The sequence below is a fragment of the Undibacterium sp. FW305-107 genome (assembly GCF_058788535.1).
Map to the genome: position 1 here is coordinate 286,845 of NZ_JBYTAV010000010.1, position 57,671 is coordinate 344,515.

The 57,671-nt window shown below is 50.9% G+C and carries 44 protein-coding genes (2 of these 44 cut by a window edge); 21 read left to right on the top strand and 23 right to left on the bottom strand.

Translation table 11 applies throughout. The features are described from left to right. From AC3WQT_RS22490 to AC3WQT_RS22510, 5 genes are all read right to left on the bottom strand, one after another. A protein-coding gene (locus AC3WQT_RS22490) for an ATPase (RefSeq protein ID WP_492707265.1) crosses the window boundary here: on the bottom strand, positions 1-339 show its 5' portion. It extends 237 nt beyond the left edge of the window; the window shows 339 of its 576 coding nt (coding positions 1-339); it begins with the start codon at positions 337-339; its stop codon lies beyond the left edge, outside the window. A 32-nt stretch (positions 340-371) separates the two neighbouring features. Next, complete coding sequence (locus AC3WQT_RS22495; protein WP_492707267.1) at positions 372-2,120, bottom strand: glutamine--tRNA ligase/YqeY domain fusion protein; 1,749 nt, start codon at positions 2,118-2,120, stop codon at positions 372-374. 178 nt (positions 2,121-2,298) lie between these two features. Beyond that, positions 2,299-3,627 (bottom strand): GGDEF domain-containing protein, encoded by a 1,329-nt coding sequence (locus tag AC3WQT_RS22500; protein ID WP_492707269.1) that lies wholly within the window; start codon positions 3,625-3,627, stop codon positions 2,299-2,301. Further along, entirely contained in the window at positions 3,624-4,613 is a 990-nt protein-coding gene (locus AC3WQT_RS22505) for an ABC transporter substrate-binding protein (RefSeq protein WP_492707271.1), read from the bottom strand. Before AC3WQT_RS22505 ends, AC3WQT_RS22500 begins: the two co-directional genes overlap by 4 nt. A 2-nt stretch (positions 4,614-4,615) precedes the next feature. Further along, entirely contained in the window at positions 4,616-6,667 is a 2,052-nt protein-coding gene (locus AC3WQT_RS22510; protein ID WP_492707273.1) for a TonB-dependent receptor plug domain-containing protein, read from the bottom strand. Positions 6,668-6,987: 320 nt separating this feature from the next. Between AC3WQT_RS22510 and dnaE the strand changes: the two genes are divergently transcribed. The 5 genes from dnaE (at position 6,988) to waaF (ending at position 15,309) form a co-directional block, all read left to right on the top strand. Next, a complete protein-coding gene (gene dnaE / locus AC3WQT_RS22515) occupies positions 6,988-10,506 on the top strand; it encodes a DNA polymerase III subunit alpha (protein ID WP_492707275.1) in 3,519 nt (1,172 codons plus the stop codon). After that, positions 10,493-11,827, top strand: a complete 1,335-nt coding sequence (locus AC3WQT_RS22520; RefSeq protein ID WP_492707277.1) for an O-antigen ligase family protein — start codon at positions 10,493-10,495, stop codon at positions 11,825-11,827. The genes dnaE and AC3WQT_RS22520 overlap by 14 nt, the downstream gene beginning before the upstream one ends. A 75-nt stretch (positions 11,828-11,902) precedes the next feature. Then, positions 11,903-13,648: a lipid A export permease/ATP-binding protein MsbA gene (gene msbA, locus AC3WQT_RS22525; protein WP_492707279.1), complete on the top strand. Its 1,746-nt coding sequence runs from the start codon at positions 11,903-11,905 to the stop codon at positions 13,646-13,648. A 36-nt stretch (positions 13,649-13,684) separates the two neighbouring features. Beyond that, on the top strand, positions 13,685-14,263 hold the full coding sequence (locus tag AC3WQT_RS22530; protein ID WP_492707281.1) for a peroxidase-related enzyme: 579 nt from the start codon (positions 13,685-13,687) through the stop codon (positions 14,261-14,263). Further along, complete coding sequence (waaF, locus tag AC3WQT_RS22535; protein WP_492707283.1) at positions 14,260-15,309, top strand: lipopolysaccharide heptosyltransferase II; 1,050 nt, start codon at positions 14,260-14,262, stop codon at positions 15,307-15,309. The genes AC3WQT_RS22530 and waaF overlap by 4 nt, the downstream gene beginning before the upstream one ends. 1 nt (position 15,310) lies before the next feature. Here waaF and AC3WQT_RS22540 read toward each other — a convergent pair whose 3' ends face one another. Both AC3WQT_RS22540 and AC3WQT_RS22545 read right to left on the bottom strand, forming a co-directional pair. Continuing rightward, complete coding sequence (locus AC3WQT_RS22540) at positions 15,311-16,003, bottom strand: substrate-binding periplasmic protein (protein ID WP_492707285.1); 693 nt, start codon at positions 16,001-16,003, stop codon at positions 15,311-15,313. A gap of 212 nt (positions 16,004-16,215) precedes the next feature. Next, entirely contained in the window at positions 16,216-18,063 is a 1,848-nt protein-coding gene (locus AC3WQT_RS22545) for a PHA/PHB synthase family protein (protein ID WP_492707287.1), read from the bottom strand. Between the two features lie 334 nt (positions 18,064-18,397). Between AC3WQT_RS22545 and fabI the strand changes: the two genes are divergently transcribed. From fabI to AC3WQT_RS22560, 3 genes are read left to right on the top strand one after another with little or no spacing between them, the layout of a single operon-like run. Continuing rightward, positions 18,398-19,177, top strand: coding sequence for an enoyl-ACP reductase FabI (gene fabI / locus AC3WQT_RS22550; RefSeq protein WP_492707288.1), 780 nt, complete (start codon positions 18,398-18,400; stop codon positions 19,175-19,177). 17 nt (positions 19,178-19,194) lie between these two features. Further along, entirely contained in the window at positions 19,195-20,616 is a 1,422-nt protein-coding gene (locus tag AC3WQT_RS22555) for a bifunctional enoyl-CoA hydratase/phosphate acetyltransferase (protein ID WP_492707290.1), read from the top strand. Then, positions 20,613-21,839 carry an acetate/propionate family kinase gene (locus AC3WQT_RS22560; protein ID WP_492707292.1) on the top strand — a complete coding sequence of 409 codons (1,227 nt, stop codon included), beginning with the start codon at positions 20,613-20,615 and terminating at the stop codon, positions 21,837-21,839. Before AC3WQT_RS22555 ends, AC3WQT_RS22560 begins: the two co-directional genes overlap by 4 nt. An 84-nt stretch (positions 21,840-21,923) precedes the next feature. On the opposite strand, the gene AC3WQT_RS22565 is transcribed toward AC3WQT_RS22560, so the two are convergent. Then, positions 21,924-22,247, bottom strand: coding sequence for a hypothetical protein (locus tag AC3WQT_RS22565; RefSeq protein ID WP_492707294.1), 324 nt, complete (start codon positions 22,245-22,247; stop codon positions 21,924-21,926). Between the two features lie 427 nt (positions 22,248-22,674). Between AC3WQT_RS22565 and AC3WQT_RS22570 the strand changes: the two genes are divergently transcribed. After that, positions 22,675-23,220, top strand: coding sequence for an alpha/beta hydrolase (locus AC3WQT_RS22570; RefSeq protein WP_492707295.1), 546 nt, complete (start codon positions 22,675-22,677; stop codon positions 23,218-23,220). A 229-nt stretch (positions 23,221-23,449) separates the two neighbouring features. Here AC3WQT_RS22570 and AC3WQT_RS22575 read toward each other — a convergent pair whose 3' ends face one another. The 10 genes from AC3WQT_RS22575 to AC3WQT_RS22620 all read right to left on the bottom strand — a co-directional run bounded on the left by AC3WQT_RS22575 (position 23,450) and on the right by AC3WQT_RS22620 (position 32,482). Beyond that, complete coding sequence (locus AC3WQT_RS22575) at positions 23,450-23,755, bottom strand: hypothetical protein (protein WP_492707297.1); 306 nt, start codon at positions 23,753-23,755, stop codon at positions 23,450-23,452. A 62-nt stretch (positions 23,756-23,817) separates the two neighbouring features. Further along, positions 23,818-24,564, bottom strand: a complete 747-nt coding sequence (locus tag AC3WQT_RS22580; protein WP_492707299.1) for a TylF/MycF/NovP-related O-methyltransferase — start codon at positions 24,562-24,564, stop codon at positions 23,818-23,820. A gap of 596 nt (positions 24,565-25,160) precedes the next feature. Continuing rightward, positions 25,161-26,633, bottom strand: coding sequence for a ribonuclease G (gene rng / locus AC3WQT_RS22585; RefSeq protein WP_492707300.1), 1,473 nt, complete (start codon positions 26,631-26,633; stop codon positions 25,161-25,163). 21 nt (positions 26,634-26,654) lie between these two features. Beyond that, positions 26,655-27,272, bottom strand: coding sequence for a Maf family protein (locus AC3WQT_RS22590; protein WP_492707302.1), 618 nt, complete (start codon positions 27,270-27,272; stop codon positions 26,655-26,657). 20 nt (positions 27,273-27,292) lie between these two features. Beyond that, positions 27,293-27,763 carry a 23S rRNA (pseudouridine(1915)-N(3))-methyltransferase RlmH gene (gene rlmH / locus AC3WQT_RS22595; RefSeq protein WP_492707304.1) on the bottom strand — a complete coding sequence of 157 codons (471 nt, stop codon included), beginning with the start codon at positions 27,761-27,763 and terminating at the stop codon, positions 27,293-27,295. A gap of 296 nt (positions 27,764-28,059) precedes the next feature. Then, positions 28,060-28,803, bottom strand: coding sequence for a ribosome silencing factor (rsfS, locus tag AC3WQT_RS22600; RefSeq protein ID WP_492707306.1), 744 nt, complete (start codon positions 28,801-28,803; stop codon positions 28,060-28,062). 4 nt (positions 28,804-28,807) lie between these two features. Then, on the bottom strand, positions 28,808-29,482 hold the full coding sequence (gene nadD / locus AC3WQT_RS22605) for a nicotinate (nicotinamide) nucleotide adenylyltransferase (protein WP_492707308.1): 675 nt from the start codon (positions 29,480-29,482) through the stop codon (positions 28,808-28,810). Next, positions 29,473-30,372, bottom strand: coding sequence for an oxygen-dependent coproporphyrinogen oxidase (gene hemF, locus AC3WQT_RS22610; RefSeq protein WP_492707309.1), 900 nt, complete (start codon positions 30,370-30,372; stop codon positions 29,473-29,475). The genes nadD and hemF overlap by 10 nt, the downstream gene beginning before the upstream one ends. A 108-nt stretch (positions 30,373-30,480) precedes the next feature. Further along, entirely contained in the window at positions 30,481-31,755 is a 1,275-nt protein-coding gene (gene purD / locus AC3WQT_RS22615) for a phosphoribosylamine--glycine ligase (protein ID WP_492707311.1), read from the bottom strand. 1 nt (position 31,756) lies between these two features. Further along, positions 31,757-32,482: a YebC/PmpR family DNA-binding transcriptional regulator gene (locus AC3WQT_RS22620; protein ID WP_492707312.1), complete on the bottom strand. Its 726-nt coding sequence runs from the start codon at positions 32,480-32,482 to the stop codon at positions 31,757-31,759. A 130-nt stretch (positions 32,483-32,612) separates the two neighbouring features. Between AC3WQT_RS22620 and AC3WQT_RS22625 the strand changes: the two genes are divergently transcribed. From AC3WQT_RS22625 to AC3WQT_RS22640, 4 genes are all read left to right on the top strand, one after another. Further along, complete coding sequence (locus AC3WQT_RS22625; RefSeq protein ID WP_492707314.1) at positions 32,613-34,253, top strand: helicase HerA-like C-terminal domain-containing protein; 1,641 nt, start codon at positions 32,613-32,615, stop codon at positions 34,251-34,253. Between the two features lie 475 nt (positions 34,254-34,728). Then, positions 34,729-35,640 carry a DMT family transporter gene (locus AC3WQT_RS22630; RefSeq protein ID WP_492707315.1) on the top strand — a complete coding sequence of 304 codons (912 nt, stop codon included), beginning with the start codon at positions 34,729-34,731 and terminating at the stop codon, positions 35,638-35,640. 28 nt (positions 35,641-35,668) lie between these two features. After that, entirely contained in the window at positions 35,669-36,643 is a 975-nt protein-coding gene (locus AC3WQT_RS22635) for a quinone oxidoreductase family protein (protein ID WP_492707317.1), read from the top strand. A 342-nt stretch (positions 36,644-36,985) separates the two neighbouring features. Next, entirely contained in the window at positions 36,986-39,238 is a 2,253-nt protein-coding gene (locus tag AC3WQT_RS22640) for a DUF1631 family protein (protein WP_492707319.1), read from the top strand. 286 nt (positions 39,239-39,524) lie between these two features. On the opposite strand, the gene AC3WQT_RS22645 is transcribed toward AC3WQT_RS22640, so the two are convergent. Then, a complete protein-coding gene (locus AC3WQT_RS22645) occupies positions 39,525-40,160 on the bottom strand; it encodes a DUF4136 domain-containing protein (protein WP_492707321.1) in 636 nt (211 codons plus the stop codon). A 544-nt stretch (positions 40,161-40,704) separates the two neighbouring features. On the opposite strand from AC3WQT_RS22645, the gene pepN reads away from it, so the two are divergent. From pepN to ribA, 4 genes are all read left to right on the top strand, one after another. Next, positions 40,705-43,383, top strand: a complete 2,679-nt coding sequence (pepN, locus tag AC3WQT_RS22650) for an aminopeptidase N (RefSeq protein WP_492707323.1) — start codon at positions 40,705-40,707, stop codon at positions 43,381-43,383. Between the two features lie 43 nt (positions 43,384-43,426). Next, positions 43,427-44,428, top strand: a complete 1,002-nt coding sequence (locus tag AC3WQT_RS22655) for a class 1 fructose-bisphosphatase (RefSeq protein WP_492707325.1) — start codon at positions 43,427-43,429, stop codon at positions 44,426-44,428. Positions 44,429-44,735: 307 nt separating this feature from the next. Then, positions 44,736-46,613 carry a dihydroxy-acid dehydratase gene (gene ilvD / locus AC3WQT_RS22660; protein ID WP_492707327.1) on the top strand — a complete coding sequence of 626 codons (1,878 nt, stop codon included), beginning with the start codon at positions 44,736-44,738 and terminating at the stop codon, positions 46,611-46,613. Between the two features lie 300 nt (positions 46,614-46,913). Next, positions 46,914-47,546 (top strand): GTP cyclohydrolase II, encoded by a 633-nt coding sequence (gene ribA, locus AC3WQT_RS22665; protein ID WP_110257148.1) that lies wholly within the window; start codon positions 46,914-46,916, stop codon positions 47,544-47,546. A gap of 36 nt (positions 47,547-47,582) precedes the next feature. Here ribA and AC3WQT_RS22670 read toward each other — a convergent pair whose 3' ends face one another. Further along, complete coding sequence (locus tag AC3WQT_RS22670) at positions 47,583-48,425, bottom strand: HDOD domain-containing protein (RefSeq protein ID WP_492707328.1); 843 nt, start codon at positions 48,423-48,425, stop codon at positions 47,583-47,585. Positions 48,426-48,601: 176 nt separating this feature from the next. On the opposite strand from AC3WQT_RS22670, the gene AC3WQT_RS22675 reads away from it, so the two are divergent. The 3 genes from AC3WQT_RS22675 (at position 48,602) to AC3WQT_RS22685 (ending at position 53,153) form a co-directional block, all read left to right on the top strand. After that, positions 48,602-49,483 (top strand): hypothetical protein, encoded by an 882-nt coding sequence (locus AC3WQT_RS22675; protein WP_492707329.1) that lies wholly within the window; start codon positions 48,602-48,604, stop codon positions 49,481-49,483. Positions 49,484-49,841: 358 nt separating this feature from the next. Continuing rightward, a complete protein-coding gene (locus tag AC3WQT_RS22680; protein WP_492707331.1) occupies positions 49,842-51,926 on the top strand; it encodes a TonB-dependent siderophore receptor in 2,085 nt (694 codons plus the stop codon). Between the two features lie 21 nt (positions 51,927-51,947). After that, positions 51,948-53,153, top strand: coding sequence for a PepSY-associated TM helix domain-containing protein (locus tag AC3WQT_RS22685; protein WP_492707358.1), 1,206 nt, complete (start codon positions 51,948-51,950; stop codon positions 53,151-53,153). A gap of 22 nt (positions 53,154-53,175) precedes the next feature. Here AC3WQT_RS22685 and AC3WQT_RS22690 read toward each other — a convergent pair whose 3' ends face one another. The 3 genes from AC3WQT_RS22690 to zwf are packed head-to-tail and all read right to left on the bottom strand — an operon-like array spanning position 53,176 to position 56,227. After that, positions 53,176-54,093 carry an SIS domain-containing protein gene (locus AC3WQT_RS22690; RefSeq protein WP_492707333.1) on the bottom strand — a complete coding sequence of 306 codons (918 nt, stop codon included), beginning with the start codon at positions 54,091-54,093 and terminating at the stop codon, positions 53,176-53,178. Beyond that, positions 54,084-54,752 (bottom strand): 6-phosphogluconolactonase, encoded by a 669-nt coding sequence (gene pgl / locus AC3WQT_RS22695; protein WP_492707335.1) that lies wholly within the window; start codon positions 54,750-54,752, stop codon positions 54,084-54,086. The genes AC3WQT_RS22690 and pgl overlap by 10 nt, the downstream gene beginning before the upstream one ends. A gap of 14 nt (positions 54,753-54,766) precedes the next feature. Beyond that, entirely contained in the window at positions 54,767-56,227 is a 1,461-nt protein-coding gene (gene zwf, locus AC3WQT_RS22700) for a glucose-6-phosphate dehydrogenase (protein WP_492707337.1), read from the bottom strand. Between the two features lie 360 nt (positions 56,228-56,587). Between zwf and edd the strand changes: the two genes are divergently transcribed. Then, positions 56,588-57,671 carry the 5' portion of a phosphogluconate dehydratase gene (edd, locus tag AC3WQT_RS22705; protein WP_492707339.1) on the top strand. The gene runs 758 nt beyond the window's last position, so 1,084 of the gene's 1,842 nt are visible here — the first part of the coding sequence; its start codon is at positions 56,588-56,590; its stop codon lies off the right edge, out of view.

Sequence of the window (57,671 nt, forward strand, 5' to 3'; positions counted from 1 at the left end):
TTGCGCTAGTGCTGCGCTGTCAAGCCAGACGTAGCAAAGATCGATACGGTACCCTTGTGCTTTCAGCTTGGCTAGAAAAACAGAAAAAGTACGACTTGATAAGGTTGATTCAAATGCGAAATTTTTCCCGGATGTCGCTAATTCATCCAGTCGGCGCAACATGATACGACCAGCCTCAAAGGCTGCGCCGTCAGGATTAAATGCCGACAAGCCCGCTGCAATCTGGTCTGCATTGACAAAGTCGGGTATCGCCAGATAGTCGCGCAAGATCAAAGGTGCAATGGTAGATTTACCTGCACCGTTTGGACCTCCGATAACAATGACGTGGGCTTGTGACATGCGTTAATAGTTGATTTGTAGGTCGGATTAACTTACTTCCCCCACGAATCCTTCAAAGTCGTCACCCGATTAAACACCGGTTTCCCAACAACTGAATCCAGACGGTCAGCCACAAAATAACCATGGCGTTCAAATTGCAAACGCGTATCCGGCGTAATCGTTACCAGACCAGGTTCTACGTAGGCGCGTACTACTTCCAGCGCATTCGGGTTCAGCAAGGCCATGAAGTCTTTGCCACCGGCATCGGGATTTGCATCCGTGAATAAACGGTCGTACAGGCGGACTTCGGCTTCCAGTGCATCGGCGGCGTTGACCCAGTGCAGATTGCCTTTGACTTTGTAGTTGGCGCTGCCTTCTGTACCGGATTTGCTGTCGGCAAAGTAGTTGCAATGGACGGCGATGACATTGCCGTTTTCGTCCTTGTCGCAGCCTGTGCATTCGACCACATAGCCATAACGCAGACGTACCTTGTTGCCTGGGAAGAGGCGGAAGTAGCCTTTGACGGGTTCTTCCATGAAGTCTTCCTGTTCTATCCACAGTTCTTTGCCTATGGTGAATTCGCGGTTACCCAGTTCTGGGTGATGCGGATGAATAGGTGCGGTGCAGGCGATGTTTTCGCCTTCCGGGAAGTTGTCGATGATGAGTTTCAGCGGGCGCAGTACGGCGGTGGCGCGTGGTGCTTTGGGGTCAAGGTCTTCGCGCAGGCAGCCTTCCAATGTGCTGTAATCGATCCAGCCGTCAGAACGGGTCACGCCTATGCGTTCGCAGAACAGTTGCAGAGATTCTGGCGTGTAGCCACGGCGGCGGATGCCGACGATGGTAGGCATGCGCGGGTCGTCCCAGCCGTTGACGATATTTTGTTCTACCAGTTGGCGCAGTTTGCGTTTGCTGGTGACGACATAGGTCAGGTTCAGGCGGGCAAATTCATATTGTTGCGGTACTGGCTTTTTGAAGAAACCACCTTCGGCGGCGCGTTCTATGATCCAGTCATAGAAAGGGCGGTGGTCCTGGAATTCCAGCGTGCAAATCGAATGGGTGATGTTTTCTATCGCATCTGACAGTGGATGCGTGTAGTCATACATAGGGTAGATGCACCAGTTGTCACCCGTGCGGTGATGGTGGGCATGGCGTATGCGGTAGATGGCAGGATCGCGCAAATTCATGTTCGGTGAAGCCATGTCTATTTTTGCGCGCAGGATGTGTTCACCATCCTTGAATTCGCCCGCCTTCATGCGGCGTAGCAAGTCCAGCGACTCGGCTGGTGCGCGGTCACGGAAAGGAGAATTCACGCCCGGTTTGGAAAAATCTCCACGGTTGGCAGCCATGTCGGCAGCGCTTTGGCTATCGACATAGGCATGGCCTGCGCCGATCAGGTATTCAGCGATTTCATACAGACGGTCAAAATAATCACTGGCGTAGTGCAGGTGTTCTTCGCCATTATTGTTCCAGTCAAAGCCCAGCCATTTGACGCTGTCCATGATGGTATCGACATATTCCTGGTCTTCTTTCTCAGGATTGGTGTCATCAAAGCGCAGGTGGCAACGGCCAGCGTAATCGCGTGCCAGACCAAAGTTCAGGCAAATGGATTTGGCATGACCAATATGCAAATAGCCATTCGGTTCGGGCGGGAAGCGGGTGATAACCGTGGGCAAGCCGTCACGGGTGTATTTGCCAGCAGCCTGGTCATTATCGATGATGGCGCGCAGGAAGTTGGAAATTGGCGCAGGTGTTGCTGGCGTTGCAGATGCTGCATTGCTGTTATTTTTAATATCTTTGCTCATAGCGAATAACTTTGTGGGCCTTGTAAGGCACTCTAAATAGGGAGATGACAAGCATTTTACCGTAGCGCAGCATAGATGGCGCGACTGTTTGGCAAGACTAGCTTCTGGAATGCTAGTTCAGAAGAGAGTACCAGAGTGAGACTACTCTGGGAAGTGGCAAATACGACAATGTCAAAGCTTACATTTCACTGGATTCTACGCGGTTCCGCCCACATTTCTTGGCATGATACAAGGCATTGTCAGCCCTTTTCATCATGTCATTGATATTGTCGGGATGGTAATAGCTGGTGACGCCAAAGCTGGCAGTTTTTTTGCCTGCGACTTCAAATTCATGGTTGGCAATCGCGCAACGCAGCTTTTCTGCTGTGGCGATCGCTGCGTGAATAGTGGTCTCGCGGAAGATGACCAGGAATTCTTCGCCACCCCAGCGGCCGACGGCATCCATGCTGCGTACATGGTCCTGCAGGATGCGCGCAATATTGATGAGGACCTGATCGCCAGTTTGATGCCCATGCGTGTCATTGACTTGCTTGAACAAATCAATATCGACAATGGCGAGGGAAAAGCTGGTGCCATAGCGCTGGCTGCGTTGATGCTCTTCATCCAGTATCTGTTCCAGCTTCAGGCGGTTATACAGACCAGTGAGCCTGTCTGTGCTGGATAATAATTCCAGGTCATGGTTACGCAATTCCAGTTCGCGGGTGCGGGCGATGACCAGGTTTTCCAGGTTGGCATTGACTTCCATCATGGATTTATGGCTGCCCTCTAGCTTTTCAGCCATCTGGTTGAAACCAGCTTCCAGCTCTTGCAATTCACCGCCAGAATTTGCCGTGATGCGGGTATCGAGCGCGCCTTTTTCCATGCGGTGTACGCCATCCAGCAAGCGCGACAGCGGGCGGGTAAGATCGCGGCTCATGCGCAGCGCCAGTATCGATGCGCAGACCGTACCCACCAGACCTATCAGTATGCTGAGGGCGACGAAGACATTCTTGGACTGGTGGCTGGCATGGGTGCTCAGCTCCAGGTAGACGCGGCCCAGCAGCTTTTGTTTGCCAGTCTTGTCGCTGGGGACGCGGTCAAACAGGTCGAATGCATCTGCTTCAGATTTGCCCTGATAAATGGGGGCAGCAAAGATCAGGGACTCATGATCACCGCGCAATATCTTGCCGTTGTCGGCAGCACGTGCATGCTCGGGCCCCAGTTTGCTGGGTTTGCCACTGACTGCCAGTACTTTGTTGTCTGCATCGGTGATGACTACGGCTTTGGCGTCGTCTTCTTTCATGACTGATTGTGTCAAAGCCTGCAAGACTTCGCGGTTGCCAGAAAATGCACCATATTCACTGGCTGGTGCCAATTGACGGGTGATGACAGTACCGCGCGCTTTGATGGCGCCGTCAATTTCAGTAATGCCGACAATGACGACCAACAATACCAGCAGGGCAGAAATAATCCAGACTGGTGCCAGTGCCAGGAATAATATGCGATGGGCGAGTGGCCAGTTCTTCATTGGGCACGCTCCGGCAATGATTTTAATTTACGCGTCAGGCTTACTTCATCATCGATTTCCATACTCAGTGAACGGCTGACCTGGGTATTTACATTGACACTGAAGTAGCGCGGATATTGAGGCTGGGGCAGGTATGCACTATTGGGCTGCGTCTGTATGATCTCTGCCACTTGCTGGGCGATCTGGGCGGCGGAACTATACACGCCAGCCAAAGCACCTGCCTTGACATAGGCGGCAGAAAAACCGAACAAAGGCACTTTCTGCCGGTAACTGGTCAGCAAGATACTGGGGATATTATTGCGGTTATAAATGGCGGCATCAGGCAAGGCCAGCAGACTGTCACTATTACTCAGCAAGCGGCGCAGGGCAGGCAATAATTCAGAATCATCATTGACGGTTTCGACATTGATTTGCATGTCCATTTCTTTGGCGGCGGCAGGCAAGCCCACCAGCATGTCGTTTGAGTCTTTGCTGAGCAATAATCCTATGCGATTCCGCCCTGACATGCTGATGCGTATCAGCCCTAAGTGCCTGTGCCAGGGCTGGTCAAAATAAATTGCCGAGAAATGATGTGGGTCTTGATGACGGCCATATTGCTTTGCTATTTTTTGAAAAGTATTGCGTGGGACCAGTACATTCAAGACAGCCATGGCGGGCGGTTTTTGTGCCATGGCCGTCATGGCGGGTGTGCCAACGGCAATCAGTAACTGATTGTTGGCACTGCGCGACAAATCTTCACTTTTGTAGTTGTTGAGACTCAAGACCTTGATGGTATTTTTTGCCGTGCTGCCTTGTGTTGGCTGGCTACTGAGCAGGGTGTTTAACTGGTTGGAGAACTCAGTATAGGCAGAGCCTTCTTCACTAAGCAAGATGGTAATATTGTCTACTGCCAGAACAGTTTGTGCGTACAGCAAACTCAGGATCAAACCTATGCAATTCGCTATATATTTCAGATGCCGCAGATGCCTGGTTGACTGCCAATACATGTTTAAAGGTCCAGTCTGAAATTCAGCCTCAGCGCGCGTCCTGGCAATTCATTATCGTGCCGGTATTCAAAATATCGTGCATCAGCAATGTTTTGGGCAATCAGAGAACACTCCGCTGATTTACCACCGACTTTAAACTGGTAATTGAGCCTGCCATCAAAACGCCGGTTACCATCTATGAAGTAGCCACGGTTTTCGCGCGGATTAAAATCGGTGGAATTAAACTTGGTTTTTGCGACTTGATAGGCGGCCAGGCTGGCGCTCCATTGCTCATTGATTTTATGGCTGAGCAGCAGGTTGTGGTTGTATTTGGGGAGAGAGTCGCTATACACGACGCCATTCACATTATCACTTTTCACGCCACCACCAGACAGGCCATAGATAAGCCTGGTCTTGTCCGTCAGTTGCGCCTTCAATTGCAATTCATAACCACGCATGATGGCGGTGCCTGCATTCAGGTTGCCGCCAGCAGGCGAGCGCTTGTTCCTGACATCGATCAGCTGGCTGTAGTCATCAAAGAACAGGCGAAAATCCACATCAAGGTTGCCGTATTTGCCTATGTAGCCTATCTCTGTCGATTTCACTCTCTCGGTTTGCATCTCTGGCAAGCCAGGGTAAAACTCTGCACTGCGCCAATAGCTGTCATAGGTTTTTTCGTAGACAGAAGGCGAACGTGTGGCACGTGAATGACTCAGGCGCAGGGTATGGCCGGGTTGCATATGCCAGTTGACAGCAGCCCTGGGCGTGGTGTCAGTGCCGGTATAGGTATTGTTTTCTATCATGCCGCCGACATTGAAGACCAGGTCAGGGCGGGCGCGCCATTCAAGGTTGCCAAAAAAACGGCGCAGGTGATAAGGGAAATCACCATACAGATACTGGTTGTCGCCTACGCCCAGATAATAAGGGGCATAAGTCTGGTCGTAGCGTATGCTGCCACCCCAGACCAGGCGGGCATTCTTGAATGGTGAAAAAGTATGCTGCACTTCCAGATCATAGCGCCGCAAGATGGCATCGCCATCACTGACACCATCTGAATCTTTCAGGCGGGCATACACTCTTTCCACGGTATGAAATGCTTGGACGGATAATTCGCCACCACCTTCAAGCGCGCGGCGCCAGTGCAGCATTTCAAAATGATTTTCTGCCCGCCTGGTGATGGCTGAGACATTATTGTATTCACCCACTTCACGCGGCCCGCCGTTATAGCCGAACTGGAATTCCAGCGTGTCGGCAGAATTGACCTGGTAATCGGCGCGCAGATTCAGATTGTGGATAGTCTTGTTGTCGAACTTGTTCAGGTTCCAGAAAGTGAAAACAGATGTTGGCTTTTTGATGCGGTCATCCTCACCCTGATCTTCCCTGATACTGGCTGTCAGGCGATAGCTCAGAGCGCCATTCTTGCCGCCATAACGGAAGATGCCTTCCTTGCGGCCATTGCCAAATGCCATGGAAACGGTCTTGCCCTGCGTCTCAGCCGGGTGGCGGGTAATGATATTGATGACGCCAGAATAAGAGTTGGCACCATAGCTGGCAGAATCCGGGCCACGTATGACTTCTATGCGCTCTATGTCATCGAGGACGATGGGCAGGTCGCTCCAGTTCACGCCGCCAAACAGGCTGGCATAGACAGACCTGCCATCTATCAGGACCTGCATGCGGTCTGACGTGGTGGTGGTGACCATGCCATGATAGGCCACCGTGCTGTCTGCTGAATAATAGGGGTCGGCATGGTAAGCCACATACATGCCAGGCACCAGGCGGAAAATCTCGGACAGGTCCCAGGCACCAGAATCCTTGATCATTTGCCTGTCTATGATGGTGACGGCAACAGGGGCTTCATTAATGGGTTGTGAAAGACGAGATGCAGACAGGACGACCGGCATGTCATCCAGGAATATCGATTCTTCACCGCCACCCGCCATAGCTGCTTGATGCAGCAGGGAAAACAGCAGGGCAGCACAAGCTGCGCGCCTGGACCTCAGCATGGGTAAGCGCTTGCGATGGCGTATGCCGGGCAAGTTAATGCGGGTAGTGCGGTTTTTTTCTGCTATCAAGATATGCCCCAGAGCCAGAAAATGCATTGATTTAGAGTAACACAGCACAGGAGGGCGAATGTAGCCTAAATGCAAAGACTGTAGCCAGAACTATCCTTTGTATCTCTTGAATTGTTGTTTTTATGGCGCAGGTTTGAGAGCATGATGCTTTATTTGAAATTTGTACAATAGACAAATTAAAACGCAAATTATTGACGGCATGATGAATTAACCGGCACTGGCCGTTAGAAAATTAAAGTTAAATTAATATAAATTGCATATTTGAAAACTTCAGTAAGGCAAAGCTTCTGAACAGCTTGGGCAACGGGTAGAATAGCGGTATGACTACAGAATTAATTACCTCCCCTGAAACGACCAATGAAGTTGTCGTGAGCAAGCCCTACGAGCCTGCCTTTGTCCACCTGCGCATCCACTCTGAATATTCGATTGTCGATGGCTTGGTGCGTATTGATGATGTCATTAAGGCAGCAGTAAAAGACAAACAGCCAGCAATGGCCATTACTGACCTGGCGAATTTGTTCGCCATGGTGAAATTTTATAAAGCCGCACGTGGCAAGGGTATGAAGCCTATTGCCGGCTGCGATGTCTGGATCAGCAATGATGCAGATCGCGACAAGCCATCCAGATTGCTCCTGCTGGTCAAGAACAAGCTTGGCTATTTGCAGTTATGCGAATTGCTGGCGCAAGCCTGGCTGACTAACCAGCATAAAGGCCGTGCCGAAATCCGTTATGAATGGTTGCAGAATATTTTTGAAGAAGGCAAGGGCGGTGGACTCATCGCTATTTCTGGCGCACATTTTGGTGATGTCGGTGTCGCTATTGATAATGGCAATCTTGAATTGGCAGAACAAAACGCCAGACGCTGGTCCAGCATTTTCCCCGACCATTTTTATATAGAAATACAAAGGGCAGGCCAGGCGAATATGGATAACCATGTGCGCGCTGCCGTGGCCCTGGCTGGCAGGCTCAAATTGCCGGTGGTGGCAACCCACCCTGTGCAATTCATCAGCAAGGATGACTACACTGCCCACGAAGCGCGGGTCTGTATTGCCGAAGGCGATATGCTGGCCAATGGCCGTCGTGTGCGCAGGTTCAATGAGCAACAATGCTTCAAGACCCAGGCCGAGATGGCAGAACTGTTTGCCGACCTGCCAGCAGCCTTGCGTAATTCAGTCGAAATAGCCAAGCGCTGTAACCTGATGCTGGAGCTGGGCAAGCCCAAGCTGCCTGATTTCCCTACGCCTGAAGGCATGACCATCAATGACTTTTTGGAGCATGAATCCCGGCGTGGTCTTGAGTTCCGCCTTAATCATCTATTCCCAAATGAAGAAAAGCGCGAGAAAGAACGCGCCCGTTATGAGGCCCGCCTGAAGTTTGAAACCGACACCATTATCAAGATGGGTTTCCCGGGTTACTTTCTTATCGTTGCTGACTTTATCCAGTGGGCAAAAAATAATGGTGTGCCGGTAGGACCTGGCCGTGGTTCTGGTGCAGGTTCTCTGGTCGCATATTCACTGCTGATTACTGATCTTGATCCTTTGCAGTACAACCTACTGTTTGAGCGCTTCCTCAATCCTGAGCGGGTATCCATGCCCGACTTTGATATTGATTTTTGCCAGGAAGGTCGTGACAAGGTTATTCAGTACGTGAAAGACCGTTACGGTAAAGAAGCGGTGTCACAGATTGCTACCTTCGGTACCATGGCTGCCAAGGGCGCAATACGCGACGTGGGTCGCGTGCTGGACTTTGGCTATATGTTCTGCGATGGTGTCTCCAAACTGATCCCATTCAAGCCGGGCAAGCAGGTGACGATAGCCGAGGCGATTGTTGAAGAACCCTTGCTGGCTGAGCGTCAGGAAAACGAAGAAGAAGTCAAAACCCTGCTCGACCTGGCACAACAGGTAGAAGGCATCACCCGCAATATCGGCATGCATGCCGGTGGTGTGTTGATTGCACCAGGCAAGCTGACAGATTTTTGCCCGCTGTATACCCAGGGTGGTGATTCTGGTGTGGTATCTCAATACGATAAAGACGACGTCGAGGCCGTTGGCCTGGTCAAGTTCGACTTCTTGGGTTTGACCACACTGACCATCCTTGACAGGGCAGTGCGCTATATCAAGATGATGGACCCGGCCATGGCAGATTTTGATCTGGCCAAATTGCCGCTCGATGACAGGCCATCTTATGAATTGCTGACCAAGGCCAAGACCGTGGCCGTGTTCCAGCTGGAAAGCCGCGGCATGCAAGGCATGCTGAAAGATGCGCGTCCGGATCGTTTTGAAGACATTATCGCGCTGGTGGCTTTGTATCGCCCTGGTCCTATGGACTTGATCCCGGATTTCTGTAAACGTAAGCACGGTGAACGCTTCGATTATCCTGATCCACGTACCGAAGGCATTTTGTCTGAAACCTACGGCATCATGGTGTATCAGGAACAGGTTATGCAGATGGCCCAGGTGGTCGGTGGCTATTCACTCGGCGGCGCCGATTTGCTGCGTCGTGCCATGGGTAAGAAAAAAGCAGAAGAGATGGCCGAGCATCGCCAGATTTTCCGTGACGGTGCTGCGAAGGATGGTTTGCCGCAAGAAAAAGCCGACGAGATTTTCGATTTGATGGAAAAATTCGCAGGCTATGGTTTTAATAAATCCCACGCTGCCGCATATGCCTTGCTGTCTTATCACACCGCTTATCTGAAGGCTCATCATGCCGCTGCGTTCATGGCAGCCAATATGTCGCTGGCCATGGATGATACTGACAAGGTCAAGATACTGGTGGAAGATGCGATTGATATCTGCAAGCTCAAAATGCTGCCGCCAGATATCAACCAATCTGAATACCGCTTCATGCCGGTTGCAGAGCCAGGTAAAAAATCCAGCCAGATACGCTATGGCATGGGTGCCGTCAAAGGTTCTGGCCAGAATGCGATAGAAAGTATCATCACCGCCAGAAAAGAGGGTGGTCCGTTTACAGATTTGTTTGACTTCTGCAAACGTGTTGATAAACGCCAGGTCAACCGCCGCACGGTGGAGTCGCTGATACGTGCCGGTGCCATGGATTGTCTGGGCAAAGACCGTGGCGTCTTGCTGGCTACCGTCGATTTTGCGCTGGAGGCAGCGATGCAGGCAGAAGCTGCAGCAAACCAGGTCAGCCTGTTTGGTGATGACGATGATTTGATCGCACCACCAGATTACCTGGATGTGCCGCCGTGGACAGACAAGAAGCGCCTGACCGAAGAAAAACTGGCACTGGGTTTTTACCTGTCCGGTCATCTGTTTGATTCCTATGCGCCAGAAGTGCGCCAATTCATCAAGACTACCCTGGCCAAGCTGGAACCATCACGCGACTTGCGTCTGATTTGCGGCATCATTACCGGTGTGCGCACGCAGATGACACAGCGCGGCAAGCTGCTCATCGTCAGCCTTGATGACGGCACTGCCGTGGTCGAAGTGACGGTGTATAGCGAAATCATGGAAGAATTCAAATCCTTGTTCAAGGAAGATGAATTCCTGGCGGTGCTGGGCAAGGTGTCTGAAGACAGGTTCTCTGGCGGATTGCGTATTTCGGCAGAAAAAGTCATGGATATAGGCCGCGCCCGCGTGCAGTTCTCACAGGGTTTGCGCCTGACTTTGACATCCAGCGCAGATACCAAAAAGCTGCAGGATTTGCTGAAACCACATCTGAACGCCGATGGTTGTCCGGTATTGATACGCTACCAAAATGCCAATGCGAGCGCCGAGCTGTATTTGTCAGACCAGTGGCGCGTGAATCCGGATGATGTCTTGCGGCAGAACCTGGGTGAGTGGCTATCCATGAAAAACGTCAAAATTGAATACGCCTGACGCCATGAGTGCAGCCAGTGTATTACCAGCGGGTGGCGGTTCCATGCAGATGGAGCCGCAGACTGGCTGGCGTCAGTCTTTGCCACATCAGATATTGACCTGTTTGCCATTGACGTTATTTTTCCCCGTCGGTGTCATGTATGGCGGTGTGTTGCTGTTTTATATCAGTTTGCTGGTATCTGGCAGTTACCTGAAAAAGATACACAGGATCAGGCAAAGTCCTATGCTGTTACCCATATTGGGTCTGAGCCTGGTCAGCATAGTCCTGGCTGCGGTACAGGATGTGCCACCAGAAATCAGCAAGGAATTCTGGCCAGGTATTTTGCATTATCAGACTTATTTGTTTCTCTTGCCTTTCCTGACTGTGACTGCGGGTTTGTGGCAAAGACGGGCCGCGTATGTATTTTTTGCTGGTGCGATATTGGCAGCTACGCTGTTTGTGGCAAATTTCTTCCACCTCTTGCCCGTCAATACCTTGTTTCGCAGCTATGTGATTTATGAAGGTAATAAATCCATTTTACTGGGGATACTGATGGCGGTTGCTGCCGCCTGGATGTTGCATGACTTGCGCATGCATCGTGATCATTTTCTCTGGCGTGTGCTGGCGATTGTATATGTAGCCGCAGCGCTGGTCTTGCTGGCAAAAACCAGGACTGCCAGCCTGCTGTTTTTCCTGTTATGTGGCGTGCTGATCTTGCGTCAGATGGGATGGTCATGGCGCACTGTAGCCTTGCCTTTGATCTTGCTGGCAGCAATGGGTGGTGCCTGGAAATACGCCTTGAGCCTGCCACCACCAACGACTTGTGAAGTTCGCCTGGTGCAAGCCGGCCCATGGGAAATTTTCAAATTGCGCAGCCTGTGCACCGTGCATCAGTTGCATGATTTTTCTCAGGGGCGCAAGGTCAATGACGATGGCATGCGGCTGGAACTTTACAAGATTACCAGCGAGATCATTGCAGACAAGCCTTTGGCTGGACACGGCATTGCTACCTGGATGTATCTCTACCAGCAAAAAGCCAAAGGCTTGATCAGCGCCACCATGACCACGCCGCACAATGATTATCTTTTGTACCTGACCGAGGTGGGAGCACTTGGTTTATCAGCTTTGCTGTTGATCTGGGTGACGCAGTACTGGGTGGCTTACCGAATGACCTTGCATGAAAATCCCGCAACCAAGGAAATGGCCATGCCCTTGCTGATGCTGACCATCGCCATGATGCTGGGAGGTATGTTCAATGCGATATTACGTGACGGTGTGTTTGGCATGGCTTTCATGATTTTGCTGGCGATACCGCTGGCTGGCATGCGGAATAAAAACTGATTATCAGACAGTAAATGATTTATGTGCGGGCCAGTGTGACTGGCTGGCATCAAGACAGGATATGAATTTCACGCTATGAGTTTGATCAATAAAGAAACCATCGATGTTTTCCGGCGCTTGTGGCTAGCCATCACGCCTTACCGTTCAAGGGTATGGTGGGCATTGCTGACCATGCTGGGTACGGCTTCGACTGAAGTCATGTTCCCCAAAGTGTTGGGTTACATCCTTGACCATGGCTTTAATGCCGATGCCAAAAAACTGGCTTTATGGATGGTGCCAACGGCTATCATTGCCATTTTTTTGTTCCGTGGCATTTGTACCTTCACCACCAGTTACCTCATGACCTGGGTGTCTACCAGGTTGCTGAACCAATTGCGTGCCAAGGTATTTGATCGCATCCTGAATGTGCCCATCAGCTTTTACCAGAGTGAGTCCAGTGGCCGCATCATCAATACCATTATGTTTGAGGCCCAGCAAATCGTGGAGATGCTCAAGGTCTCGATGACCACGCTGTTCCGCGATTCATTGACGGTAATGGTGTTGCTGGCCGCCTTGTTGTGGCGTAACTGGCAGTTGACCATCATTGCCCTGGTCATGATGCCGGTCATGGCGTTTCTGGTGCGCGGTGTCAGCAAGCGCCTGCGCAAACTCAATCAAAGCCAGCTGGATGTCAGCAATGAACTGACCCAGGTAATAGAAGAAGCTACCCGCGCCAGCCAGGTCATACGTATCTTTGGTGGTCAAAAATATGAGCAAGAACGGTTCGAAGCCAAGAATGAAAAACTGCGTGGCTACGCCATGCGTACGACTATTGCTGTCGCATCCACTACGCCGTTGACACAATTGGCGGCTGCGATTGCGGTGGCGGTGGTCATCATGTTTGCGGTGTCGCAGGCAGCGCAAGACTCAACCACGGCAGGCCGCTTCATCGAATTTGTCAGTCTCATGATGCTATTGCTGACGCCCCTGAAACGTCTGGCAGACCTGAATGGTCCCATGCAACGTGGTATGGCGGCGGCAGAATCGGTATTTGCCCTCATTGATACTTTGCCAGAAACCGATAGCGGCAAAGCCTTGCCAGCCCGCGCGCAAGGCAAATTGGAATTTGTACACACCAGTTTCTCTTATCCTGGTCAGGAGCAGGAAGCTCTGAAAGATATCAACCTCAGCATAGCACCGGGTGAAACCATCGCCCTGGTCGGCATGTCTGGCGGTGGCAAAACTTCGCTGGTGAACCTGGTGCCGCGTTTTTACACACCAGATTCTGGCGACATCCTGCTCGATGGCATTTCATTGCATGACATTTCCTTGACCAGCCTGCGTGAACAAATCGCTATGGTCAGCCAGAATGTGGTGTTGTTTGATGACACCCTGGTGTCAAATATTGCCTATGGCGACGCCAACCCTGATCCTGAACGGGTAGCAGCGGCAGTGCAGGCAGCACATCTGACAGATGTCGTGCGTGATTTGCCCGATGGTTTGAATACGGTAATAGGCGACAATGGCATGCGCCTCTCTGGCGGTCAAAGACAGCGTCTGGCGATTGCCCGCGCCATCTATAAAAATGCGCCTATTCTCATTTTGGATGAAGCTACGTCGGCACTCGACAGTGAATCTGAACGCGCTGTACAGGCCGCACTGGATGAGCTGATGCTGGGCCGTACTACGCTGGTGATTGCGCATCGCCTGTCAACAATTGAACGTGCCAGCCGTATTGCCGTATTGGTCGATGGCAAGATAATCGAAATGGGCACGCATGCAGAATTGCTGGATAATGGCGGTACTTATGCGAACCTGCACCGTCTGCAATTTGCTGCGTGATGCTATTCGCTTCATTGTGATTGAAAAGGAAAATTCATGACAGCTGCGATTTCCCGTTTCCCCGTTCCAGAAATAAAAGACTTGCCTGACGATATACGCGAGAAGGTATTGGCCGTGCAGGAAAAAGCCGGTTTTGTACCGAATGTCTTCCTGACGCTGGCGCACAGACCTGACGAATTCCGTGCCTTCTTTGCCTATCATGATGCATTGATGCTCAAGACCACAGGCAATCTGAGCAAGGCTGAACGCGAAATGATAGTCACCACCACCAGCGCCAAAAACAATTGCCTGTATTGCGTGGTGGCCCACGGTGCGATTTTGCGCATCTATGCCAAGAATACTCTGGTGGCTGACCAGGTCGCTGTCAATCATTTGAAGGCAGATATCACACCACGCCAAAGCGCCATGCTGGATTTTGCCATCAAGGTTTGCCTGGATTCGCAAAGTGTTAATGATGCAGACTATGCCGTGTTGCACAGCCACGGTTTTGATGACGAAGATATCTGGGATATCGCTGCCATTACCGCATTCTTTGGCTTGTCCAACCGCATGGCAAATGTGATTTCCATGCGCCCGAATGATGAGTTCTTCCTCATGGGGCGCACGCCAAGATGAGCGTCGTTGTGCAAAGTCCTGCGAGCCGTATTCTCGTCATTGCGCCCAACTGGATAGGTGATGCCGTCATGGCGCAGCCTTTGCTGCAATTGCTGAAGCGCGATCATTCAGATGCTGCGATAGATGTGCTGGCACCCGCCTGGGTAGCACCGGTTTTGCGCGCCATGGTGGAAGTGGATACAGTCCTGGAAACGCCATTCAAGCATGGTTCTCTGCAGTTACGTGAACGCTGGCGCTATGCACAGATATTGCGACAGCGTGGCTATGCAGCAGCCTACGTTTTACCCAATACCTTGAAATTTGCACTGCTGCCGTGGATGGCTGGCATCAAAAAGCGGGTAGGTTACAAGGGCGAAAGCCGTTATGGCCTCATCAATGTCATGCACCATGACAGCAAGCCCGTGCCGCGTGCCATGGTGGCATTTTATGCAGCGCTGGCCAGCAAACCAGTAACTGATCTTGCACAGAGCTTCCCCAAGCCACGCTTGCAAATCACTTCTGCACAGACAAATACAGTCTTGCAGGAGATGGGCTTGTCGGCTCAGCAGCCTTTGATCTGCTTTGCCCCCGGCGCAGAATTCGGTAATGCCAAACGCTGGCCCGTCAGCCATTTCGCAGAACTGGCAAAGACTATCCTGCAAGCACATCCTGAGGCACAAATTGTTTTACTGGGTTCCCCCAAGGATGTTGAAGTTTGTCAGCAGATTGAGGCAGCTTGTCCTGCAGTACATCAATTCGCCGGCAAGACCAGGCTGGATCAGGCGCTGGCGTTGATCGCCGCGAGTAACGCCATGGTGTCGAATGATTCTGGCTTGCTGCACATTGCCTCGGCATTCAACAGACCTGTCATTGCCATTTATGGCCCGACTGATCCTGATCACGCCCCGCCATTTTCTGACATCGCGCATTCGCTATCGCTGCGCCTGGCCTGCGCACCCTGCAAGCAAAGGGAATGTCCTCTCGGGCATCATGACTGCATGAACAAGCTTGATAGTCAGATGGTGTGGCAGCCCTTGCAGCCGATACTTAGCGCTTCAGCAACCTGATTTATTTCCTGGGCACATTGACAGCAGGCAGTGAGCCATCTTGTTGCCCCTTCCTGATCGCCTTGTTGATTTGCTCAATGATGCCTTTGTCTTCGGACGCGAGGATCGCAAAGTGGATGTGATCCACGAACAGGTAATGGTCAAGTACCTTGAAGCTTACGCCAGGTGGCATGGGGGTATCTGGCGCAATCTCAGGCATGGTCTTATTGAGCATGGCCTCGACCTTGCGCGGATCGGGATCATAATGGCTGAACAGCATGACATCCGTGCGCTTGCTGAGTAGTTTTTTCAGGCGTGAAGACATGGAATAGACGTCATCTTCTATGAGCAATAAGCTGGTCTTGGCCTTGTCAAATTCATCGCCATAGGTAGAGCCACGTATCATGCTGACAGTTTTTCCTTGCAAGTCAGCAATGCGGGAAAATGGAAAGGTTTGGTCACTCCTGACCACCAGCCAGATAAAAGTACCAAAAGCCGGGATGGAAAAGTGCAGGGTTTGCGCACGTTCTTTTGTCTTGGACAAACCAAAAGCCAGGCCTTCACCTTCATTCAGTTTTTGCAGCAGGCGTGTCCACGGATAACGCCGGTAATCAAATTGCACTTGCAATTCTTTTTCCACATAGGTTACGCACTGCTGAAAGACCGGGTTAAAGGGGATTTGTGGAGTATTGGTGATATTTGATTCTACGATCAAAAACACTTGCTTGCGTAATTCTGCTGCCGACACTGAGACGGGACTGGAAAACAGAAACGGCACAACACTCAGTAAGTATCTTCTATGCCGGTTTGGCTTTTTTAATATCATTGCTGCAATCTTCCCAGCAGACTGGCTGCCTGTTTCACTATGTCAGAAAATATTCTACTCCTTAAGATTCGTTGGTATATTTCAAAGGACGTTAATTAAGTTTATTTTGCAAATACATAGCTGCCAGGAGCAACACCCAGGCCCTTGTCGGTGACAACTCTGGCCTTGATGCGGGTAGTGCTTGAATGACTTGCCAGCCAGACTTGCCAATGTGTCCACCATGAACCTGTTTCGGTTGTTGCAGCAGCCAACCAGTCATCCGCTTGCTGAAATGAAGTTGCGCGTTGGTCTGCAGGCAAGTGTTGATATGTGCGATGGGCGTGACCAGGTTCTGACACGATACCTGCATTATGGCCACCAGATGCCAATACAAAATCAATCGGCGCATCTGTCAGTACGTGAATTTTATAGACCGAGCGCCAGGGTGATACATGGTCGCGTGTAGTGCCAACCACATACATGGGAGTGTGGATATTATTCAGTGCCACGGCATGTCCATGCACTTCATAGCGGCCTTCTGCAAGGTCATTATGCAGGAAAAGATGCTTCAGATATTCGCTATGCATGCGATAAGGCATGCGCGTAGTATCGGCATTCCATGACATCAAATCGTTTGGAGAATTGCGTGTACCCAACTGGTATTCACGCATGATCTTTGACCAGATCATGCGTGAATTCAACAATTGAAATGAACCCGTCATTTGCTCACCAGTGAGATAGCCTTGTTCCCACATTTGCGCATCTAGCATGGCTATCTGGCTTTCATCGATGAACAGGCCAAGTTCGCCAGGTTCAGTAAAATCAGTTTGTGATGCCAGCAAAGTTACCGTTTGCACCTTTGGCAAATGATGGGTATGTTCTTTGGCATGCCCACTCGCCAGCGCGGCTGCAGCAATCGCCAACAAAGTACCACCCAGGCAGTAACCAACTGTATGCACAACTTTGTGCTGGCTGAATTTACCAACTTCTTCAAGGGCTGCAAACAGGCCACTGTCGAGATAATCCTGCATGCCAAGATGCCGGTCTTCCTTACCTGGATTTTTCCAGGAAATCATGAAAACGGTGTGACCCTGGCTGACCAGAAAATGCACCAGCGAATTATGTGGCGACAGGTCGAGGATATAGTATTTCATGATCCACGAAGGCACGATCATGACCGGCTCTGCATACACTTTGGCAGTTTGCGGTGCATACTGTATGAGTTCTATCAGGTGGTTGCGAAACACGACCTTACCCTCAGTCACGGCGACATCCCGGCCTGGCTGGTAAGATAGTTGTTCCGACTTGTGCTCACCTGCATCCACACCAGGGATATTAAATTCCAGGCCGCGATCCTGAATCCAGTGCGCTGCACCTGTGATGAGGTTCTTGCCGCCAGTTTCCTGAGTGCTGGCAATGACTTCGGGATTGAGCATGGGGAAGTTGGATGGAGAAACTACATCCAGCAATTGCCTGCACATGAAGTTGACGACATTCTCATGATGGGCACTGACGCCACGGACGCCTGTGGTCGCCACTTGCAGCAATTCCTGCCCCTGCAAGAAAGACTGGCTCATGGCATTGAAAGGCCAGTTAGCCCAGCCAGCATAAGAAAAGCGACTATCTGCTGGCGTACTTGATACATTTTTTTCTTCTGCAGGGTTTTTCGTCAAAGCAGGTGCCATTAACTGCGGCCAGCTACCAATCTGTTTTTGCAGCAAGTTAGCCAGCTCTATCTGTTTACCAGGTGATATTGCGATATGCATGCCCCAATCCATCCAGGCCAGTACCATACTTGCGGGTGAAAGACCGCCAGTCAGTTTGGCGATATTATTTTGCAAGAGCATATCCAGAGGATGCACTTCTGCTTTGCCGTCACTGAGATAGCACAACTCTTCATATTTTTCTTTTTCCACAAGCTTTGTTTCAGGTTGTTGATGGGGCAAGACAGGGCTGTAATCAGTTTTCATCGGTACATCCTTATAGTAGATCCGTAGGTCCGCAGGTCTGCGCATTCTGGCAAGCATGTCACTCAATTGAATTGATGCGTATCAATTGCATTGTGCAAATGCAGCAATGCATTCAGAGTACACTTCTTCGTGATTAACAATCATCTTGTCTGGCCATGTCTTCCCTTGTGTTGGTAGGGGATGCGAGCGAAGTTTGATCTGCATCAATGTTTTGACCTTGCGCCGACCAGTTTCTGGCATGCGCAAGCAAGATGGTGCTCGCAGCTTATTTATGCAGATTATTTATGTAGCTTTTCTAAGCAGGTTTCTTACATCACCCGGATCGGTAAAACAAATGACTGAAGCAAGTTCTTCTTTTTCATTGCAAGGCAAACGCGGCATCATCATCGGCCTGGCCAATGAGCATAGCATCGCCTACGGCTGTGCTGCCATACTGCGGCAACTGGGTGCAACAATGCTGCTGTCCTGCGTGAATGACAAAGTCCGGCAATTTGTGGAGCCACTGGCAGGCGCGCTTGAATCAAGCTTGGTGGTGTGCGATGTCGAGCAGGATGGATCGCTGGAAGCGCTGGTTGATGCCGCAGCCAGAGAATTGGGTGAATTTGACTTCGTCATCCATTCCATCGCCTGGGCACCGCTGGATGATTTGCATGGCCGCGTCATCGACAGTTCCAGTGCTGGCTTCTTGCGTGCCATGAATGTGTCTTGTCATTCATTTGTGCGCCTGGCCAAATTGTGCGAACCGCATTTGAGCAAGAATGCCAGTATCATGACCATGACTTATCTGGGGGCTGATGAAGCGGTTGCTCACTATGGCATCATGCGCCCGGTCAAGGCCGCGCTGGAGTCAAGCGTGCGTTACCTGGCGACCGAGCTTGGCGTTAAGGGGACGCGGGTACATGCAATTTCCCCCGGCCCTATACCTACCCGCGCTGCCTCAGGTTTGCAGGACTTCGATGTCCTGATGCAAAAAAACATAAGTCGCTCACCTTTGGGCAGATTGGTGACGCTGGATGAAATCGGCAGGCTGGCCGCCTTTCTGGTCAGCGACGCATCATCAGGCATGACAGGGCAAACCCTGTATGTTGATGGCGGTTACCACATCGTGAATTAATGAAAGTCCAGATTTCAATGAATACCATAAACACCGATTTGAACGAGGCAGACAACATTTCCAACGTGGTGTTCGAAGATCTGCAAATAGGGCAGAGCGCCAGTCAGGTACGTACATTGAGCAATGCCGATATCCAGGCTTTTGCCACGGTCTCCGGTGATGTCAATCCTGCCCATCTGGATGCCGAGTATGCAGCGCATACCTTGTTCCATGGTGTTATCGCTCATGGCATGTGGGGCGGGGCACTGATTTCCACTATCCTGGGCACGCGCCTGCCCGGGCCAGGTACGATTTACCTGGAACAAAACCTGCACTTTGCCAAGCCTGTACGCATAGGTGACACCCTGACTGTGTCAGCTACCGTTGTGGCAAAAGACGACGAAAAAAAACGCGTGACCCTTGACTGTGAAATCATTAACCAGAAGGGAGAGAGAGTCGTCTATGGCAATGCCCTGGTCATCGCCCCGACAGAAAAAGTCAGCCGCCCACGTACCCATCTGCCCACCATGACCATGTTTGACCTGGGTGAACGCCAGCGCCATTTGCTGGATAGTGTCAGGGATTTACCAGCGATACGTTGCGCGGTTGTTCATCCCTGTGACGCAGACTCCTTGCAAGGGGCAGTGGATGCTGCACGGCAGGGTTTGATTATTCCGGTACTCGTCGCCCCGCTGGCAAAACTGCTTGCTCTTGCTGCGGCAGCAAATATCGATATCACAGCTTTTGAAAAAGTCGATGCCCCACATAGCCATGCCGCTGCCAACATAGCTGTAGAAATGGCTGCCAAAGGCCAGGTAGAAGCCCTTATGAAAGGCAGCCTGCATACTGATGAGCTTATGCATGCCGTGGTTGAATGCGCTGTCTTGCGCACTGGTAGACGGCTGTCACACGTTTATCATCTGGATGTGCCCATGTATCACAAGCTCTTGTTGTTGACTGACGCTGCCCTGAATATCTATCCTACTCTGCCAGAAAAAGCTGACATACTGCAAAACGCCATCAACCTGGCCCATGCACTGAACATCCCCCTACCCAAGGTCGCGCTGTTGTCGGCGGTGGAAACGGTTAACCCTAAAATCATGTCCACCATCGATGCTGCTGCTTTGTGCAAAATGGCGGAGCGCAAACAAATCACTGGCGCAATTGTTGATGGCCCGCTGGCATTTGACAATGCCATATCTGCCCGTGCAGCGCAGATCAAGGGCATAGTCTCTGCCGTATCTGGCGATGTTGATATTCTCATGGTGCCGGATCTGGAATCGGGCAATATGTTGGGCAAGCAATTTGAATATCTGGCAGGTGCTGCGACTTGTGGTGTTGTCCTCGGTGCCAAAGTGCCTATTGCATTGACCAGCCGTGCCGATGGCTCTTCGTCCCGGGTTGCTTCTGCTGCTCTCGTCAAATTGCTGGCGCACGAATACCGGAAGAATGCACCATGAAAACCCCGGTCATCCTCTCTGTGAATTCAGGTTCATCCAGCATTAAGTTTGCCCTGTACCCGTATACTGATACAGGAGTCACACGCTGCAATCTGAGTGGCGTGATTGAGGGACTGCAACCCGGTGGCAAGCCCATCATACAATTCCGTACTGGCACTGAAGTGCAGCAATTGATGTTGGACGAAGCTGCAATCAATGCGGCAAATGGTGACCAGTTTGCTGCTGCATTAATAGCCCTGCATGGTTTGTTGATGAGTCATAGTGCTGACCTGCAAATAGCCGTCGTTGCCCACCGCATCGTCCACGGCGGCGAGCGCTTTTCATCTTCGATTATTATTGATGATGACGCCCTTGCTTACCTGCATACCCTGGATACGCTGGCACCCCTGCATCAGCCGCATAACCTGGAAGGAGTAGTCGCTTTCCGTCGTGCCTATCCCGGCATACCGCAAATAGCCTGTTTTGATACTGGCTTCCATGCCGATATGCCTGCATGCGAAACCACACTGGCCTTGCCGCAATCTCTGCGTGTAACTGGCATACGCCGTTATGGTTTTCATGGTCTGTCTTATCGCTATGTCGCTAGTCACCTGGCCCAGCAATCGGCACGCGCATTTGATCCTGCTGCCGGGCGAGTCATCATGCTGCACCTCGGTAATGGTGCCAGCGCCTGCGCCATGAAAAACGGCAAAAGTATCGCCACTTCCATGGGCTTTTCTGCACTAGACGGCCTGATGATGGGCACCCGCTGCGGCGCACTCGACCCCGGTATCTTGCTGCATTTGATGCAGCAGGGCTGGGATGCAAAACACATAGAAACAACTCTGTATAAAGAATCCGGCCTGCTCGGCGTATCAGGCATCTCCGCCGACATGCGCACCCTTCGCGCTAGCAGCGACCCGCGAGCTGGTTTTGCCATCGATTTATTCACCTATCGCGTGATACGCGAATGTGGTGCATTAAGCGCATGTTTGAATGGCCTGGATGTGCTGGTGTTTACAGGTGGTATAGGCGAGCACGATGCTGTATTAAGGCAGCAAGTGGCCGAGGGGCTGGTCTATCTTGGCGTGCAAGTTGATGCCGGGAAAAATAAGGCAGCGCGTGGAGACCACATCATGGCAATCCATACCCCGAACAGCAGCATAGAAGTCTGGGTGGTGCCTACCGATGAGGGACGTATCGCTGCAATGGATGCGCAACTGCTACTCCACCCCGAGCAATGAGGTGAATTTTCCAAGTGATACCAAGTGATTAAACAGCAGCCCTGGAACCGAAGCAAAGCCTGCGGTGATATTAAAAATCTTAGCTCACTCTAGTTTTGCTGGTTGCGCCGATCTCTTCTTGATCACTTCAATTTTGGTCTTCAAGGTTTGTAATTCCTTTAGCGATTCAAGCGCTTTGGGAGACAGGTTTTCTGTCTCTTTCACGATTTCCAATAACACATCGGTGACCTGACCAAGCTGAGTACCATACGAGGCTAGTTGAAATACCTGCGCCTCTATTCCCGCATCCCCAGAAACAGGAGGAATCATATTGTAGAACCAGGTCGTATTCGGCTCTATGCTTTGCGCAACGCTGCCACTCCAGGGAAAGTGAACCTGTGGTGACCAAACCCATAACCATGGATACATGATAGCTCCTTGTTTTGATGAAACACGCAGATAGCAAAAAGTGAGGACGAACAAGATTATCCTGAAATAATGCCTGAAGAAAACTAAGTCAGATGCTACGAAAGCTAATGAATGGTATTATTTGAAGTTGTATAAAAATTATCATTTATTAAGATAACATGCAATCATCAGATCAAAATAAAAAGAGGGCACGATGAGAAAATTCCTTGCGTCAATCTTGCTCACGATGATCCTTATGGCTCAGGCACAAGCTCAAACTCAGGGCCAGGTCTTTCAGGTACCGACTCGTACAGGTGTCAGTACCACTCTGTTTTGGCAGGCAGTGGATGGTGCAAAGGCGACGGTCTTTATTTTTCCGGGTGGGGGCGGCGGGTTTGGCAAGCTTGTAGATAGTAAGCCTGGCAGTAATAATTTTTTGGTGCGGAGCATGCCATACTTTCTGGCAAACGGTTTTAATGTGGCTATTTTCGGAAGACCCAGTGATTCAGAAGACCTGGATTTTGCCGACCGCATCAGTGACACGCATTTGTCAGATATTCGTGCCGTGCTGGATGAGGTGAAAAAGCAAAGTGCTGCACCAGTCTGGATTGTCGGCACTAGCCGCGGCACGATTTCTACAACTGCAATGGCGATCAAAATTCAGGACCCCGCGATTGCCGGTTTGGTCCTGACTTCCAGCATTGTGAACTACAAAAAGCCAGGGGCTGTGCCCAAGCAGGACTTAGCTGCAATTACGATACCTACCTTGATATTCCATCATAACAAGGACGCCTGCATGCATTGTCAGCCGCATGAGATACCAGCAATCTTGCGCGGATTGAAAAATGCACCGGTAAAAAAAATGATACTGGCAGATGGTGGATCCAATCCCACTGGCGATGCATGCGCAGCGCTGCACTGGCATGGTTTTATCGGTATGGAGAAGGAGGCTGTTGACATGATTTCAGAATGGATAAGAAATCCGTCGCCCTGATCCTAAGCTATCAGCCAAATTTTGCTAAGCTTCGTGCTGCACGCAGTCACACATTCACAGAAGAATAGTGTCTGAGCAATCGTCGCAAGTCTGCGTACGGGTTAAGTCGAACATACCCCACTCTATCGATTTAGTGACCGGTTGCGAGTGAATCGCTCAGTGACTTAATAATACAGGCTCAACACTTAAAATTGTATAAGATCATTTGACCACTTATTATCCGATTGAACTATCTTTTTGTATTTAGTCCTTTAATCACCAGAGTGAGCATGATAAGAGTGGCTTCTTTTTGAAAGCCACTTTCAGTCAGGCGCAATTTAAAGCTTCTGGCGAATTGTGCTTTTTTATAGATATTCATGTCTTGCTTACGATTGAATTGATAAATTTTCATTGTAATTAACTGCAAAGCTTCTTGTTTTTGCAATAAAAATCTATCGTTACTCATTACTATTTCTTGCGGCATGCCTTTGGCGATAAATTCCGCTAATTCTGTTCCAAAATCTATCGCAGCTTTTGCATTAAACCAGTTAATCATCAGACACTTTCAAGGAAATTTACATAAAAAAGGCCGTATGAGCAGCACTTTGCAAATAACAATTATTGTTTGATGACCATGCCCTGGCCTGTGGGGAGCTCTAGAACCTGATAACCCCGCTTTTCGAACCATGGGTCTTCGGCCAGTTTCTGTTCTCTATAATATGCCCAGCCATAGTCGTCCAAAATCAGTACGGCACCAGGAACCATTCTCTCGAACAGTACATCAAGTGCGCCTATTTCTGCTTGTGCATTATTAATATCCAGGTGCATGAACGCAATTTTCTCTGGCGCGGCAATTGTCAGGCTGTCTGGAATATTTCCCTGGGTGATACAGACATTGGGAAAGTCGGAAAATTTTTCCTGGACTTGCTGATATAAACTCTTGCTATGATCAGGCATAGCGTGATGTGGCATTTTATCGTCATGCTCAAACAAGTCATATAGAAAATATTTTCTGTCTGAGTTTTTCATGTCCATGTAGTCACAGATGATTCTTGCTGTCGTTCCTTTATAGCAGGCAATTTCGACAAAATCTCCGTCCAGTTTTGCGCCATTCTTTGCTGCCCAACATACGGTTGCGTAACGCCATATTAGCGATTGCTCTGCCAGATCACTTGTATGTGCATAGAATGCTGCCATGAACTTTTCGTCTTCAAGAAAGCTGAGGTTGCGGTTGAATGTAAATATTTGATCACCGGCAAATATACCGACTTTGTGCTCAATTTGATCCACCGCTTCTTGGAGGTGTTTCATAAATAAGCTATGATCCTTTAGACCATAAAATTGGCTTGTCGTAAAATTTTGCATAAGACTATTTCCTGGTCAGTAAATTGATATTATTTATTTTTTCGAAATTAGAGTTAAGTGAAAACATCAATTTCCTTTGCTTGATTGAGTAAACTGCAAAGAGTGAGTCACTTTATACGGCTTGGTATTTGCATGCGCAAAGCGACCTGATTATTGATTATATATGCAAATAGGGCAACTCAAAATCACATAAAAATCGGTCGGATATAACATAGCTTAAATGTTTGATCAAAAAACAATTCTCAGAAGCTTCTTGGCTTAACATGCCCAAGTTTGTCTGCGGGCTAGCTATAATTTATCAGATGAAGATATAAAACAGTGTTTTTGAGTGTTTCACAGCAGATCGTCAGTTTTCCTGAAGGGACTCATGATGTGAGCAGGCAGTGCAACATGTTGTCCCGTACGAAACCTCTGCATTACCCTTGTCAGCGCGCATGACGAGGCGAACGCATCTTATCCGCATTGTTGAAATGAGTTCTTGCAACTGTTGGCACCCAGGATGAAAGTTTAGTCACCACTTCATACGAGTTATGCATGCTCGCAGAGCAGGGTAAATCTTTTGATTGTGCCTGCCCCGATTTTTGACCTACATTCTTTTACATCAAAATAATATCGTACTGCTCCTGATGAAACACACTCTCCACTTGCAGTGAAATCGGTTTGCCAATGAAGTCGCCGAGCATGGCAAGATGTTGCGATTCTTCTTCGAGGAACATGTCGACCACGACTTGCGAGGCCATGATGCGGAATTCTCTGGGGTTGAATTGTTTGGCTTCGCGCAGAAGTTCGCGCAGGATTTCGTAGCAGATGGTGCGGGCGGTTTTGACCTGGCCTTTGCCGCTGCAGGCAGGGCAGGGTTCGCACAGGACATGGGCGAGTGATTCGCGGGTGCGTTTGCGGGTGACTTCTACCAGGCCGAGGGCCGAGAAGCCGGAGACAGATAGTTTGGTGCGGTCACGTGACAAAGCCTTGTTGAGTTCAGCCAGCACTGCGGTTTTGTGTTCTTCATTCTCCATGTCGATGATGTCGAGAATGATGATGCCGCCGAGGTTACGTAATCTTAGCTGACGGGCGATGGCGTGGGCGGCTTCGAGGTTGGTTTTGAAGATGGTGTCATCGAAATTGCGGCCAGCGACAAAGCTGCCGGTATTGACGTCGATGGTGGTCATGGCCTCGGTCTGGTCGACGATGAGGTAACCGCCAGATTTCAGGTCGACGCGGCGGCCCAGGGCGCGTTCTATTTCTTCTTCCACGCCATGCAGGTCAAACAGGGGGCGTTCACCTATATAGTGTTGCAGCTTGCCGAGCACTGACGGCATGTAATGCGTCGCGAACTCTTGCAGCATGATGTAATTTTCACGCGAGTCGACTTGTATGCTGTCAGTTTCTTCATTGACGAAGTCACGCAAGACGCGTTGTGCCAGATTAAGATCCTGATACAGCAGGGTAGTCGGTGGCTGGGTCTTGGCCAGTTGCAGTATGGTGGACCAGGTGCGGCGCAGGTAATCAACGTCGGCCTTCAAGTCTTCATCGGAGGCATCTTCTGCCATGGTGCGGACGATGAAACCCCCTTTTTCTTCTGGCTGCTGCAGGTTTTGTACCTTGGTGCGCAGGGCTTCGCGTTCGGCTTCGTTTTCTATTTTTTGCGAGATACCAATATGCGAATCTTGCGGCAGGTAGACCAGCATGCGGCCTGCGATGGAAATCTGTGTAGAGAGGCGTGCGCCCTTGGTGCCTATCGGGTCTTTGACGACTTGCACGGTGACGGACTGGCCATCGAACAGCAATTTTTCTATCGGTGTCAGTGGCGCATTGGTATTGCCATTCGCATCTTGCGAGCGGGCGTCCCAGATATCAGCCACATGCAAAAAAGCGGCGCGTTCCAGGCCTATGTCGATAAAGGCAGACTGCATGCCTGGCAAGACGCGCACGACTTTGCCCAGGTAGATATTGCCGACCAGGCCGCGTGACAATGTACGTTCTATATGGAGTTCTTGTACCGCGCCCTGGAACATCAGGGCAACGCGGGTTTCTTGAGGGGTGATATTGATGAGGAGGTTTTCGCTCATAAGCTTCTCTGATACTTCAATTTAGGGAATAAAGATACCTGCCTGACGCAGCAACTGGCAGGTTTCAAATAAGGGTAATCCCATGATGCCAGAATAACTCCCTTTGATGTGTGAAATAAAACGGGCTGCCGCGCCCTGTATGCCATAGCCACCGGCTTTGTCATAGGGTTCATTGCTATTGCAGTAGGCCAGTATCTGTTGTTCATCGAGGTTCGCAAAACTGACTTCTGAACATTGCGTGACAGCGGCACTGCCCAGTGCCGAATGTACGGCGATGCTGGTCAGTACCTGATGCGTCTGGCCTGCCAGCATGCTCAGCATTTGTATAGCTTCTTGCCGGTCGGCGGGTTTGCCCAGAATTTGCTTGCCGAGTACCACGGTAGTGTCGGCGGCGAGCACGGGGCGTGGCAGCATTTTGCGCAGATGCATGATTTCCCAAGCCTTGTCTGCTTTTTCCTGGGTGACGCGGCTGACATAGGCTTCTGGTGCTTCGCCGGGCAAGACGATCTCGGTCACATCCGGCCCGCGTGGTGCAGCATCGCGTAGCAGCAAGAGATCAAACTCTATGCCTGCCTGGTGCAGCAGTTCGCGGCGTCTTGGACTTTTTGATGCCAGGTAGATTTTATTTTCTTTTAGCATGGCGGTCTCCTTGGTATAACTTATACCCGGTGATAAGGGTGGTTCTGGGTAATTGACCAGGCACGGTATAGCTGTTCGGCCAGCAGTACTCTCACCATGCCATGTGGCAGGGTCAGGCTGGAAATACGTATCAGGGTATCGGCTTTGGACTTGAATTCTGCGTCCAGGCCATCAGCACCGCCGATGATGAAGACTACATCACGGCCATCCTGCTGCCACTGCGTGAGGTTTTGCGACAGGGCGACACTGGTCCAGTCCTTGCCGCGTTCATCCAGGGCGACGATACGGGCATTTTTGGGTATCACCGCTTCGATCTTGGTACGCTCCAGTGCCATGACGGTTTCAGCCGTTTTACTGCCTGAGCGTTCTACCGGTTTGATTTCCTTGAGGATTATGCGGCATTCTGGCGGCATGCGTTTGGCATACTCCTGAAAGCCTGTTTCTATCCAGGAGGGCATTTTGTGGCCGACGGCGGCGATGATCAATTGCATGTTTGTGTCTGTTTGCTGCGTATTAGGTCTTGAAACCGAGTACTTCGGGACTTAAGCAAAATTGTCACAGCAAGGCTGTCGCTTCAGGAAACCTCCCTTGTAAGGGAGGTTCGTTGCGTCGGCAGACAATATATTGTCTGAAACCCCGACTTTACCGTAGCGACGAAGACAGTACTTTAGTACCGAATCTTGCTAAATACGGGAGCTACAACGCAGCTGTGGCGGTTTTGCTTAAGTCCTTTTCTTAAGCAAATGGCTGCACGAGGCAGCCATTTGAGATAAAGCTTTTTACAGAATTATTCCTCTGTTGCTTTTTTACGTGCCGGAGCGCGTTTTGCTGGTGCTGCAGCGGCATTGGCAGTGCGTTTTTCTGCGGCTTGCTTGGCAGAGGCAACAGCAGTTTTAGTTGCTGCTACTTTAACGCGGCCACCAGTTGGTATCTTGGCTGGTTTGGCCGCAGTAGTGCCATCAGCAGCTTTGCGGGTTGCCGGTTTGCGTGCTGGTTTGCCTTCAGCATCACCAGTAGTCTTGGTGACGCGTGGTTTGCGCGTTGGTTTCTTTTCATCGTCCAACGTGGTCTGGATAGCCATCATGTCATGCGTGACTTCCAGCGGGGCAGCTTTGCCAGCCACTTTGCGGACGCGCTTAGGCTTGTTGCTGTCTTCTTCTGCTTCAACTTTTTTAGCAGAAGTACGCTTGGCCGCGCCGAATTTGACAGGCTTGTCGCCCCACAGTTCTTCCAGACGGTAGTAAGCACGGATGGCTGGCTGCATGATGTGGACGACGATGTCACCCAGATCAACCAGTACCCATTCACCCGTTGCTTCACCTTCCATGCTGACGATAGTGCCACCGTTTTCCTTGACTTTGTCGCGTACGGACGCGGCCAGAGCCTTGGTTTGACGGTTGGATGTACCAGAGGCGATACAAACGCGGTCAAACAGGCTGGTCAGGTGTGTGGTTTCAAACAATTGTATGTCTTGCGCCTTGACGTCTTCCAGAGCGTCAATGACCAGGGTTTGCAGTTTTTTAATATCCATATTTTTATTGGTAGATAGTTTGTTGTTGTAGGTAGTCTAGCACCTTGTGCGGGACTAGCAATCTTGTTGTCGGGTTATGCTGTTTTAATTCAGTACGTAGTTGGGTCGCAGATACATCTTGCGCCAGATTTCTCTCCAGATAAGTACCACCGGCTGGCCGTGAGCGCATTTCCAGGGCGCTGATGGCATTTTTCTTCCAGATGTCAGCAATGTCGGGGCTGCTGATATCGAGGCTGAAACCCGGGCGTGATGCAGCACACAAATGCGCTACTTCAAGCAAGTCCTGCCAATTGCGCCAGGTGTGCAAATTTTGCAACTGATCTGCACCCATGGCAAATACCAGTGATGCCTCATCGCCAACTTCTCTGCGTAGCTGGTGCAAGGTATCGATGGTGTAATTACTTTTACCCTGTTCTGCGCGGATGATTTCTTGCTCATCTATCCTGACAGGGCAGAGTTGCCAGTCTTCAAAGGCCAGCTTCAGCATGGCCAGTCTTTGTGTCGAGGTGGCTTGCAACTCATTCTTTTGCCATTGCTGGCCTACAGGAATGATGCGCAATTCACCCGGTTGCAATATCGTCGCCAGACTATGGGCAAGGGCAATATGGCCCAGATGCACAGGATCAAAGCTGCCACCCAGTACCAGGATACAAGGTGGTGTTACAGTTTCTATGCCCATTCCCGGTGTACCAGAAAGTCTGTTGCCAGTGCTGCTTCCGGGCTGCCAGCCTCTGGTTTCCAATCATAACGCCATTTGACGATGGGGGGCATGGACATAAGTATGGACTCTGTCCTGCCGCCAGATTGCAGGCCAAAATGCGTGCCACGGTCAAATACCAGATTGAATTCTACATAACGGCCACGGCGATAAGCCTGGAAATCGCGCTCACGTTCGCCATATTCCTGGCCTTTGCGACGTTCCAGGATAGGACGGTAAGCCGGAATAAAGGCGTCACCGACGCTGCGCATCATGGCAAAACTGCTGGCAAAATCCTGCTCATTGAAATCATCAAAGAAGATGCCGCCTACGCCACGCGCTTCTTTACGGTGTTTCAGGTAAAAATACTCGTCACACCATTTCTTGAAGCGGACATGCAAGTCTGCACCAAAAGGCTGGACCGCCATTTTACAGGTTTGGTGAAAATGCACAGCATCTTCCGTAAAACCGTAATACGGCGTCAAATCCATGCCGCCACCAAACCACCAGACATCTTCCTGGCCTTCGGCGCGAGTGGTGAAAAAGCGTACATTCATGTGCACGGTAGGTGCATACGGGTTACGTGGATGCAGAACCAGCGAGACACCCATGGCTTCCCACTGACGGCCAGCCAGCTCAGGACGGGCGGCAGCGGCAGATGGTGGCAGGCTTTTACCCATGACATGGGAGAAATTGACGCCGCCACGTTCAAATACCTTGCCTTCTTCTATCACACGGGAGATACCGCCACCGCCTTCAGGGCGTTCCCAGCTATCTGTAATAAAAGTATGGCCATCAACTTCTTCGAGAGCCGCGACTATACCAGCCTGCAAGCCCAGGAAGTAGTTTTTAACCGCGAGTGTATCTGTCATTCTGCTATCTACTCTAAAAAACGCAAGGGGCTGGACTAGTCTTTGGACTATTCTCAACCCGCTTTAAAAGATCTATGGCGCACATCGAAATGTACGCCTGATCAAGACTTAGTGTTTGCGGTTCAGCGCGCGCCAGCCTATGTCACGGCGGTATTGCATGCCGTCGAAATGGATTTTTTCCACCACGTCATACGCATGTTTTTGCGCCAGTTTGACGGTGTCGCCCAGTCCAACCACACACAACACACGACCACCGGTCACATTCAAGGTCTTTTCATTGAGCGATGTACCCGCATGGAAGGTCACGGTGTCCGCAGTTTCTGCCGGGATACCGGTGATTTTGTCACCTTTGCGTGGCGCATCAGGGTAACCAGCAGCGGCCATGACGACACCCATGGCTGTACGCCTGTCCCATTCCAGTTCTACCGTATCGAGCGTGCCATTGACTGCGTGTTCAACCACATGCAGCAAATCTGTTTTCAGGCGCGCCATGATAGGCTGGGTTTCTGGGTCGCCCATGCGGCAGTTGAATTCCAGGGTTTTTGGATTGCCCTGGTCATCGATCATCAGACCGGCATACAAAAAGCCGGTAAATATGATGCCATCCTTGGCCATGCCTTGTACCGTAGGCACGATAATTTCACGCATGACGCGGGCGTGCAGTTGTGGCGTTACGATAGGGGCTGGGGAGTAGGCACCCATGCCGCCTGTATTCGGGCCTTCGTCATTGTCGAGCAGACGTTTATGATCCTGGCTGGTTGCCAGTGGCAGAATATTCTTGCCATCAACCATGACGATGAAACTGGCCTCTTCACCCGCCAAAAACTCTTCAATCACGACGCGTGCACCAGCATCACCGAGCTTATTGTCAGACAACATCATATCGATTGCTGCATGCGCTTCTTCAGCCGTCATGGCAACGACTACACCTTTGCCCGCCGCCAAGCCATCAGCCTTGATGACGATAGGCGCGCCTTTTGCATTGATGTACTCATGCGCAGGTGCCAGCTCAGAGAAGGTCTGGTATTCAGCCGTAGGAATGGCATGCCTGTGCATGAAAGCCTTGGCGAAATCCTTGGAGCTTTCCAGTTGTGCAGCTTCTTTGCTCGGGCCAAAGATTTTCAGGCCACGGTCACGGAAAATATTGACGATACCGGCAGCCAGCGGCACTTCAGGGCCGACTACGGTAATGCCTATGTTTTCTTGCTCGGCAAAGTCTGCCAGTGCTGCCGGGTCTGTGATGTTGATGTTTTTCAGACGGCTGTCAGCAGCGGTACCACCATTGCCGGGGGCGACAAAAATGGTTTGTACGCGTTCAGATTGCGCCAGTTTCCAGGCGAGGGCATGTTCACGGCCACCAGAGCCGACTACGAGTAATTTCATCTTAATCTTCTATGATGGCGTTGGTGAATACTTCTTGTACATCGTCGAGGTTTTCCAGTGCATCCAGCAGTTTTTGCATCTTGATACCTTCATCACCGGAAAATACAGTTTCAGTATTTGGTTTCATGACGACTTCAGCGACTTCTGCCTTAAAACCGGCTTTTTCCAGGCTGGCACGCAGGTCAGACAGGCTGAATGGCGCGCACAGCACTTCGATGCCGCCTTCTTCATCGGTGACCACATCGTCAGCGCCGGCTTCCAGGGCAGCTTCCATCAGGGCATCTTCATTCGTGCCTGGTGCAAAGAACATCTGGCCGCAATGCTGGAACAAAAAGGCGACCGAGCCTTCAGTACCCATATTGCCACCGTATTTGTTGAAGGCATGGCGTACTTCAGCCACGGTGCGTACGCGGTTGTCGGTCATGCAGTCAACCACGATGGCGGCACCACCTATGCCATAACCCTCATAACGTACTTCTTCGTAATTTGCGCCTTCCAGTGTGCCCGCGCCGCGTTGTATCGCACGCGTGACGTTTTCTTTTGGCATATTGGCGTCAGCCGCCTTGTCTACTGCCAGACGCAGGCGCGGGTTGGAATCGACATCCTCACCACCCATGCGTGCTGCAACCGTGATCTCCTTGATCAGACGCGTCCATATCTTGCCGCGTTTGGCATCGGTTGCTGCTTTTTTATGCTTGATATTGGCCCATTTACTATGTCCTGCCATGATCGCTCTTTCCTGAATTGACAATAGCTCACCCTGAGGGCGGCAATTTTGCCTGGCTTGGTTTTATAATGAAGACCAGTATTTTACCATAGTGGCACCGACCGACTTCTCCAAATCACCCTCCAAAACTATGTCAAAACCTTTGTTGATCGCTAAAAACACCGAATTCGACTTGAATTTATTGTCAGACTGGGCCAATCGCCATGGTTGTATCACCGGTGCTACAGGTACCGGCAAGACTGTTACCCTGCAAACCCTGGCGCAGGCATTTTCTGCCATTGGTGTGCCGGTGTTCATGGCAGACGTCAAAGGCGACCTGTCTGGCATGGCCAAAGAAGGTAGTGCAACGGGCAAAATCCAGCAGAGGCTGCAAGCCCTGCAATTGGATGAACCCAAGTGGCAGGCTTGCCCGGTCACGTTCTGGGACGTGTTTGGCAAACAGGGCCACCCGGTACGTGCCACAGTATCAGACCTTGGCCCCTTGCTGCTGGGGCGTATGTTGAATTTGAATGATACTCAGGAAGGTGTCCTGCAACTGGCCTTCAAGATCGCCGACGACCATGGTCTGCTGCTGTTGGATACCAAGGATTTGCGCGCCATGCTGCAATACCTGGCCGAGAATGCCTCTGAATTCCAGACCGAATACGGCAATATCTCGGCAGCCAGTGTCGGCGCTATCCAGCGTTCATTGCTGACCATCTCGGAGCAGGGCGGTGAGCAATTCTTTGGCGAACCCATGCTGAACCTGGACGACATGATGCAAACTGACGGCGATGGCCGTGGTTTTGTGAATATCCTGGCGGCAGATCAATTGCTGCAATCACCACGCCTGTATTCCACCTTTTTGCTATGGATGCTGTCTGAATTGTATGAACACCTGCCAGAAGTTGGCGATGTCGATCAGCCCAAGATGGTTTTCTTCTTTGATGAGGCCCATCTGTTGTTTGACGAGGCACCCAAGGTCTTGCTGCAAAAGATAGAGCAGGTGGTGCGTTTGATACGTTCCAAGGGTGTGGGCGTGTATTTCGTTACGCAAAACCCGCTGGACATCCCTGATACTGTACTGGGGCAACTCGGCAACCGTGTCCAGCATGCCTTGCGTGCCTATACGCCCAGGGATCAAAAAGCAGTGCAGGCCGCAGCAGAAACTTTCCGTCCCAATCCCAAGCTGGATACCGCAGCGGTGATTGCCGAACTCGGTGTCGGTGAGGCGCTGATTTCCTTCCTTGACGATAAAGGCAGGCCCAACATCGTGCAACGCGCCCTGATCGTACCTCCATCGTCACAGATAGGAGCGATAACGGCAGATGAACGCAAGCAAGTCATGCAAACTTCCATCGTCGCCGGTGTGTATGAGAAGCACATAGACCGTGAATCTGCCTATGAAAAACTGACAGGCAGGGTGGCAGCCCGTGCTGCTACCACAGATAAAGAAGATAATCTGCAACCCGGTAGCAGGGAAGAGCCTGCGGCGGCAGACGCCAATGGCTGGGGTAATGCGCCCTCGGCAGCGTCTGCACCATCCGTACCCGGCCGGCCTGTACTCAATTCAGGACGCACAGCTCAGCCAGCGCCTGCGCCTGCGCAGGAAAGTAGCGGTGGTGTCGGTGATACGTTGAAAAGCGTGTTCGGCAACCTGCTCGGTGGTGGTGGTTTACGACGCAAGGATAATGTGGTCGAGACCATGATCAAGTCTACAGTCAGGACCATGGGTTCTCAGGTAGGGCGCGAGATAATACGCGGGGTACTGGGCTCTATTCTGAAGAAATAAGCTTGTTTGCACCAGAATGCATGCACGGCGCAACAGGAGGCCAGTAGAAGATCAGTAGAGCCTGGATGCTCTGCTGATCGAAAGAACTATTCCTGACCCTGGCTGCTGCTATTAGCCAGACGCCTGAAGATACTGTTCAGGGAACTATCATTTTGCTTTGGAGATACTTTTTTCGTCTGTCTTTCAGGCATATCCGGTAATGCACGTTTTGGACGGAGTACCGGTTGATCAGCATATTGTAAGCGTGGCGTGTACATCTGGTTTTCTCCTGCGATGTGGTTCATAGCAAGAAGTGTAATGAAATATGCATTAGTTAATAGTTAGACAAAGTCAAATTTGGCAAGTAAATGTAAAATTCCATGTGAAAGATTGTTAGTTCTTTTCCATGTGGGAATTATTTTCTTTCTACCTGGCAATTTATATGTGAAGTTATTGTTTTAGGCCGTGTAACAGTCCGGTCTGCCCTTAGAAATTTATGCTTACTGAACAATCAAAATTAATTGCCCGCCGCCATTACCTCACAGGTCTCGCCATTGCCTTGATTGGTGCCATCCTCTTTTCTACCAAGGCTATTGTTGCCAAACTGATTTATCGTTACAACGTCGATGCAGTGACACTGATCTGTTTTCGCATGGCATTTTCCCTCCCCATTTTCGCTGCGATTGCAGTCTGGCAAATGCACAAGGCCGGCAGCCTGAGCAGTGCCGACCGCTGGCGTCTGGTGGGCCTGGGTCTGGTAGGTTATTACCTGTCATCTTTCCTGGATTTTCTCGGTCTGCAATATATCAGTGCTGGTCTTGAGCGCCTGATTTTGTTCCTGACGCCTTCCTTTGTCTTGCTGATATCCGCTTTCTTCTTGAAACGTGCCGTCAGCGTGCTTGAATGGGCAGCTTTGCTGGTGTCTTACCTGGGTATAGTCCTGGTGTTCTTTCATGATCTGAAACTGGGCGGTGACTATGTCATGCTGGGCTCTGCCCTGGTGCTGGGGGCGGCGATTTCTTATGCCATCTATCTGATACAGTCGGGTCAACTGGTGCAAAGGCTGGGCTCTTTGAGGCTGGTGTCCTATGCAATGTGTGTTTCCAGTGCTGCCTGCATAGGCCAATTTTTTATTTTACGTCCTGCCAGCATGCTGGTGCAGCCGCTTGCTGTATATTCATTGTCTATAGTGAATGCCATCATGTGCACTGTATTGCCAGTGTTTCTGACCATGATTGCGGTCAAGCGCATCGGCGCGGCGACAGCTTCGCAAGCAGGCATGATAGGCCCGGTATCGACTTTGTTCCTTGGTGCTTATTTCCTCGGTGAGCCCATTACGGGCTGGCAAATGGCCGGGACAGTATTGGTCATGGGCGGCATGTATTTGCTGTCTGTGAAAAAGACTTAAAGTTAGAGAATTCATTCAGGAGATATAAATGGTCAAGGCAATTCGCATACAGCAGACGGGTGGTCCGGAAGTCATGGAATATGTTGACGTCGAACTGGGCGCACCTGGCCCGGGTGAAGTGTTGGTACGCCAAAAAGCCTGCGGTCTGAATTTTATCGATGTGTATTTTCGTACCGGCCTGTATCCGCAAGCATTGCCCGGTGGTTTGGGCATGGAAGGTGCTGGCATTGTTGAAGCAATCGGTGCTGACGTCAAATACGTGCAGGTGGGTGACAGGGTTGCCTACGCTGGAAGACCAACGGGTGCTTATGCAGAGGCCCGCATCATGCCTGCCGATAATCTGGTGCGCCTGCCCGACAGTATCAGTTTTGAGACCGCAGCCGCCATGATGCTGCAGGGTTTGACTGTGCAATATCTGTTTCACCGCACCTTCCCTTTGCAAGGTGGGGAAACAATATTGTTTCATGCTGCCGCAGGTGGTGTTGGCCTGATTGCCTGTCAATGGGCACGTGCCATAGGTGTCACCATGATAGGCACGGTAGGCTCGGACGAGAAAGGCGAATTGGCCAAAGCCCATGGCTGCGCCCATGTCATCAACTACAACACGGAAAATTTTGTTCAGCGTGTCCGTGAAATTACGGATGGAAAGGGGGTGCCGGTCGTTTATGATTCCATCGGCAAGGATACTTTCATTCCTTCACTGGATTGTCTGGCTCCCTTGGGCATGATGGTCAGTTTTGGTAATGCGTCTGGTCCTGTGCCTGCATTTAGCCTGAGTGAGCTTGCTTCACGTGGTTCCCTGTTCATTACCAGGCCCAGTTTGATGAGCTATACGGCCAAACGTGATGACCTGGAACAAATGGCTGCCCACTTATTTTCCATGGTGGAAGGCGGCAAAGTTAAAATAGACATACGCCAACGCTATCCTTTAAGTGCTGTGGCACAAGCACACCGTGAGCTGGAAACCAGGAAAACCACGGGCTCCAGTATATTAATTCCCTGAAGCAAGAAAATATGACGCAAAAAATATGACGCAAATAACACCACCATCGAAAACACCTTCAGACAAAGATAACGGTAGCCCTAAATTTGGGCGACTGCTGCTGGTTCTTATTTTTGCAGTCATGCTGATTGTTGTTATTACCTTAGGCTCTGAGGCTTACTATACTAATTAAGGGCGTTTGAACATTTGACAGAGCTGTTTTGCAGCTTTGTTGTTTTACTGCACTGTTCCGTAAGATTCTGGCATTGCGCAAGCCTGTCTGGCTTGGCAGAATGCAAGTTTTTGGGCGCGAACGCTGGCGTCTGAGTTTTATTGATAACCTGACCATAATAAAAAAGAGCGATGGATACCATTCCACTTAATACTGCCAAGACGAGCGAATTTTCCAGCTCTAGCCGTTTGCTGATATTGCAAAGTCTGGTGCCTATCGCCACCAATCTGGTTTCTTCGCAAATTGAGGCATTTACCGGGCGCCTGACCGAAGCTTTGTTCAAGCTGTCTGACCAGACCATCAGGCCAGAGGAGGTTGCCACCAGCTTTGCTGCTTACCAGCAATTGAAACGCAATGGCACAACCTTTTATCGTCTGGTTGCCGGGCAGGTCAATGCCGCTCTCGCCAAAGAAGTCAGCGTTGTCAATACCCGCAAACGCGCCAGGACGGATGAAGGCAAGCAGGATTTTTCTCTTGTCAGTTTTGAAGAGATGGAAAGCAAGGTACTTAGCCGCAATCTGAGCCAATCGCTGGAAGTGACTAATGCAGAGCAACTGGTCTCTTTGAATGTGCGCATAGGCCATGTATTGCGCCGTACCCCTATCAGTGTTTCGCAAAACCCATTTCGTCCAGAGTTATTTGTCAAAGCTGTCCATCAGGCATGGATGGAACTGGAGCCCAACCCTGAAACCCATCACCTGATATTGCGATTGTTGCGACCAGAATTGTTCCTGCAATTGGGCACAATTTACCGTGAGCTGAATCTGGCTTTGGTTGAGCGAGGTATCTTGCCCGACCTGAATGATGGTTACCGTAATAAACAAAAAAAGAACATGATGTCAGGATCTGACGATATCAGTAACCGCGACCCTTATCTGGAAAATAAGCTGCGAAATATTTTTTCTGGTAATGCGCCGACAGGTACGTTTGGCAATACAGTTACTGGTGGCAGTGGTGGGGGCGGTGGTGGTAGCACTACCATGGATGGCGGAGGCATGCCATTCACGGGTGGGCAAGATGCTGGCGGCGGCTTTGGTGGTGGCCACTCAGGTGGCAGCGGTGGTGGAGGAGGTAGTGGTGGTGGCGGCAGTAATGCGCCAGACATGGTCACCATAGACAGGCAATTTTTTGACTACCTGACCAGTGTGCAGAGAGATTTCTCTGCCAATCCCATGCCGACAGATACGGCACATCTGCGGCAATTATCGCAGCAGCCAAATGCCGGTGGCCTGACCCATATAGATCAAAGCACGATCGAGTTGCTGGCACGTATTTTTGACTATGTCTTTAACGACAACAGCATACCTGCAGACATCAAAAATCTCATCAGCCAGTTGCAGATACCAACCTTAAAGGTGGCTTTGCTCGACAAGGATTTCTTTTTCAAGGAAAACCATCCAGCGCGGGTATTGATAGACACACTGGCTAAATCCAGCGTCCTGCTTAATAGCGACGCCTCGGCAGAAGACCCGCTCTATCAAATGATAGAAGGCATCGTCGAAAGGGTGCAGCAGGATTTTGATCAGCAAATAGAGTTATTCTCTGACGTTGTTGCTGACCTGGAAGCCTTCCTCAAGGATGAAGAACAGCAAACCGAAGTCGCCATCAGCGAGCCAGTCGCCGTCGCGCTGAAGCAAGAAAAAATGCGCCTCGCGCGCGAGTTTGCCGAAAACGATGTTGCTATCCGGGTAGAAACGGGCGAGGTTGCCGGTTTCCTGGAAACCTTCCTCAAGGAGCAATGGATCAGGATTTTGACGATCTCGCATAATGTCAAGGAAGAAAAGCCCAACGCCCTGGAAAATGCCCTGCGGACGATGGATGACCTGATCTGGAGCCTGAAACCCAAGAATAGTGCTGAAGAGCGCAAAGAGCTGGTCAGCAAGCTGCCAGCCATGCTGTCTTTGCTGAATGCCTGGCTGAATGCGATCAAATGGGATGAGCCTGAACGCGTTATCTTCTTTTCCAAACTGGCTGAACGCCATGCTGGTATCGCCCGTGCACCTCTTGAATTTTCACCGCGTCGCCAACTGGAAATTGCCGTCAATATCGCCCAGCGAGCCAGTGAGAAACGTCTGAACCGCCATGTACAGGACCAGATAGAACAGCCAGTCGATGAGTGGGCGCGCGTCATAGAAACCATGGAGCGCGGCATCTGGGTTGATTTCACCCGGCCAAATGGTGTCACTACCCGTTTCAAATTGGCCTGGGTCAGCCCCAAGCGTACACGCTACATCTTCACCAATCGCCAGGGGCATGATGCTTTTTCAGTGTCTAGCGAAGAATTGATTACCCAGTTCCGTGAGGGCAGGGCGATACAGATAGTTGCTGAATCTGTGGTTGACCGTGCGCTGGTCGAGGCTTTGCGTGATCCACCGGCAACGTAAATGAATAGGACTTACGCAAAACCGCCCAGCTGCGTTGCAGCTCTTCTCCTGGGAGCCGCGTACTAAAGTACAGCCTTTGTCGCTACTGTGTAGTCGGGGGTTCCAGGCAACATGTTGTCTGCCGACGAAACGAACATCCCTTGCAAGGGATGGTTCCTGAAAGCGTTAGCCTTGCTGGGGTAATTTTGCGTAAGCCCTAATGATACGAATGACACGAATGCTAAAGTGGCAGGCGGTTTGCCTGCCACTTTTTTATGGTCACCTGCCTGTTGCACACGTCAGGCAACTAATTTTCCACTTTAAACTGTACTTTGCTGGTGCTGCCGTTTTTGCCCGGGAAGTCCTTCAGCGCACTATCCATCAGGTAGGGCATGTAGAGTGAAATTTCCTCGTTGTCTTGCTCGGAGCTGGTTTTGATGTCAGCCAATACTTTATTTTTCCCCATTTCAGAAATACGTATTTGTAACTGATGTAGATAGGTGCTGCGTATATACATATCAATCGGGCCTCTGGGGTAGTATGGCCAGGTCGAAAAAGTTGGGTAGTACAGGTAATTGCGACGATAAATACCACGGCTGAAATGCAGACCCCAGTACGGATCATAAATGCCTGGTTGCCAGAACAAGCTGGGCTTGACTTCCCTGATGGTGGTGGCATAACGCAACTCCACCTTCAGGGCGGGCGTAGCACCTGCGTTGATTTCCTTAAAGCCCAAGGTTTGCAGGCGGGTTCTTAGCAAGTCTTCATATAGCTTATGTTCAGGGTTGTTTTCCTGCCCTGGCGCACGTTCAAAGATATAAGATTTGTCTTGCGTGGTGCCTGGCCATTCGTGAAAGACACTGACCTGGCTGGTAAACGTCGTTGCGCATCCGCCCAGCAGCAAACTGCAGGCCAGCGCTAATAATAAGGTGAACTTTTTCATTTTACTGCTCCTTCAAACATATTTTTACTATAGTTCCATGATATGCCTGATTACAAAAACTTGTTGCTCTTACTGTAACGTGTTGTATCGACCTTGTTACGATTAGGACTTACGCAAAACTGCCCCAGCTGCGTTGCAGCTCCTCTCCTAGGAGCCGCGTACTAAAGTACTGTCTTCGTCGCTGACGGTGTAGTCGGGGTTTCAGACAACATGTTGTCTGCCAACGTAACGAACCTCCCTTGCAAGGGAGGTTTCCTAAAGCGATAGCCTTGCTGGGGCAATTTTGCGTAAGTCCTAACTATGTGAGTTTAGTTGAGAAAAGCGAATGATCGCTGATTTGACTGAAACTGGGCACGCCACATGTTTTGTGCAGGTGGCTAGGATGAATCTGTAAGAATTTCACGGTTTTAACAAACTTTCTGCCTAAATTTGACTCTATTCAATAGACTTTTATCCCCGTACTGACACAGCTTGGTAAAATGGCGGTCTTTGCAGGGTTCATAAGACTTTGTTATTCAACTTATTTTCGCGAGATACTCCATCCATGCGTAACGATACTGCCAGCAAACCAGAGACAATTTTTCGTAAAGACTATATAGCCCCGGGGTTTTGGGTAGACACAGTAGAAATGGGTTTCGACCTTGATCTGCAAGCCACCCATGTCGCCACCCGCATGACCTTGCGCCGCAATCATGACAGCAGCGAAAAAGACCTGGTCTTGTTTGGCGAATCCCTGAAATTGCTGCAACTGCGCATGAATGGCGTGAACTTGAAGAAGTCTGCCTACAAGATAGAAGGCGAGACCCTGCGCATTGCCAATGCCCCGGACGAAGTCACGCTGGAAATTGAAACTCTGATCAATCCGCTCAAGAACACCTCTTTGTCAGGTCTGTATGCGTCCAACGGTAACTTCATTACTCAGTGCGAGGCAGAAGGTTTCCGCAAGATCACCTGGTTCCCTGACCGTCCTGATGTCATGGCGAAATACACCGTCATGCTGCGTGCCGACAAGAAAAAATTCCCTGTATTGCTCAGCAATGGCAACCTGATAGCAGAAGGTGATCTGGGTGACGGCCGCCATTTCGCAAAATGGGAAGACCCGTTCAAAAAGCCGTCTTACCTGTTCGCTCTGGTGGCTGGCAAGCTTGTTTGCCAGGAAGAAAACTATAAGCTCAAATCTGGCCGCAAAGCCTTGCTACAAGTCTGGGTAGAGGACGGCAATCTGGATAAAACCCAGCATGCCATGGATTCTCTCAAGAACAGCATACGCTGGGATGAAGAGCGCTTTGGCCTGGAGTTGGATCTGGACCGCTTCATGATCGTTGCCACAGGCGACTTCAATATGGGCGCCATGGAAAACAAGGGCTTGAATATTTTTAATACCAAGTTCGTGCTGGCAAATCCAAGTATCGCCACTGACGTTGATTATGCAGGCATAGAATCTGTGGTTGGTCATGAATACTTCCATAACTGGACAGGTAACCGCGTCACTTGCCGCGACTGGTTCCAGTTGTCCTTGAAAGAAGGCCTGACAGTTTTCCGTGACCAGGAATTTTCTGCCGACCTGGTAGGCACAGCCACTGGCCGTGCCGTCAAGCGCATAGAAGATGTACGTTTGCTGCGCCAGGTACAATTCTCTGAAGATGCAGGCCCTATGGCCCATCCTGTACGTCCTGATTCTTTTGTAGAAATCAATAACTTCTACACAGTCACGATTTATGAAAAAGGTTCAGAAGTCGTGCGCATGTATTACACCTTGCTGGGCCATGACGGCTTCCGCAAGGGCATGGATCTGTACTTCGAGCGCCATGATGGCCAGGCGGTTGAATGTGATGACTTCCGCGCTGCGATGGCAGATTCCAGTGGCCGTGACCTGACCCAGTTTGAACGCTGGTATAGCCAGGCTGGTACGCCACGCGTGAAGGTGGACGCGACTTACGATGAGCAGGCGCAGACTTATTCCATCACCCTGAGCCAGTCTTGCCCGGCTACACCAGGCCAGGCAGAAAAACTGCCTTTCCACATCCCGGTTGCCATGGGCTTGCTGGGTGCAGATGGTAAAGATATACCTTTGCATAGCGCCGCGTACGAAGCACAGGCTGGTGCGACCAGTCTGGTGCTGGAACTGACAGAAGCCAGTCAGACTTTTGTATTTACGGGTGTTAGCAGCAAACCAGTACCGTCATTGTTGCGCAATTTCTCTGCACCAGTCGTGCTGGAAATCGACTACAGCGATGAAGAACTGGGCCTCTTGCTGGCCAATGACAGTGACCCGTTCAACCGCTGGGAAGCTGGTCAGCGTCTGGCCACACGCCGCCTTGTCAAACTGACGACTGCAGTGCAGCAAGGTGAAGAGCTGAGCCTGGACAGCATGTTCATCGAAGCCCTGCGCGCTACCCTGAACGATGCCAGCCTCGATCCAGCCTTCCGTGAACTGGTGCTGACACTGCCATCTGAAGCCATGATTGCTGAAGAATTCAAGGTCGTTGATCCACAAGCCATCCATACCGCTCGTCAGTTTGCCCGTGCCACCATCACAGAACATTTGCGCGCTGATTTGCTGAGTGCTTACGAAGGCCATCTGACCCCAGGCAAATACAGCCCGGATGCACAATCCATGGCTAAACGTGGCTTGAAAAACCTGGCCCTGTCTTATCTGCTTGAATGGTCAGATGAATCTACTTTTGATCTGGCGAAAACCCAGTTCGATGAAGCAGAAAACATGACTGACCGCCTGGCAGCTCTGACTGCACTGACTAATTTCAGTGGCAATGACAAGCAAGCCAAATCGGCAGCCAAGTCCTTGAAAGCTTTCTATAAAGACTTCAAGAAAGAAGCCCTGGTCATCGACAAATGGTTCATGTTGCAGGCAACTGCACGAACCACCGATGTCGCCAAGGTGCGTGAATTGATGACGCATCCAGCATTTACACTGAATAACCCCAACCGTGCGCGCAGTTTGACGTTTGCTTTCTGCAATGCCAATCCATCCCGCTTCCACGCCGCTGATGGCAGTGGCTATGCCTTATGGGCAGAACTGGTGATTGCGCTCAACAAGCTCAATCCACAAGTCGCAGCACGTTTGGCACGCAGCATGGATCGCTGGAAGAAATATCCAGAAAGCCTGCAGGCGCATATGAAGGCTGCACTGCAAAAAGTGGCTGATACCAAGAAGCTGTCGAAAGACGTGCTGGAAGTAGTCAGCAAAGCCTTGGCTTCCTAAACAAGCTATTGACAAGAATTACTGAAAGAATCGAGAGATCAACATGAAACGTGTAAGTCTGACCCAGTACCTGGTCGAAGAGCAGCGCCTGAATAATTCGATACCGGCAGAATTGCGCCTGCTGATCGAAGTCGTCGCACGTGCCTGCAAAACTATCAGCCATGCAGTAGGTAAGGGCGCATTAGGTGAGGTGCTGGGCACAGCTGGTAGCGAAAACATCCAGGGCGAAGTGCAAAAGAAACTCGACATCCTGTCGAATGAAATCCTGCTTGAAGCCAATGAATGGGGCGGCCATCTGGCAGCCATGGCATCGGAAGAAATGGAAAGCATACACCCGATACCGAACCGCTATCCGCAGGGCGAATACATGCTCTTGTTTGATCCACTCGATGGTTCCAGCAATATCGACGTCAATGTCTCCATCGGTACCATCTTCTCGGTATTGAAAGCACCAGACGGCATGGGCAAACCAACTGAGCAAGACTTTTTGCAACCCGGCAGCAAGCAAGTTGCCGCTGGTTATGCAGTGTATGGCCCACAGACAGTGCTGGTACTGACGACAGGCAATGGCGTCAATTGCTTCACCCTTGACCGCGAAATGGGTTCCTGGGTACTGACGCAGCGTAATATGCAAATCCCGGCAGACACCAAGGAATTTGCCATCAACGCCTCGAACACCCGCCACTGGTATCCGCCAGTCACGCGTTATGTTGATGAAATGCTGGCAGGCAGCACTGGCCCACGCGGCAAAGAATTCAATATGCGCTGGATCGCCTCCATGGTCGCCGACGTACACCGCATCCTGAATCGCGGCGGCATCTTCATGTACCCGGCCGACAAGCGCGAACCAGACAAGGCAGGTAAGTTGCGCCTGATGTACGAAGCTAATCCCATGTCCTTCATCGTCGAACAGGCTGGCGGCGCATCGACCGACGGCAAGCGCCGTATGCTGGATATCCAGCCAGAAAAACTGCACCAGCGTGTTGCGGTGTTCCTGGGCTCCAAAAATGAAGTGGAAAGAGTGACGCAATACCATCAGGAATGATGGGGTCATGATCCTTAAAAACGCGAAGTGTGAGCTTCGCGTTTTTTTATGTTCGTTCGTGATTTTAGTAAAGACCTCTCAACACAGAGGCACCGAGACACAGAGAAATGCAAGAGAAAATCTAAATACTTTTTAAAAAGAGTTTTGGTTTTCTCTGTGCACCTCTGCGTCTCGATGCCTCTGTCGTGAGTTTTTGGTTTAATACTTAATTCGACCTAATTCCCAATAAATTCCATATTTGACATATGATTATACGAAGCGCATGCTGATATAACATTTTCATTTTATCGCCAGCCTGGAGTCAGACATGCCCGCATACCGTTCCCGTACCACTACTCATGGCCGTAATATGGCCGGTGCCCGCGCTCTGTGGCGTGCGACTGGCATGAAAGATGGCGATTTCGATAAGCCTATCGTTGCCGTCGTCAATTCCTTTACCCAGTTCGTGCCTGGTCATGTGCATTTGAAAGACCTGGGCCAGATGGTGGCGCGTGAGATAGAAGCGGCTGGTGGTGTGGCCAAAGAATTCAATACTATAGCCGTGGATGACGGTATCGCCATGGGCCATGGCGGCATGTTGTACTCACTGCCTTCACGCGAACTGATCGCTGACTCGGTTGAGTACATGGTCAATGCACACTGCGCTGATGCCATGGTCTGTATCTCCAACTGCGACAAGATTACGCCCGGCATGTTGATGGCAGCCATGCGTTTGAATATCCCTGTCGTGTTCGTTTCTGGCGGCCCTATGGAAGCGGGCAAGGTGCTGGAGACTTTGCATCCCAAACAGACTGGTGAGCAAAGGATCATGAAGATCGACCTGGTCGATGCCATGATCAAGGCGGGTGACAGCAATGTGTCGGATGAAGAGATAGGCCGTATAGAGCGTTCCGCCTGTCCTACCTGTGGTTCATGTTCTGGCATGTTCACAGCTAACTCAATGAATTGCCTGACAGAAGCACTGGGCCTGTCCTTACCAGGTAATGGCACGATCCTGGCGACCCATGCAGACCGCAAGGAATTGTTCCTGCGCGCAGGCCGTCTGGTGGTTGAGCTGGCCAAGCGCCATTATGAGCAAGATGATTATTCCATCCTGCCACGCTCCATCGCCAACAAGGCAACCTTTGAAAACGCCATGGCGCTGGATGTATCCATGGGTGGTTCTACCAATACCGTTTTGCATTTGCTGGCAGCGGCGCATGAAGCGGGCGTGGATTTCAAGATGGCAGATATTGACCGCATCTCACGCAAAGTACCTTGCCTGTGCAAGGTCGCGCCGATGACTGACAAATATCATATTGAAGACGTGCATCGTGCTGGCGGCATTATCTCTATCCTGGGTGAGCTGGCACGTGCGGGTTTGCTGGATACCACGCGTCCTACCGTGCATAGCCCGACCATGGCTGATGCAATTGCACAAAACGATATCGCCGTGACTGACAATGCTGAGGTACGCAAACTGTTCAGCGCTGCACCGGGTGGCGTGCCTACCCAGACGGCCTTCTCGCAAGACAAACGTTTTGACAGCCTTGATACCGACCGCGAAGCTGGCTGCATACGCGATAAGGCGCATGCCTATTCGCAAGATGGTGGCCTGGCGGTCTTGTACGGCAATCTGGCAGAAAAAGGCTGCATCGTCAAAACCGCAGGCGTCGATGAAAGCATCTTGAAATTCACCGGCAAGGCCCGTGTGTTTGAAAGCCAGGATTCTGCGGTAGAAGCCATCCTCGGCGATACCGTACATGAAGGCGATGTCGTCATCATCCGTTATGAAGGCCCCAAAGGCGGCCCCGGTATGCAGGAAATGCTGTATCCAACTTCTTATATCAAGTCCAAAGGCCTGGGCAAAGCCTGCGCCTTGTTCACGGATGGCCGTTTCTCTGGTGGTTCTTCCGGCCTGGTGATAGGCCATGCCTCGCCAGAAGCTGCCGAAGGTGGAACTATTGGTTTGGTGGAAGAAGGCGATATCATAGAAATTGATATCCCGGCCCGCACTATTAATCTCAAAGTCAGCGACGGCGACCTGGCACAGCGCAGGGCAGCAATGGAAGCACGCGGCCCGCAAGCCTGGCAGCCAGTAGACCGTGAGCGCTATGTTTCACAAGCCTTGCAGGCTTATGCTGCTTTGGCAACTTCGGCCGACCGTGGCGCGGTCAGGGATATTACGCAGTTGCAGCGTAGATAAGAATCTGGCGTAGGTAGCTGGTCTGCTTGCGAAGCCATGAGGAAGAGAGCACCTTGCAAAAGCAGGTGCTCTTTTTTTTCGGGGAAACCCTCTACTCCGGCAACTACTTGCTTTTCGGGATGCAGACCCTATATAGCTTTAATTAGATCTGGTTAGCTTTGATTAAGAATAAAACGCCCGTTCGCAGCGGCAGGTAGAAAATGCCTGTCTCGTTTATACTCTAGCCTTGGCCGATGTTATCAACGCCACTGATGGCGCTATGCCAGGCAATAATCCATAAAAAGAATCCGCGAGAATTGTATGTTAAGCAATGACCAGCCTGTCAAATTAGATGAACAGGCCCTGGAATATGTTGATTCCTGTAACCTGCCCACGACCTGGGCAACTTTCCGCATGCATGCTTTTGTCGAAACGGCAACTGGCAAGGAGCACATTGCCCTGACTCTCGGTGATGTGGCTGATGGCCAGCCCGTGCTTGCGCGCATACATTCAGAGTGCCTGACCGGTGACGCCTTGTTCAGCAAACGCTGTGACTGTGGACCGCAACTGGAACTGGCCCTGCAAAAAATCGCCCAGGAAGGGCGTGGTGCCTTGCTGTATTTGCGCCAGGAAGGGCGTGGCATAGGTCTGCTCAACAAGGTGCGTGCCTATCATTTGCAAGACGAGGGTGCCGATACAGTTGAAGCCAACCAAAAGCTCGGCTTTGCAGCAGACCTGCGCGACTATAGCCTGTGCGACCCCATGCTCAAACATCTGGGCATAGAGTCTGTACGCCTGATGACCAATAACCCGCGCAAGATTTCTGCGATGGAAGGCATGAACGTCAGGGTGCAGGAGCATGTGCCCCTGATCGTCAAGCGCAATCCCTATAATGAGCGCTATCTGAGTACCAAGGCCACCAAGCTGGGGCATTTAATACAGCCAGATTTGTAACACCGAGTGTTTGAGTTTATATGAATGGGCTTTGGTTCAGACTTCGACCATATCCTGCAGCTTTTCAAATTCCTTTGCGGCTTCAGCCAATACTTCATCCAGTAACGCCTGGTCCAGGCCCAGGCTTTCCCAGGATTGTCCGGTAATTTCTGGCGGCACCAGGTCGGGTGTCATCGTCGCCCCCAAGGCGTGTGCTATGCCGTCAGCAACATGGATGATGGTTGCCAGAAATCCCAGGCCAGGTTTTTCTGGCTGGTGGTGACCGGCAATCGCCTTGATCATCATGTCTGAAAAATTCCACTGCCTTGCCAGCGCTTCACCTATGGCTGCATGATCAATATGGATCAGTTGTCTTTCGGCTTCAAACTGAGTCGCTTCCTGCTCCTGCCTGTACAGCAATACTTGCTCATAAGATTGGGTATAACAAGTCGCCAACACCAATGCTCCTATGTCATGCAGCAAGCCAGCAGTAAAAGCAACATCGGTATTGAGGTTCAGACGTCGTGCCAATATCCTGGCGGCGATAGCGACAGCGTTCGAATGCCGCCAGAAATCCTTGTGACTAAAGCCCTTGCAGTTATTGTCCGGGAAGCAGCCTGACAGGGCAGCCGTCATGACGATTTGCCTGACTGTACTCAAACCCAGTAGCGAAATTGCTTGTTGTACGGTAGTGACCTTGATCATGGTCGAGTAATACGCAGAATTGGCGTAGCGCAGAGTCTTAGCCGTGAGTGCCAGGTCCAGGCTGACTTTTTGTGCCAGTTCCTGCACATTGAGTTCTTCCTTGTCTATGTTGTTGAGTAACTCCATGACAATAGCTGGCAAGGTCGGTAAATCTTGAACGCTGTCTATGATCTGGGCAAGAGAGATGGGATTCATTCAAAAGCTCCACGATAAGATGACGGGTATATTGCACAGCTTGCCAGAAATAACTCGGGCTGACTTGAATTTTTATCATCAGCGTGCACTTGCTGCAACGATGGGCCAATATTTCTATGTGCTTAAAGTCAGGCTAGCTTTAGAATCGCCTCCTTTGTTTTCATTTGGTTCAATAAATGTTTGATCACGACACATCCCGGATCGCCAGATTCAGTTGTATCGCCCTGATTTGCGCAGCACTTTGGGCATGCGGCAAACAGCAGGCGGAAAGCAAACCGGAATCACCTGCATCAGCAGTCCTTGCTAATCCCATTGTCACCAGTGCAGCAATAAGCAGCCAGCCTGCAAAGCCTGGCCTTGCAGATACTGCAGACAGTTTTATGGCAAACCTGCAGGCGAAAATGAAATCTTATGACGAGGCTGTTCTGCGCAAGTGGATAGATGAGTTTAATACCCGACAGCTGACATTGCGTGGCGTAGTAAAAGCCGGTGAGGATTTGCCGCCATTGCCTGCAGGCGTAGTGCAAATCGAATTCGAAGACCTGGGTGAGCATGTCTTGTTGCAATTGCGCGAAGTGCTGACTGCACATAGCGACGATATTGATGGAGGTACGGATCAGTTTCGTTCTGTCTTTTTCAATAAGAGCGACATGAAATTGCTGGCAGATATTGCCACGAAAAGTCAGGCCATGCCTGATACCAGCATGCGCATTGCCATCGGTAGCCAGCAAAGCTGCATAGGCGACGCGGCTGGTGAAGGCTATGCAATTTTTGACTTGGAACAAAATGGCAAAACCTATTTCAGCGAAAAATTCCAGGATCAGGTACAAAGCTTTGAAGTAAGGCCTGTGAAGCCCGGCACAATTCAGTTATTGACGCATAGCGAAACAGATTTCAAAGGCAAGGAAAAGGACATGCAGCAATGTGAAATAGGTAGCTGGGTAGATGTGCTGGAAACGACCTATACCATTAGCTGTGATGCCAGGCTTGGTAAGTGCGCATCGCAGAAAAAGCAAAAGACTTATCCGGCTTGTAGCGCAGTGGGCGCCTGTGATTGATATCTTTGTCACAAGAGATGTTCAGGCGCGGATAAGTGCAGCACGAGACGCGCAAGTTCTCCTGGAGGCGTGGAGTGTGTCTTGAATTTATTTAAATGGTTAAATATAAATGAGAATGATTTGCAATTGCATTTGTATCTAAGTAAAATAAGCTGAAGTTTTTACTTCTAACGCTATCAGAGGCAATTCTCTGTATAGGCAGTCAATTTCCAGGCTTATTATGACTTTTCGCTCATTCCGCTCGTCCAGTTACTCCGTTTTGCCCTGCAACAATCCCGCCTCGCTGCAGAAAAATTTACGTCCTGCCAGTTCGCTGAGCCCCCTAAACCCTCTGAGTCCAATTGCATTGGCGCTTTCCATGCTGCTGGCAGCATCTGCTTTTGCAGAAGAAGCTGCTCCAGCCAAGGCAAGCCAATCAGAATTGCCTGAGGTCTTGGTAACTGGTGTTTCAGGCAATGAACCGAGTACAGAAAAGACGGGTGCATATACAAAAAGGAGAAGCAGTTCGGCAACCAAACTCGATTTGTCTTTGCGCGAAACACCGCAATCAGTATCAGTTGTTACGCGCGCCAAGATGGATGACTTCAAACAAGTCAATGTGAATGATGTGCTGGCTAATACCACCGGTGTGTCGGTAGAAAAAGTAGAGACCGACCGCACTTATTACATGGCACGCGGTTTTGATATTACCAATTTCCAGTACGATGGCGTCGGTTTGCCATTCACCTCTGGTAATGTGGCAGGAGATATTGATACCGCGATTTACGACAGGGTGGATATCGTGCGCGGCGCGAATGGCCTGATGTCAGCGACTGGCAATCCGTCTGCGACAGTCAACTTTATCCGCAAGCGTCCGGCTTACCAGTTCCAGGCTTCTGCCGGGCTGACGCTGGGTTCCTGGAACACGCGCAGGCTGGATGCAGATGTATCTGGTACCCTGAATGCTGCAGGCACAGTAGCTGGTCGTATAGTGGTCGCGAAACAGGCTGGTGATTCTTATCTCGACCGTTATTCGCCTGAAAAAACCGTGGTATATGGCGTGGTTGAAGCCAATCTCGGCGAAGCTACAGTGCTGACACTGGGGCATTCACATCAAAAGAGTGATGCCAAAGGTGGCATGTGGGGCGCCTTGCCCCTGTATTACACCGACGGCAGCCCGACCAATTACAGGACTTCCACCAGTACCGCTGCAGACTGGTCACACTGGCTCACGCAAGACGACCGCAGCTTTGTCGAACTGAGTCATCAACTGAACAATGACTGGCAAATCAAGACGGCATTGAGCCGCAACAGATCAACTGCAGACTCCAAACTGTTTTATGCCTATGGTACGCCAGACCGCAAGACCGGTCTGGGCTTGTATAGCTATCCTTCGCTGTACAACGATGTCAACACCCAGACACTGTTTGATTTGTCTGCCAGTGGCAAATTCACATTGGCAGGACGCAAGCACGACCTGAGTTTTGGTATCAACTGGTCGAAGTCGAAGATGGATGACATCTCCCACTATGGCGTAGGCATAGGTACCGCTTTGCCAGATATCAGTAACTGGACAGGTAATTATCCGCAACCTGCGTTCAATGCGTATACCGATGGCAGTGCGTATGAAGACACGCGCAAGACAATATTTGTTGCATCACGTTTCAACCTGGCAGATCAATTCAAATTCATCGCCGGAGCAAACCATACCAAGGCCGAAAGCACCGGCTATGCCTATGGTGTCAGCAGTCGCAAGAATGCCAGCAATACCTCACCTTATCTGGGCCTGGTCTATGATCTGACACCATATGCTTCTGTGTACGCCAGCCACACAGAAATCTTCAATCCGCAAAGCGAAGTGGATGCGAGTGGTAAAACCCTGGACCCCGTCAAAGGCAAGGGTGATGAACTGGGTATCAAGCTCGAACTGTTTGACCGCAAGCTCAACCTGTCTGCAGCCGTTTTCAAGATACAGCAAAACAATGCAGCAGAACAGGCTGGTTATATCGGCACCAAGAGTTTTTACCGTGGCATAGATGCGCAATCACAGGGCTTTGAACTTGACGCCAGTGGTGAACTGGCAAAAGGCTGGAACCTCAGCGCAGGCTATACACAGTTGAGTCTCAAGGGGAGCAATGATCAGGATGTCAAAACTTATGTGCCTCGCAAATTGTTCCGTCTGTCGACCACTTATCAACTGCCTTTCATGTCACAGGCTAAAGTTGGTGGCAGCCTGAACTGGCAATCAGATACTTTCCGTGATGAGGGCTCAGGCAACATCATACGCCAGGGCAGTTATGCAACGATGAACCTGATGGTGCGCTATGACGTGAATCAGAACCTCAGCATATCGGCCAACCTGAACAACGTCAGTGATCAAAAATATCTGACCAGTCTTTACTGGAGCCAGGGCTATTACGCTGCGCCAAGAAACGGCAGCGTTGCGGTCAACTGGAAATATTGATAAGCCGGGAAGTTTATGCTGATGCGTCCTGTCTTTGTTTTGCTGCACCGCTGGTTTGGGCTGGCGGTGGCGGTATTTCTGTTCATCTCTGGCCTGACGGGTGCTTTCATCTCCTGGGACCATGAGCTTGATGCCTTGCTCAATCCGCATTTGTTCCAGGCGCACAGCCAGTCGCAAGGCAGGGCTGGCAAAGCCATGTCAGGACTGGAACTGGCCAACAGGGTGGAAGCACGCGACCCCCGTATCTGGGTGACCTATGTACTTAACGAGGCAGAGCCAGGGCATACCAGCCAGATGTCGGTAGAGGGCAGGATTGATCCGGCAACCGGCAAGGCTTATCCGCTGGGCTTTAACCAGATTGCAGTCGACCCTGTTACTGGTGATGTACAGGGAAAGCGACAATGGGGTGAGATATCCCTGAGCCGTGAAAACCTGTTGCCGTTTTTATACAAGCTGCATTACACCATGCATATACCCGAGGTGTCTGGTATAGAGCTGGGGATTCTGTTCATGGGCATCATAGGCATAGTGTGGGCGCTTGATTGCTTTATCGCGCTATGGCTGTCTTTCCCTAACTGGCGTAGCTGGCGAAAGTCCTTCGCTTTTCGCTGGCGTCAGGGTGGGCATAAACTTAATTTTGACTTGCACCGTTCCAGTGGTGTCTGGTTATGGCTGTTCATGCTGCTGCTGGCGATTACTTCGGTATCAATGAACTTGAATGCCCAGGTGGTACGCCCCGTGGTTTCATTATTTTCACCGCTGAGTGCTGACGTATTTGCCAGCCGCGTGCCGCAAGCCCCGGACAAGCCTCTGATACCTGTCATCAGCCGTGAGCAGGTTACTGAATTGGCGAAACAGGAAGCGCAAAAACGCGGCTGGACTTTGCCTGCTGGCGGCATATTTTATTCACCCGCATTTGGTGTGTATGGTGTGGGATTTTTTGAACCTGGCAATGATCATGGAGATGTCGGCCTTGGTAATGCCTGGTTGTATTTTGATGGCAAGGATGGCAGTGCGCTGGGAGGAAAAATTCCCGGTACCGGATCTGCTGGCGATATTTTCCTGCAGGCGCAATTCCCTTTGCATTCAGGCCGCATACTCGGCTTGACCGGGCGTATCATGATTTCATTGCTGGGCCTGGTGGTGGCCATGCTGAGCGTCACCGGCGTGATTATCTGGATGAGAAAGCGACGTGCAAGAGTAGTCGTCGCAATCCAGCCGATTTGATTTTCTTTGCTTCAGCTTATCTTCAGCTAATCTTGGGCACCAGCCGTTTTTCACTGATACTGGCTTTGGCTCTTTCCAGCATGTCGATGGCCGCAGGGCCACGCAGCAGGGTGACAGCCACTGCCAGTGCATCGATATAAGTCAGATGCGCAAGGCGTGAAGTCATGGGCGTATAGATGTCCGGGTCTTCTTCCACGTCCACGCCGATATGCACATCGGCCAGTTCTGCCAGCGGGCCGCCGCTGGCACACAACACCAGTATCTTGGCACCAGCCTGCTTCGCCAGTTGTACGCTGTCGATCAGGTCGCGGGTACGGCCTGTGCGTGAAAATGCGACGACGACACAATCGCTGTTCAATAAAGTGGCCGATTGTGCCTGCAAGTGGGCATCGCAAAATACCGTGGTTGGTATGCCAAAACGGAAAAATTTCAACTGCGCATCAATAGCCAGTGCACCGGAATAACCCAGGCCATAACATTCTATGCGGCGTGCCCGCGCCAGCAGGCTGACTGCCGCTTCAAAGGTCGCCGTATTGGCATTATTCCGTGCCTCCATCAGGGCGGCGATAGTACGGTCAAATACCTTGGGCAAGACATCGCGTACATGGTCAGCCTGGTTCACATCCAGATGCAGGAAAGGGATGCCGGTGGCGAGGCTCTTGGCAAACGCCAGCTTGAAGGTCTTGAAACCATCAAAGCCCATGCTCTGGGCAAAGCGGGCCACCGTGGGTTCGCTGACATCACAAGCCTGGGCCAAAACCCGTATCGACATCTCCAGCGCATCATGCGGCTTTTGCAGCAAAAATTCTGCTACCTGGCGCTCGGCACGGCTCAAGGCTGTGCTGGCAGTACGTATGCGTGCCAGCAAGCCTTTTTCAGGAGGCGTGTTGGGTTTATTGTCAGAAAACGGATTGGCCATATACATGAGTTTTACGGACACCAGAAAACATCTATGGTACAGCCTGCTTCACGCAGCAGGGACGCAACCGGCAGATTATTTTCTATCGCCTGTTCCAATACCTGACGTTTTTCTGCACCAGTGATCACCAGCCAGATGCGCTTGGTATTGAGCAGCCGCGGCAAGGACAGTGACATGCGGCTCTGGCGGGTTTGCGGATGTACAGCCGCCAGGCAGGCCAGGTCATCATGCTGGGTAGGCGCGCCAGGGAAGAGGGAGGCAATATGCCCATCCGCACCCATACCTAGCAAGACGGCACTGAAGGCTTGCGGCAATTGCTCATTCAGACGCACGTTGATGGCTTCTGTCGCTACTTCTGGCGTGCTCGATGCATTTTTCAGGGACACCAGCTGCCAGCGCTTGTCTGCAGCAGAGCCAGACAGGCAGCGGCGGAACAGGCCTTCATTGCTCTGCGCGTCCTGGTCCGGCACCCAGCGTTCATCAGTGGCGACGAGCTTGATGGGATTATGCGCATCTATATTCGACAGCAACTGATCCAGGCGCTGGTACACAGGCGCAGGCGTAGAACCGCCGGCCAGGGCAAAGCTGCTGCCGTCTGGTGTGGTCTGGATAACATCCAGCCATTGCTGGCTCAGGGCTTCGGTCAGTGCCGTGAAGTTTTCAAATGTATGGTATTTCATGGTCATTTTATCGCTTAGCTTTCAACGAATTCTTCACCCCAGGCTGCCCCATGCTGTGCCAGCAAGTAACTGGCGGCAGAGGGACCCCAACTGCCAGCGATATATGACTTGAGACCTTCACTGTCGTTTTGCCAGGCGCTCATGATAGGGTCTATCCAGGCCCATGCTGCGCTCAGTTCGTCATCGCGCACGAACAGGGTCAGGTCACCGTGCATGGCATCAAGCAAGAGGCGCTCGTAGGATTCGACGCGGCGTGAATTGGATACTTCAGCAAAATCCAGGTTCAGGGCAACGTCAGACAGACGTATGCCTTCGCCCGGTTCCTTGGCCTTCATATACAGCTGCACGCTTTCTTCTGGCTGCAGGGAAATTACCAGTCGGTTAGAACGCAAAGGTCCTTGCGATTTACCGAAAATAGAATACGGGATAGGTTTGAAATTGATCGTGATCTCTGCACTGCGGCTCGCCATGCGCTTGCCTGTACGCAGGTAGAAAGGCACACCAGCCCAGCGCCAGTTATCTATCTCTGCGCGGATGGCAACAAAGGTTTCTGTGCGTGAAGACGGCGGCACACCAGGTTCATTCTGGTAAGCGATAACCGGTTTGCCATCAACGGCACCGGCACGGTATTGGCCGCGTACGGTTTTCTTGCTGACTTCATCCGGCGTGAACTTGTGCAGGGCGCGCAAGACTTTGACTTTCTCGTCACGTATCGCATCCGGGTTGGCATTCACCGGTGGTTCCATGGCGACGATGGAGACCAGTTGTAGTAAATGGTTTTGCACCATATCACGCAGGGCGCCAGTGTGGTCATAGAAATCACCACGTGACTCTACGCCAACTTGTTCAGAGATGGAAATTTGCACATCCTGTATCCATTTGCGGTTCCACAAAGGCTCAAGGAAGGAATTAGCAAAGCGCAGTGCCAGCAGATTTTGCACCATCTCTTTACCGAGGTAATGATCAATACGGTAAATCTGGTTTTCGTTCAGGTAAGAACGCAGGGACTGATTGATTTCTTTGGCAGACTGTGCATCACGGCCCAGCGGTTTTTCTACCACCACACGGGCATTGCCTTCAACCAGGCCGTGCTTCGATAATTGCTCGACCACGGGGATAAAGATATCCGGGCCAGTCGCCAGGTAAAACAGGGTGGCATTGGTTTCGCTGGTTTGCAGGCTGTCTTTGAGCGCAGCAAAATCTTCAGGAATGCGTGCGTCGATTTTTGAATAATGCGTGGTCGCCAAAAAGGCTGCGCGTTTTTCCTCTGTCGCCCCATCTACATCAGACGCATAAGATGCTATGGCGGTAGCGACACGCACACGGAATTCTTCATCCGTCAGTTTTTCGCGTGCTGCACCGATGAATTTGAAATCCTTATCCAGCCTGCCATTCACAAATGCGCTATACAAAGCAGGGATGATCTTGCGCTTGGCAAGATCGCCAGTGCCGCCAAATAAGACAAATGTGGTCATGCTGACTCCGTGTTGTGTCGATTGTTATGTTGGGCGCAACACAGACGGCAGGTGTATGTTCCCGTATGTTCTGTGTTGCGGGGTGCTACGTGAGCTTGCTATTTTTTTTGCATTGCTTTCTCGTGCATTGCAAAAGATGTACTACATTGATGATAGTGATTTATCTTGATTATGCCAGAAAATATTCAGAAATGTAGTTTCATTACGATAAATTTGAAGTTTTTGCCAAAAAAAACAGCTAAATACCAAAATACTGAAAGTTTGTTACAGAAAAGAGGGGATTTATGCTATCTTTACTGGCATTGATTCAGTATTGCTACAGCTTTCTTATTTTCGCCCCAAAGGGTTACAGGTGTTTATATGACGACATCCCCATCCACTGCGTTGCACCCTGTTATCGACAAGGTCACACAGCGCATTACCGAGCGCAGCAAAACCTTGCGCAGTACTTATCTTTCCCATCTGGAGCAAATGCGTGGTCGCGGCCCGCGTCGTGCCAGTCTGTCCTGTGCTAATCAGGCGCATGCCAATGCGGCCATGGACAGCGGCACCAAGATCTGGCTCAACCAGGCGCAAAAACCAAATATCGGCATCGTTACTGCCTACAACGATATGTTGTCGGCACATCAGCCCTATGAACATTATCCGGCGCAAATACGTCAGACTGCTCTGCGCTTTGGCGGTACTGCCCAGGTAGCTGGTGCCGTGCCTGCCATGTGTGATGGCGTGACACAGGGCCGCCCCGGTATGGAGCTCTCGCTGTTCTCACGTGATGTGATTGCCCAGGCGACCGCCGTGGCGCTGACTCATGATGCTTTTGATGCGACGCTCTGCCTCGGTATTTGCGACAAGATCGTGCCTGGCCTGCTGATAGGTGCGCTGGCCTTTGGCCACCTGCCTACTATCTTCATACCAGCAGGCCCCATGGGTTCTGGCTTGTCAAATAAAGAAAAAGCTGCAGTGCGTGAACGCTATGCACAGGGCAAGGCGACCAAGGAAGAATTGCTCGCAGCAGAAAGCGCTGCCTACCATAGCGCAGGTACCTGTACATTCTATGGCACAGCCAACAGCAATCAGATGCTGCTGGAAGCCATGGGCCTGCATTTGCCTGGTGCTGCCTTTGTCCATCCTGGCGACCCTTTGCGCAGTGTGCTGACAGATGCGGCAGTAGAGCGCGTCCTGCAATTGACCGAGCAAAGTGGCAATTACAAACCCATAGGTCAGTTGGTCAATGAAAAAACCATCGTCAATGCCGTCATCGCCTTGCTGGCGACGGGTGGTTCCACCAACCACACTATCCACTGGATTGCCGTAGCCCGAGCGGCTGGCATCATCATCGACTGGCAAGACTTTGACGAGCTGTCATCCGTCATCCCTTTGCTGACACGTGTTTATCCTAACGGTACTGCTGACGTCAATGCCTTTGAAGATGCAGGTGGCCCGG

Coding starts and splice junctions, on each gene's coding strand:
- rlmH (WP_492707304.1), bottom strand. CDS start 27,763: ATGCAATTGATCATCGCCGCCGTCGGCCACAAAATGCCCTCCTGGATA.
- AC3WQT_RS22635 (WP_492707317.1), top strand. CDS start 35,669: ATGGTCAAGGCAATTCGCATACAGCAGACGGGTGGTCCGGAAGTCATG.
- fabI (WP_492707288.1), top strand. CDS start 18,398: ATGACTGAAGCAAGTTCTTCTTTTTCATTGCAAGGCAAACGCGGCATC.
- rng (WP_492707300.1), bottom strand. CDS start 26,633: ATGAGCGAAAACCTCCTCATCAATATCACCCCTCAAGAAACCCGCGTT.
- AC3WQT_RS22505 (WP_492707271.1), bottom strand. CDS start 4,613: ATGTATTGGCAGTCAACCAGGCATCTGCGGCATCTGAAATATATAGCG.
- AC3WQT_RS22570 (WP_492707295.1), top strand. CDS start 22,675: ATGCCATACTTTCTGGCAAACGGTTTTAATGTGGCTATTTTCGGAAGA.
- msbA (WP_492707279.1), top strand. CDS start 11,903: ATGAGTTTGATCAATAAAGAAACCATCGATGTTTTCCGGCGCTTGTGG.
- pgl (WP_492707335.1), bottom strand. CDS start 54,752: ATGAAATACCATACATTTGAAAACTTCACGGCACTGACCGAAGCCCTG.
- AC3WQT_RS22670 (WP_492707328.1), bottom strand. CDS start 48,425: ATGAATCCCATCTCTCTTGCCCAGATCATAGACAGCGTTCAAGATTTA.
- AC3WQT_RS22675 (WP_492707329.1), top strand. CDS start 48,602: ATGTTTGATCACGACACATCCCGGATCGCCAGATTCAGTTGTATCGCC.
- waaF (WP_492707283.1), top strand. CDS start 14,260: ATGAGCGTCGTTGTGCAAAGTCCTGCGAGCCGTATTCTCGTCATTGCG.
- dnaE (WP_492707275.1), top strand. CDS start 6,988: ATGACTACAGAATTAATTACCTCCCCTGAAACGACCAATGAAGTTGTC.
- AC3WQT_RS22640 (WP_492707319.1), top strand. CDS start 36,986: ATGGATACCATTCCACTTAATACTGCCAAGACGAGCGAATTTTCCAGC.
- zwf (WP_492707337.1), bottom strand. CDS start 56,227: ATGACCACATTTGTCTTATTTGGCGGCACTGGCGATCTTGCCAAGCGC.
- AC3WQT_RS22625 (WP_492707314.1), top strand. CDS start 32,613: ATGTCAAAACCTTTGTTGATCGCTAAAAACACCGAATTCGACTTGAAT.
- AC3WQT_RS22555 (WP_492707290.1), top strand. CDS start 19,195: ATGAATACCATAAACACCGATTTGAACGAGGCAGACAACATTTCCAAC.
- AC3WQT_RS22530 (WP_492707281.1), top strand. CDS start 13,685: ATGACAGCTGCGATTTCCCGTTTCCCCGTTCCAGAAATAAAAGACTTG.
- AC3WQT_RS22495 (WP_492707267.1), bottom strand. CDS start 2,120: ATGAGCAAAGATATTAAAAATAACAGCAATGCAGCATCTGCAACGCCA.
- AC3WQT_RS22655 (WP_492707325.1), top strand. CDS start 43,427: ATGAAACGTGTAAGTCTGACCCAGTACCTGGTCGAAGAGCAGCGCCTG.
- hemF (WP_492707309.1), bottom strand. CDS start 30,372: ATGACAGATACACTCGCGGTTAAAAACTACTTCCTGGGCTTGCAGGCT.
- AC3WQT_RS22560 (WP_492707292.1), top strand. CDS start 20,613: ATGAAAACCCCGGTCATCCTCTCTGTGAATTCAGGTTCATCCAGCATT.
- AC3WQT_RS22620 (WP_492707312.1), bottom strand. CDS start 32,482: ATGGCAGGACATAGTAAATGGGCCAATATCAAGCATAAAAAAGCAGCA.
- ilvD (WP_492707327.1), top strand. CDS start 44,736: ATGCCCGCATACCGTTCCCGTACCACTACTCATGGCCGTAATATGGCC.
- AC3WQT_RS22685 (WP_492707358.1), top strand. CDS start 51,948: ATGCGTCCTGTCTTTGTTTTGCTGCACCGCTGGTTTGGGCTGGCGGTG.
- AC3WQT_RS22545 (WP_492707287.1), bottom strand. CDS start 18,063: ATGAAAACTGATTACAGCCCTGTCTTGCCCCATCAACAACCTGAAACA.
- rsfS (WP_492707306.1), bottom strand. CDS start 28,803: ATGGATATTAAAAAACTGCAAACCCTGGTCATTGACGCTCTGGAAGAC.
- AC3WQT_RS22575 (WP_492707297.1), bottom strand. CDS start 23,755: ATGATTAACTGGTTTAATGCAAAAGCTGCGATAGATTTTGGAACAGAA.
- AC3WQT_RS22565 (WP_492707294.1), bottom strand. CDS start 22,247: ATGTATCCATGGTTATGGGTTTGGTCACCACAGGTTCACTTTCCCTGG.
- AC3WQT_RS22630 (WP_492707315.1), top strand. CDS start 34,729: ATGCTTACTGAACAATCAAAATTAATTGCCCGCCGCCATTACCTCACA.
- AC3WQT_RS22590 (WP_492707302.1), bottom strand. CDS start 27,272: ATGCTAAAAGAAAATAAAATCTACCTGGCATCAAAAAGTCCAAGACGC.
- AC3WQT_RS22500 (WP_492707269.1), bottom strand. CDS start 3,627: ATGAAGAACTGGCCACTCGCCCATCGCATATTATTCCTGGCACTGGCA.
- AC3WQT_RS22680 (WP_492707331.1), top strand. CDS start 49,842: ATGCTGCTGGCAGCATCTGCTTTTGCAGAAGAAGCTGCTCCAGCCAAG.
- AC3WQT_RS22580 (WP_492707299.1), bottom strand. CDS start 24,564: ATGCAAAATTTTACGACAAGCCAATTTTATGGTCTAAAGGATCATAGC.
- AC3WQT_RS22645 (WP_492707321.1), bottom strand. CDS start 40,160: ATGAAAAAGTTCACCTTATTATTAGCGCTGGCCTGCAGTTTGCTGCTG.
- purD (WP_492707311.1), bottom strand. CDS start 31,755: ATGAAATTACTCGTAGTCGGCTCTGGTGGCCGTGAACATGCCCTCGCC.
- nadD (WP_492707308.1), bottom strand. CDS start 29,482: ATGGGCATAGAAACTGTAACACCACCTTGTATCCTGGTACTGGGTGGC.
- ribA (WP_110257148.1), top strand. CDS start 46,914: ATGTTAAGCAATGACCAGCCTGTCAAATTAGATGAACAGGCCCTGGAA.
- pepN (WP_492707323.1), top strand. CDS start 40,705: ATGCGTAACGATACTGCCAGCAAACCAGAGACAATTTTTCGTAAAGAC.